This window comes from Pseudomonas yangonensis, assembly GCF_009932725.1.
GTDB classification, from domain to species: domain Bacteria; phylum Pseudomonadota; class Gammaproteobacteria; order Pseudomonadales; family Pseudomonadaceae; genus Aquipseudomonas; species Aquipseudomonas yangonensis.
Window position 1 is genome coordinate 55,614 of record NZ_BLJU01000021.1, and the last position, 56,567, is coordinate 112,180.

Below are 56,567 nucleotides of genomic sequence, written 5' to 3' on the forward strand. Positions count from 1 at the left end.
CCGGCTGTGAGCTGGCCTGGACTTCCGGCTCCGGGCCAGAGGCGCTGCAGGCGGCGAGCAGAAGTAAGCTGCCCGCCGAGAAACCGACGGCGAATGGACGACTGAGCAACAGGGAATAAACGGACATTGGGCACCTTCTGAGCAATGGCACGACCTTCGCTCAGATAGACGCAGCTCTTTGCTGAATCGGGTTAAACCAAGGAAAGAAGTTTTAATCTTCCCAGGAACCGCCCACCTCCTGGCACAGCTGGGTGGCCAGCATGCCCAGGGTCATCAGAGCCCTTTCGGCCTCGCGATTCCAGGGGATACCGCAGTTGAGCCGCACGCAGTGGTTGAACTGCTCGGTATTGCTGAAGATCAGTCCCGGTGCGATTGAAATGCCCTGCTGCAGCGCGCGCACGTGCAGGTCCTTGGTGTTGACCCGCGCCGGCAGACTGACCCAGAGAATGAAGCCGCCCTTGGGTCGGGTCATCTGCGTGCCGGCCGGGAAGTACTGCTGCACCGCCAGCTGGAAGGCGCTGAGGTTCTTGCGGTATTCCTGGCGAATGTGGCGCAGGTGGCGGTCATAGCCGCCGTTCTCCAGATAGGCCGCCACCGCCATCTGGGTGACGCTGCAAGCCGAATGGGTGGAGAAGGTCTGCAGACGCTGGATCTCGTCCTGATACTTGCCAGCGACTATCCAGCCGATGCGCACCCCAGGCGATAGCGTCTTGGAGAAACTCGAGCAGTAGATCACCCGGCTGTCGCGATCATGCGACTTGAGCGCCTTGGTCGGGCCCTGCTCGAACATCAGCTCGCCGTAAATATCGTCTTCGACGATCTGGAAATCGTAATCGCCGGCCAGGCGCAGCAACTGGCGCTGGCGCTCCTCGGGGATGGTGCCGCCCAGCGGGTTGGACAGCCTCGCGGTGAGCACCAGGGCCTTGATCGGCCACTGGTTGGCGGCCAGCTGCAAGGCTTCGAGGCTGATACCGGTGGTTGGATCGCACGGGATCTCGATGACCTTGAGCCCCAGCAGGTCGGCCAACTGCAGCAGGCCGTAGTAGGTCGGCGATTCAACCGCGATCAAATCGCCCGGCTTGGTCAGTACGCGCAGGCTCATCTGCAGCGCATCGACGCAGCCATGGGTGATCACCACCTCGGACGGGTCGACCACCACGCCGGCATCGCGCATGCGGATCGCCACCTGGCGGCGCAGCGGCTCGAAGCCGGGGCTGAACATGTAGCTGAAGGCGCGCGGACTGTGAAAACGGGTGACCTTGGCCAGTTGTTGGTGCAGCGCGCGCACCGGCAGGTAATCCACATGCGGCACTGCCGCCCCGAGCGGGAATACACCTTCACGACGCGACTCGGTGAGTACTTGGTTGATGATGCTGGCGCGGGTGACCAGGCCCGGTCGCTCGACCTTGGCGATATCCGGGGTCGGCGCGGTCAGCGCCGGAGTCTGGTGCACGTAGAAGCCCGATTGCGGCCGCGCGCGGATCAGCCCCTGATCTTCGAGGTTGGCGTAGGCCTGCAGCACGGTGGCGTGGCTGACGTTGAGCTGCGCACTCATCTTGCGCACCGAGGGCACGCGTTCACCCGGCTGGTAGACGCCACGACGGATATCTTCGGCCAACTGCTGGGCGATGCGTTGATAAAGCAGCAGATTGGTCATGGCGATATCCTCTTGGTCAATAGAGCATAACAGTAACCTATTGCTACACAATTGTACCGGCACAGATTCGATCAGTTTTTACCGTACGCATCACTTGCTGACCAAAGACTGCGTAAACGCCCTATGCAGAACACAAAAAACCCCGGACATGCCGGGGCTTCTTATACGCGGAGCCAGACACTCAGCGTTCAGGACCCAGCTGGCCTCGCTCGTCGGAGAAGACGATCTCGACCCGCCGATTCTGCGCCCGCCCGCGTGCCGAGGCGTTTTCCGCGACAGGAAAGTCCACGCCGTAACCGATCACCTGAATACGCTTGGCATCCACGCCCAGATCGACCAGCAGATCGGCCACGGCCTGCGCACGCGCCCGTGACAGTTCCAGGTTCTCGGCGGCATCACCGGTATTGTCGGTATAGCCCTCGATACGCACGCGCCGCTGCGGGTTGATCTGCAGGAACTGTACGAGCTTGAGCACGGTGCGATTGGCCGCCGGTTGCAGCTCGGCGCGACCGGCATCGAACAGCATGTCGCCCAGGGTCATCACCAGGCCGCGCTCGGTCTCGCTGGTGGCGAGGCTGACCATCTGCTCTTCCAGCCAGCCGTTGTGCTGCTGCACGCTGAGCAGCTTGGCTTCACGTAACGTCAGCTGCAGGCGCTGACGCTCAAGTTCGAGCTTGGCAGCGCGCTCATGATTGAGGCTGATATCGCTGTGTTGCCGGGCGATTTCGGCATAGCGCTGGCTGAGATAGGCGTAATGACGCACATCATCGCCACTGCCCCAATAGCTGGACAGACGTTCGGCACGGGCCAGGGATTCACCCGCGCGGATCACGTCCTTAGGCGCGGCACGCAGAACGTTGGGATCTTCCTTGACCGACTGGAAACTGAGACGCGCCTCTTCCAGCGCCTGCTCGCTTGCCGGCTGCTTGGCGGCGCAACCATTCAGGAGTGCAGCGGCCAACAGCAGACCGCCGAGGTAACCGAAAGCCTTCATCACATCGCCCCCAGTTGCTGGCGCAGACGGCCGATACGCTGGTTGAGCTCGGAAAGCTGCTCGCGCCCCTTGGCGTTGAGATGCTCGGCCTCGGCCAGGCGCGCATCCAGCTCAGCCTGTTCGGCCAGTTGGCGTGCCTGTTTGTTTTCACCGTCCTGCATGGCCGCCTGTGCCTGAGCGAACTTCTGTTCAGCCTGGCGCAACGACGCGGACTGCTCGCTGACTACTCCCAGGGACTTGGTCTGCGCCAATGCCTGCTCGGTCAGGCGCAGCTGCTCGGTGGGCGCGGGATCGCTTGCGCAAGCCGTCAGGCCCAGCGCCAGCAGCAAGGGAAGAGGTCGATTGATCACGAAAATTTCCTACTGAGTCACGTCGCCGACCGGATCGGGCTGCATCTGCTGCGCCTTCCACAGTTCCAGATTGCTTTTCAGGAACTGCTCAGGCAGCCCGGCGGCGACCATTTCTGTCATCTTCCGCGCCAGCTGACCACGCAGCCAGGGCTCGTTGCACGCCGAATTATGTGACAGGGTAAGGTAAAGCCCCTCGCTGGAAATTGGCGGGTCCAGCACCTCGAGGTCATCATCCATGCCCAGTGTCTCGGCGAGCGCCAAGCCGGGGTACCGCTCGTAGAGCACATAATCGGTACGACCGAGCAGCAACTTCTGGAACGCCTGAGTCAGGCTGGATACGCCCTCGAGCGTAAGGTTCTGCTTGGCAAAGGTATCGAACTGCTGACCGAAGCTGTTGCCCACCAGCGTATCGCCAGTGTGCCCCTGCAGGTCGATCCAGCTGCCATAGGGGAAGGCTTCGCCCTTGCGCACCCAGACCACGCTCGGAGTGAAGAAAAATGCCGGGTGTACGTAGTCCATGTTCTCGAGGCGAGGCAGCGTCAGGAACGCGCCTGCAAGCAGGTCGACACGCCCCGTACGCACTTCGTCCTGCGCGCGTGACCAGGGCCCGGTATAGATCACGTCGATCACCACACCCAGCTCTTTGGCCAGATGCTTGAGCATATCGACATTGGCGCCGACCAGCTGCTGCGGATTCTGCGGATCGCGCCAGAGATAGGGCGGATACTCGGGGTTACCGGTCGCTACCAGCCGTTCGCATTTACCCGCAGCCAAGGCGACGCCGGGCATCACAGCCAGTGCACACCACAGCAACAGCGACTTAAACAGACAACGCTCAGGCATTGGCTACTCTCGGTTTATGCGTTGATCGGCAGGAGGGTCTCAGCCGCCCCGTAATCTTCTGCGTTCATGCTAGCTTAAGGCGTCGCCATAATAATTCGCGATAAGGACGCGCCATGAAAAAACTGCTGTTCGCATTGCTCATCCTGCTGTCAGGCACAGCAGCCATGCTGTACTTCTTTCCAGCGGCACAACTGGCCAGCTTGCGCCTGATAGAGCAGCATCGTGCCGGACTGAGTCACGAGCAGCTAGCGGTCCACAATCTTAACATCCATTACTACCAGGGAGGACCGGCGAGCGGCGAAACCCTGGTGTTGCTTCACGGGTTTGCCGCAGACAAGGATAACTGGCTGCGCTTTTCCCGCCACCTGACTCAGGACTATCGGGTCATCGCCCTCGATCTGCCCGGCTTCGGCGACAGCGACTTGCCGCCTGGCAGTTATGACGTCGGCACCCAGGCCGAACGCCTTGCGGATATTCTCGATGCCATGGGCATAAAGCAGGCACATGTGCTGGGTAACTCGATGGGAGGCCATATCGCCGCACTCTATGCAGCGCGCTACCCGGATCGAGTGCACTCGCTGGCACTGTTCGCCAATGCCGGAATCGACAGCCCGCACAAGAGCGAGCTGTATCGACTACTGACCAGTGGCGCAGCCAACCCGCTGGTGGTCAAGCAACCGCAGGACTTCGACAACCTGCTGCAGTTCGTTTTCGTCGAGCCGCCCTATCTGCCGGCATCACTCAAGCGTTATCTGGGTGAGCGCGCGATGGCCAGGGCCGAGCACTACGATATGGTGTTCAAACAACTGGTAGAGCGCAGCATTCCCCTGGAACCCGAGCTGACAAAAATCCAGGCACCCACCTTGCTGCTATGGGGCAGACAGGATCGCGTGCTGGACGTATCCAGCATCGAGGTCATGCAACCTCTGCTGCGCAGCTCCAGCGTGGTGATCATGGATAACGTCGGTCACGCGCCGATGCTTGAACGCCCCGAAGAAAGCGCCCTGCTCTACCGGCGTTTTCTGCAGAGCCTGAAGTAGCAAAATGCAGGCAATAAAAAACCCGCTCACCAGAGCGGGTTTTTCGTAGCGGGAAAGCGGCTTAAACCGACTTTTCCAGCTCCGGTACGGCTTCGAACAGGTCGGCGACCAGGCCGTAGTCGGCCACCTGGAAGATCGGCGCCTCTTCGTCCTTGTTGATCGCAACGATCACCTTGGAGTCCTTCATACCGGCCAGGTGCTGGATCGCGCCGGAGATACCGACGGCGATGTACAGCTGCGGCGCGACGATCTTGCCGGTCTGACCGACCTGCATGTCGTTCGGTACGAAGCCGGCGTCGACGGCAGCGCGAGAAGCGCCGACTGCAGCGCCCAGCTTGTCGGCCAGAGCGTACAGGTGCTTGAAGTTGTCGCCATTGCCCATGCCACGGCCGCCGGAAACGACGATCTTGGCAGCGGTCAGCTCCGGACGGTCGGACTTGGCCAGCTCTTCGCCAACGAAGGCGGACTTGCCGGCATCGGCCGGACCGGAAACGGCTTCAACGGCAGCGCTGCCGCCTTCAGCAGCCGCGGCGTCGAAACCGGTGCTACGCACGGTGATCACCTTGATGGCAGCCGAGGACTGCACGGTGGCGATGGCGTTGCCGGCATAGATCGGACGCTTGAAGGTGTCGGCGCTTTCAACGGCGATGATCTCGGAGATCTGATCGACGTCCAGGGCAGCGGCGACGCGCGGCAGGATGTTCTTGCCGTTGCTGGTGGCGGCAGCCAGGATGTGGCTGTAGCCCTTGCCCAGTTCGGCTACCAGCGGCGCGACGTTTTCCGGCAGCTGGTTGGCATAGGCGGCGTTGTCGGCCAGCAGCACCTTGGCCACGCCAGCGATCTTGGCAGCGGCTTCGGCAGCAGCGCCAGCGTTGGCACCGGCTACCAGAACGTGAATGTCACCACCGATCTTCTGCGCAGCAGCAACGGTGTTCAGAGTAGCGGCAGCCAGAGCGGCATTGGTGTGTTCAGCGATAACCAGGATAGTCATTTAGATTACCTTCGCCTCGTTCTTCAGTTTCTCGACCAGTTCAGCCACGGACTTGACCTTGATGCCGGCGCTGCGAGCAGCCGGCGCTTCGACTTTCAGGGTCTTGACGGTGGAGGCGGTGGAAACGCCCAGAGCGTCCGGGGTGACGGTCTCCAGCGGCTTCTTCTTGGCCTTCATGATGTTCGGCAGCGACGCATAGCGCGGCTCGTTCAGGCGCAGGTCGGTGGTGACGATCGCCGGCAGGTTCAGCGCAACGGTCTGCAGACCGCCATCGATCTCACGGGTGACGTTGACCTTGTCGCCAGCCACTTCGACCTTGGAGGCGAAGGTGCCTTGGCCGAAGCCGGTCAGGGCGCCCAGCATCTGGCCGGTCTGGTTGTTGTCGCTGTCAATGGCCTGCTTGCCCATGATCACCAGCTGCGGCTGCTCCTTGTCGACCACTGCCTTGAGCAGCTTGGCCACGGCCAGGGAGTTCAGCTCGTCATTGGACTCGACCAGGATGGCACGGTCGGCGCCCAGAGCCAACGCAGTGCGCAGTTGCTCCTGAGCGGTAGCCGGGCCGATGGTGACAACAACGATTTCGCTCGCCACGCCTTTCTCCTTGAGGCGTACGGCTTCTTCCACGGCGATTTCGCAGAAGGGGTTCATGGACATCTTGACGTTGGCGAGGTCGACGCCGCTGTTGTCCGCTTTGACGCGAACCTTGACGTTGTAGTCGACCACTCGTTTGACAGCTACAAGAACCTTCATGGATTCCTCGTTACTCTCCGGTGAATAAGAATGTCGCCCAGGCGAGCCTGGCCAGTGATGCAAAATCGGCCGCAACCAACCTTTCAGCTCAGACGGCGAGCGCAAAACCGCCCGTATCTTGACCCCGCGGCCTGGCTCGGTCAATACAGCGAACTGGCCGGTCATCCGCGATGTAGTACGATTCTAACAGGCCTACAGAAAATTCAAACAAACGTTTGTATTGGCCCGTCGAGAGGGTGTAGATATAATGCCCACGCCGTGCTTAGGGAGCGAGCCGCGCCCTCCCCTATAAAACATCGAAGAGCCTTGAGTAGGAGATAGCCTGTGGAACGCGAATTTATGGAGTTCGACGTCGTCATCGTCGGCGCCGGCCCATCCGGACTGTCCGCCGCCTGCCGACTGAAGCAGAAAGCCGCTGAAGCGGGCCAGGAGATCAGCGTCTGCGTGGTCGAGAAAGGCTCCGAAGTCGGCGCTCACATCCTCTCCGGCGCGGTGTTCGAACCGCGCGCCCTGAACGAACTCTTCCCCGACTGGAAAGAGCTTGGCGCCCCACTCAACACCCCGGTCAAGCGCGATGACATCTACCTGCTGCGCGACGCCGACAAGGCTACCCGAATTCCTGACTTCTTTGTGCCGAAAACCATGCACAACGAAGGCAATTACATCATTTCCCTGGGCAACCTGTGCCGCTGGCTGGCCCAGCAGGCCGAGAACCTGGGCGTGGAGATCTACCCGGGCTTCGCCGCTCAGGAAGCGCTGATCGACGAGAACGGCGTGGTGCGCGGCATCGTCACCGGTGATCTGGGCGTCGACCGCGAAGGCAACCCCAAGGAAGGCTACTACACCCCCGGCATGGAACTGCGTGCCAAGTACACCCTGTTCGCCGAAGGCTGCCGTGGCCATATCGGCAAGCAGCTGATCAAGAAGTACAACCTCGACAGCGAAGCCGACGCCCAGCACTACGGCATTGGCATCAAGGAAATCTGGGACATCGATCCGGCCAAGCACGAGCAGGGCCTGGTGGTACACACCGCCGGCTGGCCGATGGACATCATGGGCACCGAAAACACCGGCGGCTCCTTCCTCTATCACCTGGAAAACAACCAGGTCGTGGTGGGCCTGATCATCGACCTGTCCTACGCCAACCCGCATCTGTCCCCGTTCGACGAGTTCCAGCGCTACAAGCACCACCCGGTCATCGCCCAGTATCTGGAAGGTGGCAAGCGCGTTTCCTACGGCGCCCGCGCCATCTGCAAGGGCGGCATCAACTCGCTGCCGAAGATGGTCTTCCCTGGTGGCGCGCTGATCGGCTGCGACCTCGGCACCCTGAACTTCGCCAAGATCAAGGGCAGCCACACCGCTATGAAATCCGGCATGCTGGCTGCCGACGCCATCGCCGAAGCCCTGGCAGCCGGCCGTGAAGGCGGCGACGAGCTGAGCAACTACGTCGATGGATTCAAGGCCAGCTGGCTGTACGACGAACTGTTCCGCAGCCGCAACTTCGGCGCCGCCATCCACAAGTACGGCGCCATCATTGGCGGCGGCATCAACTGGCTGGATCAGAACATCTTCGGCGGCAAGGCGCCCTTCACCCTGCACGACAACAAGCCGGATTACGCCTGCCTGAAGCCGGCGGCAGAGTGCGCGAAGATCGCCTACCCGAAACCGGACGGCAAACTGAGCTTCGACAAGCTCTCCTCGGTGTTCCTCTCCAACACCAACCACGAAGAAGAACAGCCCTGCCACCTGAAGCTGGCCGACCCGAGCATCCCGATCGAGAAGAACCTGCCACTGTATGACGAACCGGCGCAGCGCTACTGCCCGGCCGGCGTGTACGAAGTGGTAACGCAGGAAGACGGCACGAAGAAGTTCCAGATCAACGCGCAGAACTGTGTGCACTGCAAGACCTGCGACATCAAGGACCCGGCGCAGAACATTACCTGGGTTGCACCGGAAGGCACCGGCGGCCCGAATTACCCCAACATGTAATTCGCGCCGATATGAAAAAGGCTCCCTCGGGAGCCTTTTTCGTTTCTGTCGAATCCGTGGGAGCGAGCTGTGCTCGCGAAGCTTCTAAAACCACCACGTTTCGCGAGCAGAGCTCGCTCCTACAGGGTGTTCAGTCTTCGTAAACCATTTTGCGGCTCATGCCGCCGTCGATGACGAACTCCTGGCCGGTGACGAAGCCGGCCGCATCGGACAGCAGCCAGGCGACTTGAGCCGCCACATCCTCCACCGTGCCGACACGGCCGACCGGATGCTGCGCATGATCGAACACCGATAGCGGTTCCAGACGCTGCTGCACAGGATCGCGGGCGTCGATCCAGCCGGGGCTGACGCAGTTAACGCGCACCTCCGGCCCGAGACTGACCGCCAGCGCATGAGTGAGCGCAACCAGTCCGCCCTTGCTCGCCGCATAAGCCTCGCAATTGGCCTCGGACTGACTGGCGCGCGTCGAGGCGATATTGACGATGGCGCCACGATGCCCGCGCAAATAAGGCGCACAGTGCTTGGCCAGCAGCATGGCGCCGGTCAGATTGACCGCCAGCAGGCGATTCCAGCGCCTGAGATCGAGTGACTCCAACGGCGGCGTGTGCGGGTCGGCGATGGCCGCGTTGCACACCAGCGCGTCGAGACGACCGAACTGACCAAGAATCTCGGCAACGCCGACACTGACCTGATCTTCCTTCGCCACATCCATGGCCACGAACCAGGCATTGTCACCCAGCGCACGCGCCACTTTCGAACCCCGCTCACGGTCGATATCGGCCAGCACCACCTGCCAACCCTCGGTGACCAGCCAGGCGCTGATCCCCAGGCCGATACCGCGCGCGGCACCGGTGACCAGTGCGACACGCCCGTTGCTGGGCGCGTCGTCGTTACCCCACTCCAGCATCAGAGCGCGGCCAGGCCGCGTGCCAGGTCTGCCTTCAGGTCCTCCAGCTCTTCCAGCCCCACGGCAACGCGGATCAGGCTGTCGCTGATGCCGGCATTGGCGCGTTCCTGCGGCGTCAGGCGACCATGGGACGTGGTGGCCGGGTGGGCGATGGTGGTCTTGGTATCGCCCAGGTTGGTGGTGATGGAAATGACGCGCGTGGCATCGATCACCTTCCAGGCCGCGTCACGCCCGCCCTTGACCTCGAAGCTGACCACCGCGCCGAAGGCGCTCTGCTGCTTTTTCGCCAGGTCATGCTGCGGGTGACTGGGCAGGCCTGCGTAGTAGACACGCTCGACCTGCGGTTGCTGCTCGAGCCACAGCGCCAGCTGCAGGGCACTCTCGCTCTGCGCGCGCATACGGATGCGCAAGGTTTCCAGGCCCTTGAGGAACATCCAGGCATTGAACGGGCTGAGAGTTGGACCGGCGGTGCGCAGAAAGCCCACCACCTCCTTCATCTGCTCGCTGCGCCCCGCCACCACACCACCGAGACCGCGACCCTGACCGTCGATGTATTTGGTGGCCGAATGCATGACGATATCCGCGCCGAGTTTCAGCGGCTGCTGCAGGGCCGGCGTGCAGAAGCAGTTGTCCACCGCCAGCAACGCGCCATGCGCATGGGCGATCTCGGCCAGTGCCGCGATATCCACCAGCTCGGCCAGCGGGTTGGACGGCGATTCGACGAACAGCAGCTTGGTATTGGGCTTGAACGCGTTCTGCCAAGCATCGAGATCGGCCAGTGGCACGTAATCCACCTCGATGCCGAAGCGCTTGAGGTACTTCTCGAACAGGCTGATGGTGGAGCCGAATACGCTGCGCGACACCAGCACATGGTCGCCGCCACTGCACAGACTCATGACGATGGCGAGGATGGCCGACATGCCGGAAGCGGTGGCCACTGCCTGCTCCGCGCCTTCCAGCGCGGCGATACGCTCCTCGAAGGTGCGCACGGTAGGATTGGTGTAGCGCGAATAGACGTTGCCCGGCACTTCGCCGGCAAAACGTGCAGCCGCATCGGCCGCGGTGCGAAACACGTAGCTGGAGGTCAGGAACAGCGCCTCACCATGCTCCCCTTCCGGCGAGCGGTGCTGACCGGCGCGCACCGCCAGGGTGTCGAAGCCAACGCCGTCCAGATCGCTGTCGAGCCGACCCGCTTCCCATTCCAGTGTCATCTCTCTACCTCACCAATAAGTAGCCCGGAGGCAATCCGGGAACTTCAATGTGACATTCCCCCGGATTGCATCCGGGCTACAGACCAAGGGCAGGCCTCCCCTGCCCCGCGCATCAATTGTTGTGCAGATCGATGATCGCACTGACCGCCTGCGACTTCGCCTTGCTGGCGTCGTTGCGCGCCTGCTCGATGCGGTTCAGGTAGGCCTCGTCGACATCGCCAGTCACGTAGTTGCCATCGAAAACCGCACAGTCGAAGTTGTCGATCTTGATTTTCTTGCTGCCACTGACCGCCTCGATCAGATCCGGCAGGTCCTGGTAGACCAGCCAGTCGGCGCCGATCAGCTCGCACACCTGCTCGGTGCTGCGGCCATGAGCGATCAGCTCGTGGGCGCTGGGCATGTCGATACCGTAAACGTTCGGGTAGCGCACCGCTGGTGCCGCCGAGCAGAAATAGACGTTCTTCGCTCCGGCCTCGCGCGCCATCTGGATGATCTGCTTGCAGGTGGTGCCACGGACAATGGAGTCGTCCACCAGCATCACGTTCTTGCCGCGGAACTCCAGTTCGATGGCATTGAGCTTCTGCCGCACGGATTTCTTGCGTGCCGCCTGACCAGGCATGATGAAGGTGCGGCCGATATAGCGGTTCTTGACGAAGCCTTCGCGGAATTTCACGCCCAGATGATTGGCCAGCTCCAGGGCCGCGGTACGGCTGGTATCTGGGATCGGGATGACCACGTCGATATCGTGATCCGGCCGCTCGCGAAGAATCTTGTCGGCCAGCTTCTCGCCCATGCGCAGGCGCGCCTTGTAAACCGAGATGCCGTCCATGATCGAATCAGGACGCGCCAGATATACGTGCTCGAAAATGCACGGCGCATATTTCGGATTGGCCGCGCACTGGCGGGTGAACAGCTGACCTTCTTCGGTGATGTACACCGCCTCACCCGGCGCCAGATCGCGGATCAGGGTAAAGCCGAGCACATCCAGCGACACGCTTTCCGAAGCGATCATGTATTCCACACCTTCGTCGGTATGACGCTGGCCGAAGACGATCGGGCGGATGCCGTTGGGATCACGGAAGCCGACGATGCCGTAGCCGGTGATCATCGCGACCACGGCGTAGCCGCCCAGGCAGCGCTCGTGCACGTGGGTGACCGCAGCGAACACATCTTCTTCGGTGGGCTGCAGCTTGCCGCGCTGGGCCAGTTCGTGGGCAAACACGTTGAGCAGCACTTCCGAGTCGGAATTGGTGTTCACGTGACGCAGATCGGATTCGTAGATTTCCTTGGCCAACTGCTCGACGTTGGTCAGGTTACCGTTATGCGCCAGAGTGATGCCGTAGGGCGAGTTGACGTAGAACGGTTGCGCTTCGGCGGAACTGGAGCTGCCAGCCGTCGGGTAGCGCACATGGCCAATGCCCATGTGCCCGACCAGGCGCTGCATGTGGCGCTGCTGGAAGACATCGCGCACCAGGCCATTGTCCTTGCGCAGGAACAGGCGGCCATCATGGCTGGTGACAATACCGGCAGCATCCTGGCCGCGGTGCTGGAGGACGGTCAGCCCGTCATACAGCGCCTGATTGACGTTCGATTTACCGACGATACCGACGATGCCACACATGTGCCACGACCCCTGCTAGATAATTCAGGCTAATTCAGCGGCCGGCGCAGCGGTTAATCCGCACCGGCCACTCTTTAAAGCAGCTCGGCTGGGTTAGCCGAACCACTGGTAAACCACTGATCGGACCACCCCAGAATGAGGTTCTTCGACCAGTCGGCAACCATCAGAAAATGCGGCACCAGTTGCGACTGTTGCCACCATGTATCCTGCTCCACCGGCGCCAGGCTGATCAGTCCGACCAGCAGCACCACCAGCAAGCCTCCACGCGCGGCGCCGAATACCATGCCGAGAAATCGGTCGGTGCCGGACAGGCCTGTCACGCGGATCAACTCACCGATCAGGAAGTTGACCAGCGCGCCCACCAGCAAGGTGGCGATGAAGAGAATGGCACAGGCAGCGATCACCCGCGCTGAAGGCGTTTCGATGAATTCGACGAGATGCTGGGCCAATGCGCCGCCGAACATCCAGGCGACCACACCCGCGATAATCCAGGTCAGCAGCGACAGCGCTTCCTTGACGAAGCCGCGCTTGAGACTGATCAGACTAGAAATGGCGATGACGGCGACAATCGCCCAATCGACCCAGGTGAATACCACGGTGCGGCCTACCAGCGGAAAAGGCGAAGCATTTTAGCAGAGCCCGGCGAATCGGGTAACCGGGCGTTGCATATCAACGATGGATTCAACCGGCCTCAGGTTGGAAACGCACGACAAAACCGCTGAGTTTGTGCTGACGGTTCAGCTGGTCACGCAAGCGCTCGGCTTCGGCGCGCTCGATCAGCGGGCCGACGAACACACGATTCATGCCGTCGAAGGCGCGGATATAGGCGTTGTAGCCCTGGCTGCGCAGGGTTTTCTGCAGGTTTTCTGCTCCGCTGCGGCTGGACAGACTGGCCAACTGCACCGACCAGCTGATCGGCAGGCTGTTGGCGTCCAGGCGCCCCTCAGGCTTGGCGGGAGCCGTGGTGGCAACCTGCTCGGTCTTGGTCGGTTCGGGCTTGCTCGGTTGAGCTGCAGGTGGCGGAGCCTGCTTGGGTTGCTCCGGCACCTCGACTATTTGCGGCTCCACCTCTTCGACCGGCACGGGTTCCTGCGGCAATTGCTCGGGCTCGACGACCTCGGCAGGCTCGACCACGATCTCGGCAGCCTCCGGCGCCTGCGGCATCGACGGGGCCTCTACTACCACGCGACGCATCTCGTCTTCACGCGATAGCAGCATCGGCAGGAAAATCACCGCCAACGCCACCAGCACCAGAGCACCGACCATGCGCTGCTTGAGCCCCTTGTCCAGCATTGCCATCCCCCATTCCCCTTATCAAGCCGGGCGGGCCAGCCAATCCAGGGCCTCGGCCACGCAGAAAAACGATCCGAACAACAGTATCTCGTCACCCTCAGCCGCTTGTTCGCACTGCGCTTCGAGCGCAGCTCGTACATCTGGGTACTGCGCCACCGCCACCCCCAGCGCCTGAAGGTGCCCGGCCAGCTCACCGGCAGAACGCGAACGCGGCGTGCCGAGCGGCGCTACGGCCCACCCGGCAACCAGACTCAGCAGCGGCGAGACCACGCCAGGCAGGTCCTTGTCGGCCAACAGACCGAATACGGCCCAGCGCTTACCGGTCGTAGAGCGACTCTCCAGGCGCTGCGCCAGGTAGTCGGCAGCATGGGGATTATGCCCAACATCGAGCAACAGCGTGAGTGACTTGCCTCGCCAATCCAGCGCGCGGCGATCCAGCCGCCCGGTCACCCGAGTGGCCAGTAGCGCCTGAGCGATCTGCTGCTGATCCCAGGGCAGCGGCAGAAGCGCGTAAGCCTGCAATGCCAGCGCAGCGTTTTCCATGGGCAAATCGAGAAGTGGCAACTGCTCCAGGTGCAACACCTGACCTTGGGCATCGAGGCCATACCAGGACCATTGCTGCCCCCGAACACTCAGATCGTAGTCGCGCCCGCGCAGGAAAAACGGTGCGTCCAGCAACGCCACCTGCTCCAGCAACGGCTGTGGCGGATCAAGATCACCACACAGCGCCGGCTTGCCTGCCCGCATGATTCCGGCCTTTTCGAAGGCGACCGACTCACGGGTGTCACCCAGCCAGTCGGCATGGTCAAGGCCGATGCTGGTGATCAACGCGAGGTCGGCATCCACCAGGTTGACCGCATCCAGACGCCCGCCCAGGCCGACTTCGAGCACCACGGCGTCCAGCCCGGCACGCTCGAACAGCCAGAAGGCTGCCAGCGTGCCCATCTCGAAATAGGTCAGCGATATCTCACCGCGCGCGGATTCCACCGCTGCAAACGCCTGGCACAACGCCTCGTCGCTTGCCTCGCGCCCATCCAGCACCACACGCTCGTTGTAACGCAGCAGATGGGGCGAGCTGTAGACACCGACGCGCTGGCCCTGGGCAGCGATCAGGCTGGCAAGAAAGGCGCATGTGGAACCCTTGCCGTTGGTACCCGTGACGGTGATCACCAGCGGCGCAGGTTTGCCGAGCCCAAGCCTGCGCGCTACCTCGCGCGAACGCTCCAGGCCCATGTCGATGGCCGAGGGGTGCAGCTGTTCGAGGTAGGCGAGCCACTCGCCCAGGCTACGTTCAGTCATGCAGTGGCCGGCAGGGAAACCGGGGAAGGACGATTCATCAGTTGCGCCAACAGGCGCGCCAGACGCGGACGCAGCTCGTTGCGCGGAATGATCATGTCGATGGCGCCGTGCTCCAGCAGGAACTCGCTGCGCTGGAAGCCTTCCGGCAGCTTCTCGCGCACGGTCTGCTCGATCACGCGCGGACCGGCGAAGCCGATCAGCGCCTTGGGCTCGGCCACGATCACGTCACCGAGCATGGCCAGGCTGGCCGATACGCCGCCGTAAACCGGGTCGGTCAGCACGGAAATGAACGGCAGCCCCTCTTCACGCAGACGCGCCAGCGCAGCGGAGGTCTTGGCCATCTGCATCAGCGAGATCAGCGCCTCCTGCATACGCGCACCACCGGAAGCGGAGAAGCACACCAGCGGGCAGCGCTTTTCCAGCGCGACATTGGCCGCCTGAACGAAACGCTCACCGACGATGGCGCCCATGGAGCCGCCCATGAAGGAGAATTCGAATGCGCAAACGGCGATCGGCATGCCTTCGAGGGTGCCGCTCATGGAGATCAGTGCATCCTTCTCGCCGGTCTGCTTCTGCGCGGCGGCCAGACGATCCTTGTACTTCTTGCTGTCGCGGAATTTCAGGCGATCCACCGGCTCCAGATCGGCACCGATCTCCTCGCGACCGTCGGCATCGAGGAAGATGTCGAGACGCGCGCGCGCGCCGATGCGCATGTGGTGGTTGCACTTGGGGCAGACGTCGAGGGTCTTTTCCAGCTCGGGGCGATAAAGCACGGCATCACAGGACGGACATTTGTGCCACAGGCCCTCGGGCACAGAGCTCTTCTTCACCTCGGAACGCATGATCGAGGGAATGAGTTTGTCTACCAACCAGTTGCTCATGCTGTCATTTCTCCATAACCGTTGGTTCGGATGAGCGCGTCATCGTGAGCGCCCATCTCCAGCAATTCTTTTCTGCCGCATCGCACCCATCGAAATGGGCCACGGCGGCGTAACAGGCTAATTGACGGCCCTGCCTCAATCGCCGTCACATTGCGCATTACGCACGGCCTGCACGAACGCACGAATCTTGTCTGCATCCTTTATGCCTTTACTGGCCTCGACCCCGCCACTGACATCGACGGCATAGGGCCGAACCTGGCGAATGGCGGCAGCGACATTGCTCGCCTCCAGGCCGCCGGCAAGGATGATCGGCTTGGCGACATCCGGCGGCACCAGCGACCAGTCGAAGGCAGCCCCGGTCCCACCGGGCACGCCTTCGACGAAGGTGTCGAGCAGAATGCCGCGCGCACCAGCATAGAGCGCCATGGTGGCAGCCAGATCCTCGCCTGGGCGTACACGCAGCGCCTTTATGTAGGGACGACCGTATCCCTCACAATCGACAGGCGATTCATCACCATGAAACTGCAACAGGTCCAGAGGCACTCGCTGCAGTACCGCCTGCAAGTCGTCACGCGGCATGTTCACGAACAGACCGACGCAGGTCACGAATGGCGGCAAGGCCTGGACGATAGCAGCAGCCTGCTCGACACTCACCGCACGCGGGCTGTTGGCATAGAACACCAGGCCGATGGCATCCGCTCCAGCCTCTACGGCGGCCAGCGCATCTTGCACTCGGGTAATGCCGCAAATCTTGCTGCGCACGTGCATTCGCTTCACACCTTTCTCTGTCGAACGCCCGATGGTAACAAAGGCTCAGCCTTGCCGCACATCTACCAGACCGGAGAGAAAATGCGGACCAAGATAACGCGAAGGCAAATCGAACTCCTCGGGGTATTCCACCTGCACCAGATAGAGCCCGTAGGGATGCGCGGTCACACCGCCGCTGCGGCGCTCCGCGCGAGCCAGCACCTCGCTCGCCCACTCCACCGGGCGCTCACCGGCACCGATGGCCATGAGCACACCGGCCATGTTACGCACCATGTGGTGCAGGAAGGCGTTGGCCCGAATATCCAGCACGATGAAACGCCCATGCTCGATCACTTCCAGATGATGGACGGTCTTGATCGGCGATTTGGCCTGGCACTGACCGGCGCGAAAGGAACTGAAGTCATGGGTACCGATCAGCGCACGGGCCGCCTCGCGCATGCGCGCGGCATCCAGCGGCCGATGGTTCCAGGTCACCTCCTCGGCCAGGTGCGCCGGGCGAATCGGATCACTGTAGATCACGTAGCGATAGCGCCGCGCCATGGCACTGAAGCGCGCATGAAAATGCGCCGGCATTACCTTGGCCCATGTCACGCTGATGTCTTTGGGCAGGTTCAGGTTGGCGCCCATGATCCAGGCATGTAACGGCCGCTCAACGCGGGTGTCGAAGTGCACCACCTGACCACTGGCATGCACCGATGCATCGGTTCGGCCCGCGCAATGAATGGTGACAGGCGCACCACCTGCCACTTTCGACAGCGCATCTTCCAGGCAACCCTGGATGGAGGCGACATTGCCGCTCTGACGTTGGAAACCGCGATAACGTGCGCCCTTGTATTCGAGGCCCAGGGCGACTCTGGAAAAGCCAGCGGCCGCCATTTCGGCGGCCGCTACAGGTACTGCTTCAGACATGGAATCGATCAAACCAACTTGGAAATCATCTCGCGAGCTTCCTGCTGCTGTGCTTCGTTACCTTCGGCGACCACTTCATCGAGAATGTCGCGAGCCCCTTCGGTGTCGCCCATATCGATGTAGGCACGCGCCAGATCCAGCTTGGTCGCGGTCTCGTCGGTGCCGGAGAGGAAGTCGAAGTCATCGTCGCCATCCAGACCACCGGACAGGCTGTCGACCGGTGCCAGCGGCGCGGCGTGCGGCTCTTCGAAGTCAGTGGACAACTGATCCAGCTCGGCAGTCACTTCGTCCAGCTGCGCTGCAAAACTGTCAGGCTCGGCGACAGGCTGAGCCGGAGTTTCGTCCTCGAGCGACAGATCGAAGTCGGCCGGCAGGTCGAGATCGGCAGCCGGCGTCTCCTCCGGCAGGTCGAGGTTCAGACCGGAAAGGTCATCGGCAGGCTGGCTCAGCGGCGCATCATCGTCGAGGCTCAGCAGGAAATCATCGGCCTCGTCGCCGGCAGCCACAGCGGGCTCGTCCAGATCGAGGTTGAAAGCAGAGAGGTCGTCAGCCGGCTGGGACAGTTCGACCTTGTCGTCGCCCAGGGCCAGATCGAAATCCAGATCGTCATCAGCTGAAGCGGCCGGCGCGGCTGGCTCGTCGATCAGACCGAAATCCAGATCATCGTCCAGCGACAGCGGTGCTTCATCGGCTTTGGCGGCCTGGAGGTCTTTCTCCAGATCAGCCTCAAGATCATCCAGGCTCAGGTCGAACGCATCGTCCAGGTCGCCAGCAGTGGCAGCAGGTGCTTCAGCGGCCGGCTCGTCCAGACTGAGGTCATCCAGGCTGAACTCGCTCATGTCATCCTCAGCGGACGCCGCAGCAGCTACTGCGCCGGCACCTGCAAAGGCAGCGATGGCCGGGTATTTGGCTTTCAACTGCTCAGCCTCGGCATTCACCCCACCGATCTCGCGCAGTTCATTGTCCTGACGGGCGAAACCCTCGCGATCGCCCAGCTCGGCATAAACTTCCATCAGCTTCAGACGCAGATCGGTACGGTGCGGCTCGTCGTTGATCGCGTTTTGCAGCAGCTCGGCTGCCTGATTGAAACGACCGTAGGCAATATAGATATCCGCCTCGCCCAGCGCGTCGCCAGTCTGTGCCGTAACACGCTCTTCGCTTGCAGCCTGGACAGGCTCGTCATCGAGACCCGCGAAGCTGTCCTGCGGCATATCCAGATCCGATGCGAATGCCTGATCCTCGGACAGCTCATCAGCCAGCTCGTCCTGCTGCTCGGCTTCCTTCATGGCATTGCGGCGCGACAAAGCCATCAGCGCAACCAGCAGGAGCAGCAGTGCACCGCCACCTGCCAACCCCAGCGTCATCGGGCTGGCCATCAGGTCATCGATAAAACTCTGCGGAGCCGGGGCAGGCGCCGGAGCGGGCGCTGCGGGTTTGGCCTCTTCAGCCGGTTTGGCCGGAGCGGCAGGCTCAACGGCAGCAGCCGGCTCCTCGGCCGGCTGTTCGGTGGCGGCGGCGCTGTCTTCGACAGGCGCAGCAGGCTCCTCGGAGTAGTTGTAGTCGGGTGCCGCCTCTTCAGGCGGCGAGGCCGGTGGCGTTGCCGCCTCCGACAGGGGCGGCGCGGTCTCGGGCTCCGCAGCCGGCGTTTCCACCGCCGGGGCTTGCGCAGCCGGCTCATCCGCGGCGGCCGGAGCCGCCGACAGATCGGCCTGCAGTTTTGCCAGCTGGTTGTCCTTGAGTTCGACCAGGCGCTGCAGCTTGTCCAGCTGACTCTGCAAGTCACTGACTCGGCTTTGCAGCTCGGCATTCTCGCGACGGGTCGAGTCCAGGCTTTCCTGGGTCACGGCCAGCTTGTCGGCCAGCGCCTTGCTGTTGGCCGAGCCGGTATCGCTACCGCGAGTGGACTGACCAGCTTCAGCTGCAACCAGTTTCAGGCTGTCGGCGGACTCGGCAGTGGCCGGTGCGGAACCTGCGGTGGTACGGCGCGTGGCATCCAGCTGACGCGAAGCGACAGCGCGCCCTTCGCGCCAGGCGGCGTTCTGCTCGGCTACCTGGGCGACCGCCTCGGCATTGCTGCGACTGCGAATCTGCTGCTCGTCCGGCAGACGCAGTACCTGACCGCTCTTCATGCGGTTGATATTGCCGCCGATGAAGGCATCCGGGTTCAGATCCTGGATAGCCAGCATGGTCTGATTGACCGAAGAACCACCGCCGACGCGCTGGGCGATTTCCCAGAGCGTATCGTTGGCAGTGGTTCTGTATTCGTTACCGGAAATGGCGCGCGAAGCCGGGGCCGGCGCGCTAGGACGCGGAGCGGGAGCTGGAGCGGCACTGCGCGGCGCAGGTGCCGGAGCCACGGAGGGACGCGGCGCAGGAGCGGCGATCGGCAACTGAGGCGCAGCGGCTACGGTGGTTTGCGGCGAGTAAAGTGGCGGGTCTAGCAGCAGGGTATATTCACGCAGCAAGCGGCCGTTCGGCCAGAGCACTTCCACCAGGAAGTTGAGGTAAGGTTCGCGTACGGCCTTACTCGAAGTAACGCGAATAACGCTTTTACCATTAGGCTTCAATACGGGAGTGAACTTGAGATCGGTCAGAAAGTACTGACGATCGACACCCGCCTTGACGAACTCTTCAGGGGACGCGAGGGTTGGAATTACCTCATTGGAGGCAAGATCGCGCACCTCCAGCAATTCGATTTCCGCTACCAACGGCTGATTCAGCGAGGATTGCAGGGTAACTTCACCCAAACCCAGCGCATGCGCCATACCGGAAGACAGCGCGGAAGCGGCTGCGATTGCCAGCACCAGTTTGCGAACCCGAACCATAGCGTTATCCCTTGTTTTAGCTTTTTTCTCGACATGCGAGAGGGTCTTGAGAATTGCTGCCTGCCTCCGCTCCAGGAGCGGCTCCCCATTCAGCAATCAACTCAGCCAGTATTGCCAAGCTAGAAAGATTCTTCAAATTTCTAGGTAAGTATCTTTTACAGATAGTGTTTTATCAATAACTCGGCTATCTCTATAGCATTGAGTGCGGCGCCTTTTCTCACATTATCAGACGCAATCCACAAATTGAGTTGCCCTGGATCGCTGACGCCACGACGAACCCGCCCGACATAGACGTGGTCCTGCCCCACCGCATCGCCAACGGCGGTCGGGTAGTCGCCCGCCTCGACCAGCTCGATACCCTGCGCGGCCTCCAGCAATTGCTGCACGGCATCAACGTCGATGTCCGCATCGGTCTGCACACCAAGTGCCAGACTGTCGCCAAAAAATACCGGTGCCAGGACGCAGGTAGCAGCCACTGGAAGCTCGGGCAACCCCAATAGCTGCCGAACCTCGGCGGCGAGACGCTTCTCCAGCTGCGCATGCCCATACTCATCGACCTCACCGACCTGCGCCAACAGATTGAAGGCGATCTGCCGATCGACCGTCCTGGGCTCCAACGGGCGTGCGTTCAGCAACTCGGCGGTCTGCCGGGCGAGCTCCTGCACACCATTGCGCCCCAGGGTCGAGATGGCCAGCATGGCGGTGAGGTGGAGCCGTTGCGGCTGCAATACAGGTTTCAATGCTGCCAGTACCAGCGCACAGGCAACCGCTGAAGGGGTCGGTGCGCTGACGCACCACGGCCTGCGCAATGCGGGCAATCCTTCGACACCCAGTTCGGGCAGCACGCACGGGGCCTGCTCCAGCGGCAACGCGGCACTCAGATCGATGAGCGAACAACCGGCCGTCAGCACACGCTCATGACAAGCGCGCGTAACCTCTGCACCGGCGGCGAAGAATGCCAATTGCACCTGAGAGAAATCGAACGCCTCGAGCGACCGCACCCGTACCTGGCGACCACGAAATGAAAGGCTCTGCCCTACCGACTCGCTGCTGGCCAGCAGGTGCAGATCCTTGACCGGAAACTCACGTTCTTCGAGCAACTCGACCAGCGCTTCGCCGACATTACCGGTGGCGCCGATCAGGGCGACATTGATGGGCTGACTCATGGACGGACCTACAACACAGAAGGAGCGGCACTGTAACTGCACGCCCCAGGTCCGGGCAATCGGCTAACGTGTGCCAGAAAAGACAAAGCCCCTCTGCCGAAACAGAAGGGCCTTGTTTGACTACGGACACCTGGCGCTTAGCGCTCCAGCAGAATCCGCAACATGCGGCGCAGCGGCTCGGCGGCGCCCCACAGCAACTGATCGCCCACGGTGAATGCCCCCAGATATTGCGAGCCCATGTTCAGCTTGCGGAGACGACCGACCGGTACGCTCAGGGTGCCAGTCACGGCAGTCGGGCCAAGGTCGCGGATGGATTCTTCGCGGTGGTTCGGCACCAGTTTGACCCAGGGGTTGTGCTGGCTGATCAGGCCTTCGATGTCGGCCATCGGCACATCCTTGTTCAGCTTGATGGTCAGCGCCTGGCTGTGGCAACGCATCGCGCCGATACGCACGCAGATGCCATCGACCGGGATCGGGCTCTTGAAGCGGCCGAGGATCTTGTTGGTTTCGGCCTGGGCTTTCCACTCCTCACGGCTCTGCCCGTTCGGCAGCTCCTTATCGATGTACGGAATCAGGCTGCCGGCCAGCGGCATGCCGAAGTTGTCCACCGGGAAGGCTTCGCTGCGCATGGCGTCGGCGACCTTGCGGTCGATATCGAGGATGGCACTGGCCGGGTCGGCCAGTTCATCGGCGACGGCACCATTGATCGCGCCCATCTGCTTGATCAGCTCGCGCATGTTCTGCGCGCCGGCACCGGAGGCCGCCTGGTAGGTCATGGCGCTCATCCATTCCACCAGACCGGCTTCGTACAGACCGCCGAGCGCCATCAGCATCAGGCTGACGGTGCAGTTACCGCCGATGTAGTTCTTGGTGCCGGCGTCCAGCGCCTGATCGATTACCTTGCGGTTGACCGGATCGAGCACGATTACCGAGCTATCATCCATGCGCAGCGACGAGGCAGCATCAATCCAGTAGCCCTGCCAGCCGGCTTCACGCAGCTTGGGGAAGACTTCGTTGGTGTAGTCGCCACCCTGGCAGGTCAGGATCACGTCCAGGCCTTTCAGGTCTTCGATGCTGTAGGCGTCCTTCAGCGGAGCAATGTCCTTGCCAATGGCCGGGCCCTGGCCGCCGACATTGGAGGTGGTGAAGAACACCGGCTCGATCAGGTCGAAGTCCCGCTCTTCCAGCATGCGCTGCATGAGCACGGAACCGACCATGCCACGCCAACCGATCAGACCTACACGTTTCATAACGACTACACCTATATAAACAGCCCACCGGAACCACCCCGGCGGGGCTGGGAAGATTACAGACTACGCAGCGCTTCGACTACTGCATCACCCATGGCAGCGGTACCGACCTTGGTCTTGCCTTCGGACCAGATGTCACCGGTGCGCAGGCCCTGATCCAGCACCAGGCTCACCGCTTTCTCGATGGCGTCGGCAACGGCCACCTGGCCGAAGCTGTAACGCAGCATCATGGACACCGAGAGAATGGTGGCCAGCGGGTTGGCGATGCCCTTGCCGGCGATGTCCGGCGCGGAACCATGGCACGGCTCGTACATGCCCTTGTTGTTGGCGTCCAAGGATGCCGAGGGCAGCATGCCGATGGAACCGGTGAGCATCGAAGCTTCGTCAGACAAAATGTCACCAAACATGTTGTCGGTGACCATCACGTCGAATTGCTTGGGCGCACGCACCAGTTGCATAGCAGCGTTGTCGACGTACATGTGGCTCAGTTCGACGTCCGGATAGTCCTTGGCCACCTCCTCGATCACCGCGCGCCACAGCTGGCTGGACGCCAGGACGTTGGCCTTGTCCACCGAGCACAGCTTCTTGCCGCGCACGCGGGCCATGTCGAAGCCGACCTTGGCGATGCGGCGGATTTCGCTCTCGCTGTACGGCAGGGTGTCGTAGGCCATGCGCTCGCCGTTTTCCAGCACCTTGCTCTCGCGCGGCTGGCCGAAATAGATGCCGCCAGTCAGCTCACGGACGATAAGGATATCCAGGCCGGCGACCACTTCCGGCTTGAGGCTGGAGGCCTCGGCCAGTTGCGGATAGAGGATGGCCGGACGCAGGTTACCGAACAGGCCCAGTTGCGAACGGATCTTCAGCAGGCCGCGCTCCGGACGGATGGCCGGATCGATGGCGTCCCACTTCGGCCCGCCAACGGCGCCGAGCAGCACGGCATCGGCGGCCTTGGCGCGTGCCAGGGTCTCGTCGGCCAGCGGCACGCCGTAGCGGTCGATGGCGGCGCCGCCCAGGTCATCGAAACTCAGTTCGAAGCCCAGGGCGTACTTGTCGTTGGCCAGGTTCAGCACCTTGACCGCCTCGGCCATGATTTCCGGGCCGATGCCGTCGCCAGGAAGAACCAGAATCTGTTTGCTCATCTTTTTTCCTTGGAAAAGGCTACAGACTGCAGGCCACAGGCTTCAGGCCGCAAGCAAAAAGCCTGCAGCCTGTAGCTTGCGGCCTGCAGCCGCTGTTATTTGATCGCGCCGAACAGCCAGGGGCTGTTCTGCTGGTGTTTGGCTTCAAAGGCCTTGATCGCGTCCTGATCCTGCAGGGTCAGGCCGATGTCGTCCAGACCGTTGAGCAGGCAGTGCTTGCGGAAGGCATCGACTTCGAAGCTGTACTGCACGCCATCGGGACGGGTCACGGTCTGCGCCTCGAGGTCGACGGTCAGCTGATAACCCTCGGTGGCCTCGGCCTGCTCGAACAGCGCATCGACCTCTTCATCCTTGAGGATGATCGGCAGCAGGCCGTTCTTGAAGCTGTTGTTGAAGAAGATGTCAGCGAAACTCGGTGCGATGACGGTGCGAAAGCCGTACTCGTCCAGCGCCCATGGCGCGTGCTCGCGCGAGGAACCGCAGCCGAAGTTCTCGCGTGCCAGCAGCACACTGGCGCCCTGATAGCGCGGGAAGTTCAGCACGAAATCCTTGTTGATCGGGCGCTTGGAATTATCCTGATTCGGCTGACCGACATCCAGGTAGCGCCACTCGTCGAACAGGTTGGGGCCGAAGCCGGTGCGCTTGATCGACTTCAGAAACTGCTTGGGAATGATCTGGTCGGTATCGACGTTGGCTCGATCGAGCGGGCAGACCAGGCCGGTGTGTTGGGTGAAGGCTTTCATCAGAACTCTCCTCAGGCCTGGATCAATTCGCGAACGTCGATGAAGCGGCCGGTCACCGCTGCAGCGGCAGCCATGGCCGGGCTCACCAGGTGGGTACGGCCACCGGCGCCCTGACGGCCCTCGAAGTTGCGGTTGGAGGTGGACGCGCAATGCTCGCCGCTGCCGAGTTTGTCCGGGTTCATCGCCAGGCACATGGAGCAGCCAGGCTCACGCCATTCGAAACCGGCGTCGATGAAGATCTTGTCCAGCCCTTCCGCTTCGGCTTGCGCCTTGACCAGACCGGAGCCCGGCACCACCAGCGCCTGCTTGACGGTGCTGGCGACCTTGCGCCCCTTGGCCACCTCGGCAGCGGCGCGCAGGTCTTCGATACGCGAGTTGGTGCAGGAGCCGATAAAGACGCGATCCAGACGAATATCGGTGATCGGCTGGTTGGCGGTCAGGCCCATGTACTTGAGCGCACGGGTGATCGAGTCCTTCTTCACCGGGTCGGCCTCGGCAGTCGGGTCCGGTACGTTCTGGTCGACGGCCAGGACCATCTCCGGGGAGGTGCCCCAGCTGACCTGCGGTTTGATGTCTTCAGCCTTGAGCTCGACCACGGTATCGAACACCGCATCGGCGTCGGACACCAGGTTCTGCCACTGCGCCACGGCCTTGTCCCAGTCGCTGCCTTTCGGTGCGAACGGGCGATCCTTGACGTAGGAGATGGTCTTTTCGTCCACCGCCACCAGACCTACACGGGCACCAGCCTCGATGGACATGTTGCAGATGGTCATGCGCCCTTCCAGCGACAGATCGCGGATCGCGCTGCCGGCGAATTCCAGCGCATGGCCGTTGCCACCGGCAGTGCCGATCTTGCCGATCACCGCCAGCACGATGTCCTTGGCGGTTACGCCGAACGGCAATTTGCCTTCGACGCGTACCTGCATGTTCTTCATCTTCTTGGCCACCAGGCACTGGGTAGCGAGCACGTGCTCGACCTCGGAAGTGCCGATGCCGTGGGCCAACGCCCCGAAGGCGCCATGGGTGGAGGTGTGCGAGTCGCCGCAGACCACGGTCATGCCCGGCAGAGTGGCACCCTGCTCTGGCCCGACCACGTGAACGATGCCCTGACGCACGTCGTTCATCTTGAATTCGAGGATGCCGAAGTCATCGCAGTTCTCGTCCAGAGTCCGTACCTGAATGCGCGAAACTTCGTCGGCGATGGCGTCGAGGCCGCCTTGGCGCTCGGCCTTGGTGGTCGGCACGTTGTGATCCGGCGTGGCGATGTTGGCGTCGATGCGCCACGGCTTGCGCCCGGCCAGGCGCAGGCCTTCGAATGCCTGGGGCGAGGTCACCTCGTGGAGGATGTGACGATCGATGTAGATCAACGAGGAACCGTCGTCACGACGTTTCACTTCGTGCATTTCCCAGAGCTTGTCGTAGAGCGTCTTGCCAGTCATCAGCCTTACCTCATCAGCGCCTTTCGGACACTTCCGGAGCTGCCTGCGTTGTCACCGCCAAGCGTCGGAAGTACCCATTTCTATGCCCGGGCAAATGGCCCTTCGGCTTATGGGGAGAATGCTATTGCCGGGCACGAAATAACTCAAATTCATATTTTTTATTCAAAGGATTCCGCATCGGAATGTATGCTCAGCTGATCTTCAACACCCGGAGCGCTCCATGGATCTGGCCAACCTCAACGCCTTCATCGCCATTGCCGAAACCGGCAGCTTTTCCGAAGCCGGGGAGCGCCTGCACCTGACCCAGCCGGCCGTGAGCAAGCGCATCGCCGGCCTGGAACAGCAACTGGGCGTCCGCCTGTTCGATCGCCTCGGTCGCGAGATCGGCCTGACTCAGGCTGGCCGCGCATTGCTGCCGCGCGCCTACCAGATCCTCAACGTACTGGACGATACGCGCCGCGCGCTGACCAACCTCTCAGGCGAAGTCAGCGGCCGCCTGACTCTTGCCACCAGCCACCATATCGGCCTGCACCGCCTCCCTGCCCTGCTGCGCGCCTTTACCCGCGCCCACCCGCAGGTGGCGCTGGATATCCAGTTCCTCGATTCGGAAGTGGCTTACGAAGAAGTTCTGCATGGTCGCGCCGAGCTGGCGGTGATTACTCTGGCCCCGGAAACCCGCGAGCCGATCCGTGCCGTGGCGGTGTGGGACGACCCGCTGGACTTCGTTGCCGCGCCGGAACATCCGCTGGCGCGCAGCCAGGTGATCAGCCTGGCCGATGTGGCGCAGCACCCGGCGGTGTTTCCCGGCGGCAACACCTTCACTCATCACATCGTGCAGCGCCTGTTCGAGGCGCAGGGCCTGACACCGAACATCGCCATGAGCACCAACTACCTGGAAACCATCAAGATGATGGTATCCATCGGCCTGGCCTGGAGCGTCTTGCCACGCACCATGCTCGACGAACAGGTTGCGCGCCTGCCGATACCCGGCATTCAGCTGACCCGCCAGCTAGGCTACATCCTGCATACCGAACGCACGCTGTCCAATGCGGCGCGGGCATTCATGGATCTGCTCGACAGCCAGCGCGACGACCTTGCATAGCTCGCTGGCATCAGACTAACGTGGCGACATAAGGATAAAAAAAACTGTCTACATGCCATTAATGCCCGCCCCGCGCATAGCGCCCTCCGGAGAACGGTTCGGCCATGGCCAGATCGACTGACCAGACCCCGCCCCTGCCACATATCCCGGCGATGGACCCCGCCGAATTCGAGCAAACCTGGCAAGACGCACCGCGTTTGCTGGCTGCGTTGAACGGCGCGCATCTCGGCACCTGGTACTGGGACATTCGCAGCGGTCAGGTGAACTGGTCGCGCGGCGCCCAGGCCCTGTTCGGCCTCGATCCCAATCGCCCGGTATCGCGGGAACTGCATTACATCGAGCTGATTCCCGAAGAGGAGCGCGCCGAGGTCCTGGCGACATTCAACGCCATCCTCAAAGGCGAGCAGATCGCCAACGCCCTGCGCCACCGTATCCGCTGGCCGGATGGCAGCCTGCACTGGCTGGAGATCACCGGTAGCCTGCAGCGCGAGGCTGACGGCCGGCCACGGATGTTCGGCGTGATCCGCGACATCACTGCCCAGCAGGAACGTGCCGAGGCCCTGCGCGCCTCGGAGGAACGCTTCGCCAGCCTGTTCCGCCTGAGCCCGGATGTCATGATGCTGGTGCGCTACGACAACAGCGAGATCATCGAGGTCAACCAGCACTTCACTCATGCCTTTGGCTGGAAGGCCAGTGAAATCCTTGGTCGCCCTACCCATGAGCTGAACCTGTGGGTGCATGCCAGCCAACGAGAACAGGTGCGCCAAAAGGCACCGCTGAGCCGCGAACCGGTGATCGAAGAAGTCCAGCTACGCACCCGCGCCGGCGACATTCTCGACGGCGTGCTGTCGAGCCAGTACATCGAACTGCAGGGCGACCGCCTGTTGCTCTGTACCTTCCTCGATACCAGCGAACGCAAACGCGCGGAAAATGCATTGCGCGCCAGCGAGGAAAAATTCGCCAAGGCTTTCATGCACACGCCGGATGCGGTGGCCATCAGCGATCGCGAAACTGGTCGCTTCATCGAGGTCAACCCGAGCTTCGAACAGCAATTTGGCTGGAGCTCCGCCGAGGCCGTGGGCCGCACGTCCCTGGAGCTGGGCATCTGGGCTGACCCGGGCGACCGTCAGCGCATGCTCGAAGCTTTGCGCCGCGGCGGCCTGGACAACCTCGAGGTGCGCCTGTTCAGCCGCGATGGCAGCGTTACCAGCAATCTGCTGTTCGGCGGCGAAATCGAACTCAACGGCGCCACCTGCCTGGTGCTCACCGTGCGCAACATCACCGAACAGCGGGCTCAGGAACTGGCGCTCAACGAGAGCAAGCAGCGCCTGCGTCTCGCGCTGGAGTCCGCTGACCTCGGCACCTGGGACTGGCATATACCCAGCAGCCGGCTGATTGCCAGTGCGCGGGCCTCGCAACTACAGGGACTGGAGGCGGCAGCATTCGAAGGCGCCTTCCTCGACTTCTTCCGCCAGGTACCGATGGAGGATCGGCACAACCTGCGCCAGAGCTATCAGCAGATGGTCGAACAACGCCGCAGCCACTATCAGGTCACCTACCGCGTGCAACTGGAAAATGGCGGTCTGCGCTATCTCGAAAGCACCGCCAAGCTGCAACTCGATGATGGCGGCCGGCCGCTGCGCATGGTCGGCACGCTGGTCGACATCAGCGAGCGGGTCATGCGCGAGCAGCGGGTCAAGGCTTCGGAGGAGAAGTTCGCCAAGGCATTTCATTCCAGCCCGGATGCCATCACCATCACCGAACGCGACACGGCCCGTTACATCGAGGTCAACGAAGGCTTCACCCGCCTCACCGGCTACCTGCCAGACGAAGTGATCGGCCGCACGGCGTTCGAGATGAATATCTGGGCCTACCCCGAAGAACGCGCGCGCATGATCGAGCACCTGGGCCAGCAGGGCCAGGTGCTGCATATGGAGATGCACGGACTGCATCGAGACGGCGAGATTCGCCTGGTCGACGTCTCCGTACAACCCATCGAGCTCAATGGCGTGGCATGCCTGCTGCTGACCGCGCGCGACATCAGCGAGCTGAAGCAGGCCCAGGCGCAGGTTCAGCACCTGGCCTATCACGACGCGCTGACCAATCTACCCAATCGCGCCCTGCTGATGGACCGTCTGACGCAGCAGATCGCCCTGCTCAAGCGCCATGACCTGCGCGGCGCCCTGCTGTTTCTCGATCTCGACCACTTCAAGCACATCAATGACTCGCTCGGCCATCCTGTCGGCGACTCCGTGCTGCGCCTGATCACCGCGCGCCTGGAAGCCAGCGTGCGCCTGGAGGACACCGTGGCGCGCCTGGGCGGCGACGAATTCGTGGTGCTGCTTTCGGGCCTGGAGGGCAAACGCTCGGAAGTCACCCGCCACGTCCGCCAGGTGGCCGACAAACTGCGCCAGCTGCTCGCCGAACCGATGCTGCTCGACGGCCATCGCCTACAGGTGACACCCAGCATCGGCGTCGCCCTGATTCCCGACCACGGCAACACCCCGGCAGATCTGCTCAAGCGCGCCGATATCGCCCTCTACCGCGCCAAGGACTCCGGCCGCAACGCCATCCAGCTGTTTCGTACCACCATGCAGGACGCCGCCAGCGCCCGCCTGCGCCTGGAGAATGATCTGCGCCTGGCCCTGGCGCGCGGCGAATTCGAACTGCATTTCCAGCCCCAGGTCGACGCGCGTGACGGCAAGGTGGTCGGCGCCGAAGCGCTGCTGCGCTGGCAGCACCCGCAACTGGGGCCACAGTCACCGGCGCAGTTCATTCAGGTGCTGGAAGAAAGCGGGCTGATCGTCGAAGTCGGTGGCTGGGTGCTGGCCGAAGCCTGCCATTTCTGCTCCCGATTGCTGGCTGACGGCCTGGTCGATGGCGAACGCTTCAGCCTGTGCGTCAACATCAGCCCCCGGCAGTTCCGCCAGCACGACTTCGTCGAGCGGGTTGCCAGCAGCCTGCGCGACAGCCAGTTGCCCAACGCCACCCTCAAATTGGAAATCACCGAAGGCATCGTCATTCAGAACATCGACGACACCGTGGGCAAGATGCTGCGCCTGAAGAAACACGGCGTCAGCTTCGCCATGGACGATTTCGGCACCGGCTACAGCTCGCTGACTTATCTCAAGCGCCTGCCGGTGGACATGCTGAAGATCGACCAGTCGTTCGTACGCGACGCGACCAACGACCCCAACGATGCCGAGATCATCCGTGCCATCGTCGCCATGGCGCGCAGCCTGGGTCTGGCGCTGATCGCCGAAGGCGTCGAGCAGCAGGACCAACTGGAGTTCCTGCAGTCGCAGGGCTGCCATCTCTACCAGGGCTACCTGTTCAGCAAGCCGCTGGCGCAGGAAGCCTTTCGAGCGCTACTGAACTTGCAGCACGGCTGAAACCAAGCCGAACGAAAAAGGCGCCCCGTGGGGCGCCTTTTTCATCCGCATCGACTCAGCTTTCCAGCGCAGGACGCTGACTGCCGATAGGGATGCGCTTGGCCTTGGCCTCTTCCGGCACGATGCGCTCCAGTTCGACATGGAGCAGACCGTTGACCAGATTGGCGCCCTTGACCTCGATATGGTCGGCCAGGCGGAAGGACAGCTTGAACGCGCGCTGGGCGATACCCTGATGCAGGTAGCTGATGCTCTCGGCGCTGCGATCGCGCTTGTTGCCGACCACGGTCAGTACGCCGCGCTCGACCTGCAACTCCAGGTCGTCTTCCTCGAAGCCGGCAGCCGCGACCACGATGCGGTAATGGTCCTCGCCGTGCTTCTCGACGTTATAGGGCGGGTAGGAACTGCCGGCGTCATTGCTACGCAGGGCAGATTCGAAAAGATCGTTGAAACGGTCGAAACCGACGGACTGGCGGAACAGAGGGGCCAGAGACAGTACGTTGCTCATGAGTATTCTCCTGAAAATTTCAGCAAGGTTCATATCGCGGAACCCGACTTCGGCATCCCGCAGTCACTTATCTAGGGTCGGTCAGAATAATTTCAAGGCTGCAAAAGGTACGCTCATCGCCCCTCTTCGCGCAGGGCTCAGGGCCAACGGCTTCGCCCCGAGGCGGGGCTCCTACATCAATGGCGCAGACATTGCCCACAGCCTGTAGGAGCGGCGCCCCGCCGCGAATCATTCAACAGAACGCCTTCAAAGCCAAAGCTCGGCCCCGAAACAAGACGCCTAGATAGATGGGGCAAGCAATTGATCGATACGCTCGCAATCCTGCTCGCGGCGCACCTCGGCGAACAGCGCGACAGCTTCCGGGTAGGTACGCGTAAGCATCGCCAGCCACTGCTTCAGGCGCCCCGGCGCGTAGCGCGGCGCCAACTTGCGCCGTGCCTGTTGCCAGAAATCGAGCAGCAGCGGCTGCAGTTCGGTCCAGCTCATCTCCTCGGGCGTCTCACCCGCCCTGACCGCCGCAATCTGTCGCGCCAGGCCGGGGCGCGATACCAGACCGCGGCCCAACATGATGTCATCCACGCCGCTGATTTCACGGCAGCGGCGCCAATCATCCAGCGTCCACACCTCACCATTGGCGAACACCGGCACGTCGACCACCTCCTGCACCCGAGCCACCCACTCCCAGTGCGCCGGGGGCTTGTAGCCTTCGACCTTGGTGCGCGCATGTACGACGATCTGGCTTGCACCGCCTTCGGCAAGTGCCCGCGCGCAGTCCAGCGCGCCCTCCTTGCCCTCGAACCCCAGGCGCATCTTCGCCGTCACCGGAATCTCGGCCGGCACCGTGCGCCGCACCTCACGGACGATGGCGTGCAACAACTCGGGCTCCTTGAGCAACACCGCGCCGCCGCGCGACTTGTTCACCGTCTTGGCCGGGCAACCGAAATTGAGATCGATCACCGGCGCGCCGAGCGTACAGGCGAACGCAGCGTTGTCGGCCAGGCACTGCGGGTCGGAGCCGAGAAACTGCACGCGCATCGGCGTGCCGGCGCGAGTGCACGAGCCGTTGAACAGCTCGGGCGCCAGCTTGTGGTAGGTGGCCGCGGGCAACAGTCGCTCGCTCACCCGAATGAACTCGGTCACGCACCAGTCGATGCCACCGATACGGGTCAGCACGTCGCGCAGGATCTCGTCGACCAGCCCCTCCATGGGCGCCAGGGCGATTTGCATGAGGTAGTCCGGAAAAATGGGGGCGCACAGTTTAAGGGGTCGCGAGCAAGGCGCAAGATGGGCCACACTGGCACGTCAGCAAACAGGGAGCTCGCTATGCGTCATCTCGCGTTGATCGTTGCGGTTACATGGTGGTTGAGCGCACAGGCCGAAGACGCTCTGCCACGGGGTGTCGAACAGATGCCGGCAGCCCCGGTCGCCGACGCACCGGCGCGGCTGATCTTCAGCCGCGACAGCAACTCGCCAAACGCCTGCGACGTGGAGCTTTACGTCAACCAGTTGGTGGTGGCGAAGCTTGGCCCGGGTGAGCGCACCAGCCTGGACCTACCCAGCGGCGAAGTGAGCGTCGCTACCGCCCTGTCACCGGACGGCTATTGCGGCGGCCGCGGGCCGGAAGTTGCACAGTCGGTGCTGTTGCGCCCCGGAGAAACCCGTCAGTTCGCGGTGATGGTCGAACCGCACCAGGTGTTTCTCGCGCCGCTGATCGACTGAGGACTCTATAGCTCCAGCGGATAAGGCTGCATCAAGGCCTTGCCATATCCGTCGATGAATTCCGCCGGCATGCGCTTGGGGCGCCCGCTGGACAGCTCGATGCAGACGAACGTGGTCTTGGCCCTCAGCAGCGTCAGCCCATCCTCGGGGCGCACCAGCTGGAAACGACGATCCATCTTCAGCCGCTGATCGGACTCGATGATCCAGGTCCCCATCTGCAGTTGCTGCCCTTCATAGGCGCTGGCCAGGTAATCGATCTCGTGGCGCACCACGGCCATGGCCCGATCCAGGCGGCGATACTCGGTCAGATCCAGCCCCAGAAACTGCGAATGGCGCCATGCGCAGCGCTCCAGCCAGCTGACGTACACTGCATTGTTGGCGTGGCCGAGACCGTCGATATCCTCTGCCGTCACTTCGAGATCGATGACAAAGGGGCTGGGCAACTCCCAGTTCATGGCGGTACCTCCAGGTTTGCAGCCGGCACAAGGGCTCGCGCCAAGCTGAGTGATCCAGTTCAAGAGCATGGCCGCCAGCATCTTCGACAACCGCCCGGTCAGGGGCCGCATGATACGCCGACCAGTCACTCGATGTAGCGTCGAGCTTTCATCGTTTCAACGCGGCGCGCCATAATGCGCCACTCGCCCCGAGCCCGAGAACGAGCAATTGCCTGCATTCCTGCGCCTGTTGATCCTTCTGCTGCTGCCAACGCTGACGTGGGCGCAAAGCCTGCCGTTGCCAAGCGGCCAGACGCAGGTGCTGCCCGGCCCCTACATGGAAGTCTGGGAAGACCCGAGCGGCCAGGCCGAATTTTCGGAGGTCCGCGCCCTACCCGACTCCGCCTGGCAAGCGGTAAACCGGCGAGACGCCAGCTTCGGCTACGGCGGCAGCACCTACTGGCTGCGTCTGGATGTTCACAACCCTCACCATCGCGCGCCTGGCTGGATGCTAGTAATCGGCAACCCGTTGCTGGACCAGCTCGACGCTTACGGCCTGGACGGCACGCGTGTCTACCGGGCGGGAGACCAGCGCCCCTTCAACTGGCGCTGGATCGAACACCGGCAACTGGTGCTTCCACTGAACCTCGAGGCAGGCGAGCAACGGCGAATCTGGCTGCGCATGCAGACGGCAGGCTCGGCCAACCTCAGCGCCACGGTGATGACACACGACACCTTCGACCATGAGGAACAACGCAGCCTTTTGCTGCAGGGGTTGTTCTTCGGCGCCCTGGTCGCGATGCTGATCTACAACCTGAGCATCTATTGCATCACACGTGACCGAAACTACCTCTGGTACAGCCTGTTCGTCGCCAGTTTCACGCTCTATCAGTTCATCCAGCTCGGCTTCGCCCTGCAGTGGCTGTGGCCCAATGCCCTGACCTGGCACCAAATGAGTTTCCCGTTCAGTTCAGCGCTGGCCACGCTGTTCGGCATTCACTTCACGTATGGCGTGCTGGAGCTGGACAAGGCGGCGAGTCCTTATCGTTGGGTCGCCCGTGTCTTGCAGGGCTGTTCCTGGCTGGTCATGGGCATGGCGCTCATCGGCCCCTATACACCTGCGCTGATTGGCAGCTTCGTACTGGTGATAGCCTGCGCCGTGGCCGCCTTCGTCATCACCCTGCTGCGCTGGCGTGATGGCTACGCAGCCGCACGCCTGTTCGCGCTGGGCTGGTTCGTGCTGATCACCGCCAGCCTGGCCAGCATTCTGACCGGCACCGGCCTGCTGCCTTACTCCTTGTTGTCCCTTCACGCACAGCAGGTAGGCGGCCTCATAGAGATGACGGTCTTCTCCATCGCCCTTGCCGCTCGCATCCGCCATGCACAGGAGGCCGAGCACCAGGCCCAAGCCAAGCTGATCGAGCAGGAGCGACGGCTGCGCAACGAGCAGGCCAAGCATCTGCAACTGCAAACGCAAATAAGCGAAAGCCTGGAGCAGCGCGTACAGGAACGCACCGCGACCCTGCAGGACACCCTGCAGCAACTATCCAACGCCAACCTGCGCCTGGCGGAGCTGAATCGCCGCGATGGCCTCACCGGCCTGTTCAATCGTCAAACGCTGAGCGAGGAACTGGCGCGCGCCTGCGCCCGTGGCGAGCGTAGCCGACAGCCATTGGCGATCCTGATGATGGACCTGGATCATTTCAAGCAGGTCAATGATCGCTATGGCCACCTGGCCGGCGACGCCTGCCTGCGCCATGCAGCCCAGCGCATCCAGCAACGCCTGCGCAGCAGCGACCTGCTGGCACGCTTCGGCGGCGAGGAGTTCGTCGCCCTGCTCGACAGCACCGATCTCACCGGTGCGCTCGACCTCGCCGAACAGTTGCGCGAAGACCTGGCCCGAAACCCCTGCCACTACCAGCAGCAATCGATAGCGCTGAGCCTGAGCATCGGGTTGCACGCCGGCATACCGCATGATACGGGCGGCGGTGAGCACTGGCTCGAGCTGGCCGACCGCGCCCTGTATCGCGCCAAGGCAGGCGGCCGCAACCAGGTCGTCAGCTACGAAGCCAACGCCCTGGACGGCGCCTGACGCACCTCACCGAGCAGCCCCAGCACCGCCTGCAGAAGCAGCGGATCGCCCAGCACCCGCTGATGCCCGCCGGCCGGCAAACGCAGCAACTGGCTGTCGAACCAGGCGGCGTGAATCAGCTCAGCTTCGCTCACGGGCACCACCTGATCATCCTCGGCATGTACCACCAGGCCCGGCAGCTCCAATTGATAGCGCTGCACGTCGAGATGCGCCGCCGGAATGCCGGCAGTCCTCTCCACCTGGCGCACGAAGTGCGAACGCGCCATCGCCGGCAGCCCCATGAAACGGGCAAAGCCACGTAGCACGGTAAGTATCCGGCTTGGCGCGGAGATGCTCACCAGCGCCTCGGTACGTAGCCCCATCTGCGTTGCCAACAGCGCGCTGGCCCCGCCCATGGAATGCCCGATCACGGCCTTGAGCGGCGGCAGCTCGCTAGCGGCCTCGAGCAGGGCTCGTGCAAACAGCACCACATTGGCCTCACGCCCAGGGGAACGCCCGTGCGCCGGGGCATCCAGCGCAACAACGCCATAACCTGCATCCACCAGGCTGCCGATCAATGCAGCGAATTGAGTGGGCCGCCCCTCCCAGCCATGCATCAGCAAGACCGTTGGCCCACTGCCCCAGCGCAAGGCAGACAACCCAAAACGCAAGGTGATGCGCTCGGCGCTAGCCAGCAGCGGCAGCTCCCAGTCCCGCGGAGGTAGGTTGCGCGGCGTCATGAAACGCTCGCGCAGACGGCTGGCGACCATTTGCGGAGCTACTCTGCCCAGGGTTGCATTGACGCCACGTACCCATGTCATCTGGTTCATCATCTTCTCCTTGGAGCCTGATTCACACCACTGCCGACTTGGCAGCACGCAACACACGATCGGACAGCTCGCCGGGGCCCAGCGCCCGGGCCAGAGCCAGACCACCCACCATCAGCGCCAGGTCGGCCAGCGCTGCATTCGCCTCCTCTGGCGCACTGCTCATCTGCGCCACCATCAATTCAATGTGCTCGGCCAGGGCCTGACGAAAGCCGTCCGGCATACGTGCGATTTCCGCCAGCGAACTGGGTAGCGGGCAACAGGCTTCAGGCGTGTCGCGGTGCCGACGCGACAGATAGAAGGCTGCCATCAGGGCCCTGCGCTCCACACCGGCGAGTTTCGGATCGACCGCGGCCACCCCCTCGCGCCGCACGCTGAGCAACTGGCGAAAGGCCTCGAGCATCAGGGCATCCTTGCTGGGGAAATGGGCGTAGAAACCACCCACCGTCAGCCCTGCAGCGGCCATCACCTCCGCAACCGCGGGATCGCTGGGGCCACGCTCTGCAAGCACGCGCTGCGCAGCAGCGAGAATGCGTTTACGGGTTTCACTCTTGCCGTCGCTCATGGCTAACCCTCTTCATATGATGCTCACAATATTACGACCATCATATTAATTTGCAAGTTACTGCAGCGACCGTTGGTCCGCTGGTAATGCGACGGCGCACAGAGCCGAGACAGACAACGCAGAAACAAAAAGGGGCCGCCTCTGAAGAGGCAGCCCCTGGGTTCCGCAAATGCGGCAAGAAAATTGGCGTCCCCTAGGGGACTCGAACCCCTGTTACCGCCGTGAAAGGGCGGTGTCCTAGGCCACTAGACGAAGGGGACGAAACCTTCGAACGACAAGGCCAGCACTAGGCTGGCCTTGAGTGTGATTGGTGGAGCTAAACGGGATCGAACCGTTGACCTCTTGCATGCCATGCAAGCGCTCTCCCAGCTGAGCTATAGCCCCGAAACCTTGCGGTCGGCTCGCAGCGCTTGCGCGTTGCGACTGGAAAGTGGCGTCCCCTAGGGGACTCGAACCCCTGTTACCGCCGTGAAAGGGCGGTGTCCTAGGCCACTAGACGAAGGGGACAGAACCTTCGAAGAACAAGGCCAGCTTCGCGCTGGCCTTGTCAGTGTTTGGTGGAGCTAAACGGGATCGAACCGTTGACCTCTTGCATGCCATGCAAGCGCTCTCCCAGCTGAGCTATAGCCCCGAAACCTTTCGGTCTGGCTGCAACGCCTGCGCGCTGCGGCTGGAATAAGTGGCGTCCCCTAGGGGACTCGAACCCCTGTTACCGCCGTGAAAGGGCGGTGTCCTAGGCCACTAGACGAAGGGGACGCAAAACCCCTGATCGCGAATCGGTCATACCGATTCTGGCACTCCCGAAGGAGTCGAGATTGGTGGAGCTAAACGGGATCGAACCGTTGACCTCTTGCATGCCATGCAAGCGCTCTCCCAGCTGAGCTATAGCCCCATCTCGAGGACGGGGCGCATGTTAAGAGCGCCCTGAGTGGCTGTCAACAACATTTTTCCTGCCAGCCAAAAGTTTTTGCCACTAGAACAATTACTTAGAGCCTCTACTCGTGGAGAGTCAGCCGTAACCGTGGGAGGCGCTTCAGCGGCGACAAAATCCAATCATCGCGGCTAAAGCCCCTCCCACGGCTGCGCGCCTCAACTTAGCCGATGCTCGCAAGCAGCTTCTCCCACTCCTTGGCTTCCTTCTTCGAGGTGCCGCCGAGCAGCTCCAGCGCCTGGCGCAGGCGAAAACGGGTCAGGTCCGGGCCGAGGATTTCCATGGCGTCGAGCACGGAAACCGAGCTGGCCTGCCCGGTGATGGCAGCGAACATCAGCGGCATGGCGTCGCGCAGCTTCAGTTCCAGATGCTCGACCACGGCCTGGATGCAGCCGGTGATGCGTTCCTTTTCCCACTGACGCAGCGCTTCGAGCTTCCACAGGATCAACTGCATCAGCTGGCGTACCTGGTCAGGCGAGAGCTTCTTGTGCTCGAACACCTTGGCGTCCAGGTTCAGCGCGCCGGAGAAGAAGAAGCCAGCCAGCGGAGCGATCTGGCTGAAGGTTTCCACCCTGCCCTGCACGTGCGGCGCGATCTTCATCAGGTACTCGGGGTTGAGCGCCCATTTCTGCACTTCGGCGGCAAAGGTTTCCACCGGCAGCTCGCGCAGCCATTGGCCGTTCAGCCAGGAGAGTTTTTCCAGATCGAAGATCGGCCCGCCAAGCGATACGCGGTTGATGTCGAAGTGTTCGATCATCTCGTTCAGCGAGAACTTCTCGCGCTCGTCCGGCATCGACCAGCCCATGCGCCCCAGGTAGTTGAGCATGGCCTGCGGCAGGTAGCCCATGCGCTCGTAGAAGGTGATGCTGGTGGGGTTCTTGCGCTTGGACAGCTTGCTCTTGTCCGGGTTACGCAGCAGCGGCATGTAGCACAGCGTCGGCTGCTCCCAGCCGAAGTACTCGTAAAGCTTGATCAGCTTGGGCGCAGACGGCAGCCATTCCTCGCCACGCAACACATGGGTGATGCCCATCAGGTGGTCGTCGACCACGTTGGCCAGGAAGTAGGTGGGCAGGCCGTCGGCCTTCATCAGCACCTGCATGTCCATGCGATCCCAGGGGATCTCGACATCGCCACGCAGCATGTCCGGCACCACGCAGACGCCTTCGCTCGGCACCTTCATGCGTACCACGTGCGATTCACCCGCGGCGATGCGGCGCTGCGCCTCGGCCGGGTCCAGGTGCATGCAGTGACCGTCGTAGCGCGGGGTTTCCTTGTTGGCCATCTGCTGCGCGCGCACTTCATCGAGGCGCTCGGCGGAACAGAAGCACGGGAAGGCATGACCCTTGGCGACCAGTTCGTCCGAATACTTCTTGTAGATCTCGCCCCGCTCGCTCTGCCGGTACGGGCCATGCGGGCCGCCTACGTCCGGGCCCTCGTCCCACTCGATACCCAGCCAGCGCAGGGCGTCGAAGATCTGCTGTTCGGACTCGCGGGTCGAACGCAGCTGGTCGGTGTCTTCGATACGCAGGATGAACTGACCGCCGTGCTGGCGAGCGAAGCACAGGTTGAACAGTGCGATGTAGGCGGTGCCGACATGGGGATCGCCGGTCGGCGATGGCGCGATACGGGTACGGACGGTGGTCATGAATGCTCTCGGAAGGAAGACACGAGGTGTTGAATCAAGCAGACGATGTTAGCAGGCCGACGGCCCCGGGCTCCAGCAGCCCACCACGGGTGATCGGCAAGCTGGCGATGAGGAAGTCGAGGAAGGTCTTGACCTTCATCGCCTGGAAGCGCCGCGACGGATAGATGGCATAGACCTCGCCTACCGGCAGACGCGCTTCGGGCAGCAGCTCGATCAGGCGCCCGCTGCGCACCGCCTCCTCGCTGATCATCACCGGCAACCCCGAAATCCCGGCGCCCGCCAGGGTCGCCTCGCGGGCGAAAGTGATGTTGTTGCAGGTCATCACCCGCTGACACGGCAGGTTTTCATCCAGCAGCGGCCAATAACGCGGCGCATCGTGCTGCAACAGAATCGCCCGATGCCCCTCCAGCTCGGCGACGCTGCGCGGCGTACCGTGCGCGGCCAGGTAGGCCGGGCTCGCGCACAGGCGCCGGCCGCTCTCGAACAGCTTGCGTGCGATCAGTGTCGAGTCCTGCGGCTGGCCGACCTGAATGGCGATATCCACGCCCTCCTCCAACGGATCGACCAAGCGCGAGGTCAGCTCCACTTCGGCATTGATCTGGGGGTATTGGCGCATGAACTCGCCCAGCACACGCCCGAGAAACAGCTGGCCGAACTCGATCGGCGAGGTTATGCGCAGCAACCCCGACGGCTCGCGCTGCAGCTGCATCACCGCCTGCTCGGCCTCGGCGAAGTCGAGCATGATCTGCCGGCAACGCTCGTAATAGGCCTGCCCCACCTCGGTCAGACGCAACTTGCGCGTGGTGCGATTGAGCAGACGGACACCGAGACGCTCCTCGAGCAAGGCGATACGCCGGCTGACCGTGGACTTCTGCATCCCCAGGCTGGTCGCCGCCTGGGTGAAGCTGTGGCATTCCACCACGCGGGTAAAGATCAGTGCGTCATCCAGCCCCATGATTGTTCCTCATACGCAACAAAGCATGCCAGGCCCGCAGTCTACTGGCACAAAGGGAACACTGTTAAATTTACTTACATTTCTTTGTCGCGTCCTGAGCCTCAAGCATGCCCGCCAAACTGCAACGCCGCCTTCTCGTTTTCGCAATCCTTCTGGCCCTTATCGTCGGCGCCCTGCTCGCTCAATGGCTGCTGGTTGGCCGCTATCACGAGAGCACCGACAACGCCTACGTACAGGGCGAGATCACCCGCGTCTCCAGCCAGTTGAATGCGCGCATCGAAAAGGTGCTGGTGCGCGATAATCAGCACGTGGAAGCCGGTCAGTTGCTGGTCGAGCTGGAAGACGCGGATTTCCGTCTGGCGCGCCAGCGCGCCCTTGCCGCTCTGGAAACCCACCAGGCCGAGCGCGCCCAGGCGCAGAGCAAGCTCGACCAGCAGGCCAGCCTGATTGCCGCCAGCCAGGCCGACGTCGCCGCCAGTCAGGCCACGCTGGAACGCGCCAAGCTCGATCTTGGCCGTGCCCAGACCCTGCGCAAGCCGGGTTATGTCTCCGAAGAACGCGTTACCACCCTGGCCGCCGACAACCGCGTGGCCCGCTCGCAAGTGGCCAAGGCCCGGGCCGACCTGCAGGCGCAGCGTCAACAGGTCGCCAGCCTGGAAGCCGAGCTCAAACGCCTGGACGCGCTCATTCTCTCCGCCCAAGCCGACCTGGAGCAGGCCGATCTCAATCTTTCCCGCACGCAGATCCACGCGCCTATCAGCGGCATGGTCGGCCAGCGCTCGGCCCGTGAAGGCCAGGTGGTGCAAAGTGGCGCCTACCTGCTGTCGCTGGTGCCGGACCAGGACATCTGGATCCAGGCCAACTTCAAGGAAACCCAGATCGGCCGCATGCGCCCCGGGCAGACGGCCGAACTGCTGTTCGACACTTATCCCGACACGCCCATCGAAGGCCGCATCGACAGCCTGTTCGCCGCCTCCGGCGCGCAGTTCAGCCTGCTGCCGCCGGACAACGCTACCGGCAACTTCACCAAGGTGGTGCAGCGCATCCCGGTCAAACTGACCTTCGCCGCAGACAACCCGCTGCGCGGGCTGATCCGCCCCGGCATGTCGGTGGAGGTGACCGTGGATCTGCGTAGCGACGACAGCCATGGCGGGTGATGCGCTGATCCGCCCCACGGCGGAGCCCAGCCGGCGCGACTGGATCGCGGTGATGAGCACCATGCTCGGTGCCTTCATGGCGGTACTGGATATCCAGATCACCAACTCGTCGCTCAAGGACATCCAGGGCGCGCTGTCCGCTACGCTGGAGGAAGGTTCGTGGATCTCCACCTCCTACCTGGTGGCCGAGATCATCATGATCCCGCTGACCGCCTGGCTGGTGCAGTTGCTCTCGGCGCGACGCTTGGCAGTGTGGGTGTCGGTAGGCTTTCTGATTGCCTCGCTGCTGTGCTCGATGGCCTGGAGCCTGGAGAGCATGATCGTCTTCCGCGCCCTGCAGGGCTTCACCGGTGGCGCGCTGATCCCCCTGGCGTTCACCATGACGCTGATCAAGCTGCCCGAGCATCATCGCGCCAAGGGCATGGCTTTGTTCGCCATCACCGCCACCTTCGCCCCCTCCATCGGCCCCACACTCGGCGGCTGGCTGACCGAGAACTGGGGCTGGGAATACATCTTCTACATCAACGTGCCGCCCGGCCTGATCATGATCGCCGGCCTGCTCTACGGCCTGGAGAAGAAGGCGCCGCACTGGGAGCTGCTGAAGACCACCGACTACGCCGGCATCGTCACCCTGGGCATGGGCCTGGGCTGCCTGCAGGTATTTCTCGAAGAAGGCCACCGCAAGGACTGGCTGGAATCTCAGCTGATCGTCGGCCTGGGCAGCGTGGCACTGGTCAGCCTGATCCTGTTTGTCATCCTGCAGCTGTCACGCCCCAACCCACTGATCAACCTTGGCGTCCTGCGCGAGCGCAACTTCGGCCTGGCCAGCATTTCCAGCCTGGGGCTCGGTGTGGGGCTGTATGGCTCGATCTACGTGCTGCCGCTGTATCTCGCGCAGATCCAGGGTTACAACGCCATGCAGATCGGCGAAGTGATCATGTGGATGGGCGTGCCGCAGCTGTTTTTGATCCCGCTGGTGCCCAAGCTGATGAAGGTCATCTCGCCGAAATGGTTGTGCGCACTGGGCTTCGCCCTGTTCGGTGCGGCGAGCTTCTTTTCCGGTGTGCTCAACCCTGACTTCGCGGGGGAACAGTTCCATCACATCCAGATCATTCGCGCGCTTGGCCAACCCCTGATCATGGTCACCGTTTCGTTGATCGCCACCGCTTACATCATGCCGCAGGATGCCGGCTCCGCGTCCAGTCTGTTCAACATCCTGCGCAACCTCGGCGGCGCCATCGGCATCGCCTTGCTGGCCACGCTGCTCGATGCCCGCGCCAAGGTCTATTTCGACTATCTGCGCGAGTCCATCGTGCCAACCAACCCACAGGTGGAGGAACGCCTGCACCTGCTGACGCAGACATTGGGCAGCGAGCAGGCGGCCTTGGCCAGGCTCAGCCAGATCGTCCATGAGCAGGCAACCATCATGGCCTACAACGATGCCTTCCATTTCATCGGCATCGCCCTGGGTGTGAGCATGCTGGCGATCCTGCTGACGCGGAAGCTGCCACAGAACATGGCAGGCGGCGGCGCAGGGCATTAACGTCAATAGCAAAAGCTTCGCCCCGAGGCGGGGCTCCTACACAAATACCGCAGGCACCGCCCCCCGGCTGTAGGAGCGGCGCCCCGCCGCGAATCGCCCGACAAAACACCGCAAAAGCAAAAGCTTCGCCCCGAGGCGGGGCTCCTACGCAAACTCCGCAGGCACCGCCCCCGCTGTAGGAGCGGCGCCCCGCCGCGAATCGCCCGACAAAACACCGCAAAAGCAAAAGCTTCGCCCCGAGTCTGGGCTCCTACACAGACGCCGCAGGCACCGCCAGATCTGTGGGAGGGGCTTCAGCCGCGACCGCCGCCGCTACGGCTGCATGGAGGCAGGAGGCCAGAGTCGAAAGCGCCTCCCACGACATCACGCACTGAAGCCTCACACCTGCAACAACCGATCCCTGAGCTTCTGAATCTCGTCACGCAACTGCGCCGCGGCCTCGAACTCCAGGTCGCGCGCAAGGGCATACATCTTCTCTTCCAACTGACGAATGCGTTTGGTGATTTCGCTCGGCGAGCGCAGTTCGTTCTCGTAACGGGCGCTCTCCTCCGCCGCCTTGGCCATACCCTTGCGCTTGTTGCTGCGCGCGCCCGGCACCACGGCGCCTTCGAGGATGTCCTTGATGTCCTTCTGTACGCCCTTGGGTACGATGCCGTTGGCCTCGTTGAAGGCAATCTGCTTCTCGCGTCGACGCTCGGTCTCGCCAATGGCGCGCTGCATCGAGCCGGTCATGTTGTCGGCGTAAAGAATCGCGCGGCCGTTAAGGTTACGCGCCGCGCGGCCGATGGTCTGGATCAGCGAACGCTCGCTGCGCAGAAAGCCCTCCTTGTCCGCATCGAGTATCGCCACCAGCGACACCTCGGGCATATCCAGGCCCTCGCGCAACAGGTTGATGCCCACCAGTACATCGAAGGTGCCCAGGCGCAGATCGCGGATGATCTCCACCCGTTCCACGGTATCGATATCCGAGTGCAGGTAGCGCACCTTGACGTCGTGATCGCCGAGATAATCGGTCAGGTCCTCGGCCATGCGCTTGGTCAGCGTAGTGACCAGCACACGCTCGCCCGCCGCGACACACAAACGAATCTCCGACAACAGATCGTCGACCTGGGTGCGCGCCGGGCGCACCTCCACTTCAGGGTCGACCAGGCCTGTAGGCCGCACCACCTGCTCGATCACCCGCCCGGCATGCTCGGCCTCGTAAGGTCCCGGCGTGGCGGATACGAAGATGGTCTGCGGGCAGGCCGATTCCCACTCCTCGAAACGCATCGGCCGGTTATCCAGTGCCGACGGCAGGCGAAAGCCATATTCGACCAGCGTCTCCTTGCGCGAGCGGTCGCCCTTGTACATCGCGCCGACCTGCGGCACCGAGACGTGGGACTCGTCGATCACCAGCAGCGCCTCGTCCGGCAGGTAGTCGTACAGCGTCGGTGGCGGTGCGCCCGCCGGACGGCCGGACAGGTAACGTGAGTAGTTCTCGATGCCGTTGCAGTAGCCCAGCTCGAGGATCATCTCCAGATCGAAGCGCGTGCGCTGCTCCAGGCGCTGCGCCTCCACCAGCTTGTTGGCACCACGCAAGTATTCCAGACGCTGCTGTAGCTCGGCCTTGATGTGCTCCACCGCCTCGAGCAGGGTTTCGCGTGGAGTGACATAGTGACTCTTGGGATAGAAGGTGAAACGCGGCAGCTTCTGGATCACCTCGCCGGTCAGCGGATCGAAAGCGCTGATGCTTTCCACCTCATCATCGAACAGCTCGACACGAATGGCTTCGAGGTCGGATTCGGCCGGGAAGATGTCGATCACATCGCCGCGCACGCGGAAAGTGGCACGAGCGAAATCCATGTCGTTGCGCGTGTACTGCAGCTCGGCAAGCCGGCGCAGCAGCGCGCGCTGATCCATCTTGTCGCCACGGTCGAGGTGCAGCACCATTTTCAGGTACTCCTCGGGGCTACCCAGGCCGTAGATCGACGACACGGTGCAGACCACGATGACGTCCTTGCGCTCGATCAGCGCCTTGGTCGCCGACAGGCGCATCTGCTCGATATGGTCGTTGATCGAGGCGTCCTTCTCGATGAAGGTGTCCGACGACGGCACGTAGGCTTCCGGCTGGTAGTAGTCGTAATAGGAAACGAAATACTCCACCGCGTTGTTCGGAAAGAACGCCTTGAACTCGCCATACAGCTGCGCGGCCAGGGTCTTGTTCGGCGCCAGCACCAAAGTCGGGCGCTGCACCTTGGCAATCACGTTGGCCACGGAAAAGGTCTTGCCCGAGCCGGTCACGCCCAGCAAGGTCTGGTGCGAAAGCCCGGCCTCCAGCCCCTCGACCATCTGCCGGATTGCCTCGGGCTGATCGCCGGCAGGTTTGAAGCGGGTCACCAACTGAAACTCGGACATGCAGTACCTCGACGAATGACTGTGACGCTTCTTTTCGGACTGCGTCAAAAGCCATGAATTGCGGGGCGATTGGCCGATAGGTCCAAGTAGAGTCGAATTACCTGGCAAAAGGCCTTAATTCAGGGCTTTGCGCTGTCGCCCCCTGGATTCAGGGTCGTTATACTAACGCCCCGTTTACGCGCCCCCTAGCGCTTTTGTCGGGGACGCCTGGCCTCCCACCCCTCACTCGAGTTGCCGCACCCATCATGAGTCTCTTCTCTGCCGTCGAAATGGCTCCGCGCGATCCCATCCTGGGCCTCAACGAAGCATTCAACGCGGACACCCGCAGCACCAAGGTCAACCTTGGCGTGGGCGTCTATTACAACGAGGAGGGGCGAATTCCGCTGCTGCGCGCCGTCGCAGAAGCCGAAAAGGTACGTATCGAGGCGCACGCACCGCGTGGTTACCTGCCGATCGAAGGCATCGCCGCCTATGACAAGGCCGTACAGGAACTGCTGTTCGGCAAGGGCGCAGCGCTGATCGAAGCCGGCCGCGTGATCACCACCCAGGCCCTGGGCGGTACCGGTGCATTGAAAATCGGCGCCGACTTCCTCAAGCGCCTGCTGCCGGACGCCACCGTGGCCATCAGCGACCCGAGCTGGGAAAACCACCGCGCCCTGTTCGAATCCGCCGGCTTCCCGGTGCAGAACTACCGCTACTACGATCCGTTCAGCAACGGCGTGAACCGCGGCGGCATGCTCGAAGACCTGCGCAACCTGCCGGCCCGTTCCATCGTCGTGCTGCACGCCTGCTGCCACAACCCGACCGGCGTCGACCTGCAGCTGGAAGACTGGAAAGCCGTACTGGAAGTGCTGCGCGAGCGCGAGCACGTGCCCTTCCTCGACATCGCCTACCAGGGCTTCGGTGACGGCATCGACCAGGACGCCGAGGCCGTGCGCCTGTTCGCCGAATCGGGCCTGGAGTTCTTCGTCTCCAGCTCCTTCTCCAAGTCGTTCTCGCTGTATGGCGAACGCGTGGGCGCGCTGTCCCTGGTCACCAGGAGCCGCGAAGAGTCGGCGCGCGTGCTGTCGCAGCTCAAGCGCGTGATCCGCACCAACTACTCCAACCCGCCGACCCACGGCGCCACCGTGGTCGCCAGCGTGCTCAACAGCCCCGAGCTGCGCGCCATGTGGGAAGCCGAACTGGGCGAAATGCGCGATCGCATCCGCAGCATGCGCCTGGCCATGGTCGAGCAATTAACCGCACTGGGCGCCAAGCGTGACTTCAGCTTCGTTGCCGAGCAGCGCGGCATGTTCTCCTACTCCGGCCTCACCGTGGAGCAAGTGGAGCGCCTCAAGGAAGAGTTCGGCATCTACGCCGTCGGCACCGGCCGCATCTGCGTCGCCGCGCTGAACAAAGGCAACCTGGACAGCGTCACCCGCGCGATTCACGCGGTGCTGTAAGCCGAAGCGGCACGGCGGCCATGAGACAGATCCGATACCAATGCCTTGGTATCGGATTTCTATGCTCTCGCCGACCTCTCAGCTCTCGAAATGCCGGATCGTTTCTTTCTGCTCTAACTCGATTCGCCTCGATCCACGCGCACAATCTGAAACATACCTTCGCTCGAAAGCTACTGACAGTCAGGGCAACCGCCTTGGGCCGTTCCAGGTCGTAGCCAAGCAGTTTGCCCAAGTCGACGCGCAGCACGTCGAAGCTACAACCACGGGCCTGCAGCACCTGCGCCAGGTAGGCTGGCGGGCAATAATCGATATGAGTCAGGATCAGAACATCGGCCATGAGCACCTCCGCCGCGCAGTCTGCGCGAGAAGGATTGGCAAGTCGAGGTGGGCTGGGAGTGGAAGCCACCGGCCGGACAACCGGCCGATGGTCTGTACTGGCGAGCGCCGCTGCATTCGCCTCTAACGCATGGCTGACGCTTTCACCTCCTGCGTAACCCCCCAACCATCCATCTTGCCGCCCAGCGGGACGACGATGGATTCCAGGTCATGTTCGAACTCGCCGATACCGGCATGGGTGGCGTACATCACTTTGCTGATCTGCAGGTGCCAGACGCCGTCCTCGCGGGCGGATATCTGGGCGTTGAGCGACTCGCCGCGAAAGTTTCTGGCCGCCATTCTGGCCCGTTCTTCGTCGGGAAAAATGGCGTAGAACTCGATCGGGTGAAACTGGGCGAAGTCGAATCCCCCTTCTTTCATCCGACGCAGCACAGAAGTGCTGGAGTCTTCGTGGAAGGCTGTGCTCATAAACGACCCCCTCTCAGGCTATGGATGGATTAACCGCTTTCCCAATGCAACCGTCCCAAGGACGGTGTCGCGGCCCTGCCGAACGTCTCTAACAATGGATCTTAGAAACACCCGGACGGCGCCGCCCCGAGAATCGAGCAGGTGCTCGATGTGTCTACTGCAAGCGTATCGACGACTGCCCGGCAGAACGCCAGACTGAAACCGTCTACACAAGAGTAGTCGCTGAATGAGGGGTTCGCGTCATGCAGAAAGCCTTTGTGACAAAGCCGGCGACCAGCGGCAACTGGCCAGCTCAGGCCAACGGCTAACGACTGAGCCAGGCCATCAACAGCCTGTTGATCCAGCCGGGTGTGATCTGCCCAAGATTGAAGAGCACACCGAACTGCAACCCCACCGGGCGATGCACGGCACTGGCGTGAGCCTGCTTCCAGGCCGCTTTGGCGATCTGCTCGGCCTCCAGGCGTACGCCCAGACGCTGCATCACCGCGGGACGCTGCGCCTGGCTGCGCACCATCGGCGTATCGACGAACGGCGGCATCAGGTCACCGACGCGAATGCCATGCTCACGCCACTCCAGCTCCAGCGCCTCGGTCAGCCCGCGTACGGCGAACTTGCTGGCCGAGTAGCTGGCCAGCTGCGGTACGCCGTAGAGTGCCGAAGCCGAGCCCATGTTGATCACTTGCGCCCCAGGCGTAGCCTTGAGGTAGGCAAAGGCCGCATGGCAGAGGTTGAGCACGCCGAGCACATTGATCTGTACCAGGCGCGTGTGCTGCTCCAGTTCGATGTCGACGAAGGCGCCGGTACGCAAGATGCCGGCACCATTGAACAGCAGGCGCAACTGGCCGCCACCTTGCGTGCAGAATTCGGTCACAGCTGCCTGTACTGCTGCGGCATCGACCACATCCAGCGGAGCGTGCCATGCGCCACCCAGCTCAGCGGCCAATGCAGCCAGCGCCCCTTCATCGACATCGAGCAAGCCGACGCGCCAACCCCGTGCGTGAAACAGCCGCGCTGTGGCTGCGCCAATCCCCGATGCAGCGCCGCTGATAAGCATGTTGTTCATCACACACCCCGCTCACGAAGAAAGGCCACCACGCGTGCGATGGCGTAGTCCGCAGCGCCTAACATGCCGACATGCGCCTGAAAGACGTGCCACAGCCCCGGATAGCGCTCCAGACGCACATCCAATCTGGCCGCCTCGGCGCACTTTGCCAGGCGCAGGCTATCGTTCAGCAGCAACTCGTCTTCGCCTACCTGGATCAACGTCGGCGGCAGAGGGCTGAGGTCGGCGAACAGCGGCGACACACCCGGATCGTTGCGCGGCAGATCGGCGGGGCAATACAGCTGCGCAGCCTGTTCGATCCAGCGCGGGTGGAGCAGCGGATCGCCGGCCGGCGGCTGGTGCATCTGGTCGCCAGTGAAGTCGGTGACCGGCGAGAAGCACACCAGTGCGACAGGCGCCGGCAGGCCGAGCTCGATGATGCGCAGGCAACCGACCAGGCTGAGGTTGCCGCCCGCCGAGTCGCCGCCAATGGCGATCTGTTCGGGCCTATAGCCGGACTGCAGCAACGCCTGGTAAGCCGCCACCACGTCATCGCGCGCCGCCGGATAGGGATGCTCCGGGGCCAGGCGGTAATCCAGCGCGCAGACGTCCAGGGCGCCGCGCTTGGCCAGGCTGGCACAAATGCCCCGGTGCGTATCCGGCCCACCGATCATGAAAGCGCCGCCGTGCAGGTAGAGCAGCACACTGCCGCGGCTGCCAGGTGGCCGATGCCACTCGCAAGGGCGCCCGGCCAGGGTCGCGGCACTGCGGCTGACGCCGCGCGGCGTCAGGGTGATGGCGGTGAGCATACGCAGTACGCGGCGCTGCCCCGACACAGGCATCGGCGGCCGCACCAGGCCGCGGAAGAACAGGCGCAGAAAGCCGCGCAACAGGCCGCGCAGCAGCATCTGCTCGGCGGCTGGGGCCCTGAAATCAGCGGACGCAGTCATAGTCGGCAAGCTCCGGAGTGCGGGTCATGAGGCGATAGGTGAAGGTGAAACCCGGCCAGTTGTTGGTGTGCTTGCCGGTGGCGGTCTGGTACCAGCTGTCGCAACCCTGTGCCCATATCGTTCGATGAGTCGCCCGTTGCAGCTCGACGTTGTAGGTGCTTTGTACCCTCGGGCGCAGATCGAGATAGCGCAGCCGCTGCTCGCGCAGTGCGCGCAGGCAGCCCAACACGTAGGCGTACTGGCTCTCCAACATGTAGAGAATGGAGTTGTGACCGAGGTTGGTATTCGGCCCGTAGAGCAGGAACAGATTGGGAAAGCCGCTGACGCTGATGCCCTTGTAAGCCTCGGCACCGTCCTTCCAGGCCTGGTTCAGGTCCACACCATCAAGGCCGCGAATACGCATCGGCGCGAGGAAATCGGTGGCGGTGAAGCCGGTGCCGTAGATCAGCACATCGCAGGGATGCTCACGACCATCGGCCGTCACCAGCGAATGCTCGCGCACCTCGCGAATCGCCGAGTCGACGATCTCGACATTGGCCTGTGCCAGCGCCGGGAAGTAGTCGTTGCTGATCAGGATGCGCTTGCAGCCCATGGGATAGTCCGGCTGCAACTGAGCACGCTTGCCGACATCTGGCATCTGTCGCCGCAGATGGCGGATGAAACTGTGGCGAAACAGGCGCATCAGCCAGGGAAAGCGGATGAAAGCGACCGCCCGCCCCTCGTGATGCAGGTATTGCAGCAGGCGGTCGGCACGCTGCCATAGGGGCCAACGCTGTTTCAGGGCGATTTCCCAGGGGCGATAACGGCGATCCGGCTTGGCCAGCACATAAGCGGCCGAGCGCTGGAACAGGCTCAGGCTGGCGACCTTCGGCTGGATCTGCGGCACGAACTGGATCGCCGACGCGCCAGTGCCGATCACCGCCACGCGTTTGCCGCTCAGGTCGAGATCATGTCGCCAGCGCGCCGAATGAAAGGCCTCTCCCCGGAAGCGCTCCAGGCCGGGCAGTTTCGGGTAGGCCGGCCGATTGAGCTGGCCGCAGGCACTGACCAGCGCCTGCGCTTCGATCACCTCACCTCCCGCCACTTCGACCCGCCAGACGCCGCGCGCGGCATCGAACTCGGCGCCCAGCACTTCGCTGTTCAGGCGGATATGCGGGCGCAGCCGGTGATTCTCCACGCACTGCAGGATGTAGGCATGGATTTCCGCCTGCGGCGCGAACTTGCGCGACCAGTCGTGCTTGGGTTCGAAGGAAAAGGAATACAGGTGCGAAGGTACGTCGCAGGCGGCGCCCGGGTAACTGTTGTCGCGCCAGGTACCGCCGACCTCACCGGCCTTCTCCAGTAACAGGAAGTCGTCCTCACCGGCCTTGCGCAACTGCATGGCCAGACCAACACCGGCAAAGCCGCTGCCGATGATCAGTACGCGCCAGGGCGCGTTCGTACGGGGGTTGTTGTGCATTGTAGTGACCCGTGCATGGCGATGAGCTGATGCTACTTGCCCCGCCCTGCCTGGGTTATGGCATAGTCGGCCAGGATATTGTGATTTTCGGACAACCTATGTCAGCACCCTGGCCCGCCCGACGCAGCATCATCAGCATCCAGCTGCTCACCCAACTGGGGCTCGACCTTGGCCTGAGCCTGGACAGGTGCCTGCATGAAACCGGGCTCAGCCCGATGCAGCTGGCCAGCCTGAACGGGGAGATCGAAGCGCAGCGCGAACTGCAGTTGATCGCCAACCTGATCGAGGCGCTCCCCGCAGTCGAAGACCTGGGCCTGCAGGCCGGCCGCCGCTACCACGTGACCAGCTACGGTGCCTGGGGTTATGCGATTCTCAGCAGTGCCACGGCACGTCAGGCGGCCGAGCTGGGCCTGCGTTATCACGGCCTGACCTACGCCTTCACCCGCATCAGCCTGAGCGTGGACGAAGCCGTCGCCAGCCTGAACTTCGACGACAACGCCCTGCCCCCGGCCCTGCATGATTTCATCGTGCAACGCGACATGCTCGGCGCTCTGGTGGTCGTGCGCGAACTTCTCGGCAGCACACTGCGGCTGCTGGACGTGGAATTGCGCCAGGCACCCCCTGCCGACGTTTCGCCCTTCATCGCCGCCTTCGGCCAGGCACCGCGTTTCGGCGCACCCTGCAATCGAATGGGCTTTGCCGCCGACCTGCTGGACAACCCGCTGCCGCGGGCCAACCCACAACTGGTCAGCGCTTGCGAGCAACAATGCCAGGCAGTGCTGGCACGCCATCAATGGCACCAGGGCCTGGCCGGGCGCGTACGCCAGTCGCTGCTGCAATCGCCAGGACAGATCGCCGACATGGAACAGGTCGCAGGCCGCCTGCACCTGAGCAGTCGCACCCTGCGTCGCCGCCTGATAGCAGAAGGCACCAGCTTCCGCGCCCTGCAGGACGAAGTGCGCCAAGCCCTGGCCGAGGACCTGCTCGCTGCAGGCGGCCTGAGCCTGGAGGAAATTGCCGAACGCCTGGGTTATGGCGAGCTGTCCAATTTCATCCATGCCTTCAAACGCTGGAAAGGCACCACGCCTGGGCGCTATCAGCGTGAAGCGGGGCTGCTGGTATAACTGTTTGCCAGTTTGAAAGTCATCTTCACGCTGACAACACCCGAACGCCGAGCTAGGGTGCCAGCCATGAACATCATTACCCTGCTCCTGCCCTATCAACCGCCGTGGAACTGGCAACAATTCCACGGCCACTTCGCACTGCGCGCGATACCCGGCCTGGAGTCGCTGGGCGCGGATAGCTATAGCCGCGGCTTCAGCATCGACGGCGTGCCCGGCTGGCTGCGGGTGACGCCGCTGCCTGGGCAGAATGCACTGGAACTGCGCTGCCGTATCGCATCACCCGCGCATCTCGATCAACTGGAGCAGCGCGTAAGGCGCATGTTCGATCTCGACAGCGAGCCCGAAACCATTGCCCGCCACCTGAGCACCGATGAACTGCTGGCACCGCTGCTGCTGCGCAACCCCGGCCTGCGCCTGCCGGTGGCCTTCGATCCGTTCGAGCAGGCAGTACGCGCCATCGTCGGCCAGCAGGTCACGGTCAAGGCGGCAGTCACCATAGTCGGGCGACTGGTGCAGCGTGTCGGCACGCCGATCGAGACACCGCAAGCGCTGGGCATCAGCCGTCTGTTCCCCTCGCCGCAGGGGCTTGCCGAGGCCGATCTGACCGGCATCGGCATGCCCGGCAAGCGTGTGCAGTGCCTGCAGCATTTCGCTACGCGCATTGCCGATGGCAGCCTCAAGCTCGACCTTCTAGACGGCAGCGCAGCGCTGATCCAGCGATTGTGCGCCCTGCCCGGCATCGGCCCTTGGACGGCGGAGTACATCGCCCTGCGCGCCTTCGGTGAGGCCGATGCCTTTCCGGCCAGCGATCTGGGTCTGCTCAAGGCGCCGGTCTGGGGAATCGGCGGCATCGATGCGCGGCGCCTGAAAGCCCGCGCGGAAGCCTGGCGACCATGGCGGGCCTACGCTGCTGCGCATCTCTGGCATTGCTACTCGGGAGGCTGACCATGCATTACTGCCACCACGACAGCCCCATCGGGCCACTGTTCATCGCAGGCGACGAAAGCGGCCTGCAACTGCTGCTGATGGAGCTGGACAGCCGCCCCTGGCGCATCGAGGCAAGCTGGCAGCCCGCCGGCCGTGAGCTGGATGCCGTGTGCCGCCAGCTCGATGAATACTTCGCCGGCAAGCGCCTCCAGTTCGACCTGCGTCTGGCGCCCAGGGGCACGACCTTTCAACAGGCGGTGTGGCAGGCACTGCAAGCGATTCCCTACGGTCGCACCTGCAGCTATTCGGAGCTGGCGCACGTCATCGGCAAGCCGCAGGCCGTAAGAGCGGTGGGAGCGGCCAACGGTGCCAACCCGATCTCCATCATCGTGCCCTGTCATCGGGTGATCGGCCGCAATGGCAGCCTCACCGGTTATGCCGGCGGCTTGCCGCGCAAGCAGCAGTTGCTGGAGCTGGAGGGCGTGTTGCAGCCCGTGCAGGCGCAACTGGCTTGGTAGCCGCTTCTAAGGTGCAGGGATACGAGCGAGAGGTTCGGCGCGCGAGCGCAGTGGCAAAGAGAGGATCAGCCCCTCACCCGAAGCTGGGAAGATGCCGGTCAGGGCGGTGATGTTGACCTGATGTGAAACCAGCACCAGGGGCGCGCCACCGGGTAATTCGTTGATCAGGCGAATCAGCTCGGCGGTCTGCTCGACACCATCCTCGGGCCGCCCGAAGAAGGAATCCAGCGCAGCGAAGGGGTGCACCGGGCCGCGCTGCATGCCGCTGGCGGTATCCAGCGCACGGCACCAGCGGCTGCTGAGCAAACGTGGTCGCTCGATGCCCTGACGCGCGAGCAGCTCGCCCCAGCGCCGGGCCTCGGTGCGTCCTTGCGCATTGAGGTTGCGCTGAGTTTCGCATTGCCCGAGACGAAAATTGGCCGGATCGCCGGTACCCGGCGCAGTGGCATGGCGCATGAGCAACACCGCGCGCCCTTCACGCAAGGCCTGCCAGGCATCGGCACTCTCTGCTGCTGTCCCCCAGAGCGGCAGTAGCACCAGAGCGAACAGCCACAGGCGGCTCACAATCGGACGTTACCGCGCGGCCCCATCAGCGCCCAGATGATCAGACCGAGCACGGGCAGCAGCGCGATCAGCAGAATCCATAGGACCTTGATCCCGGTCTCGGCGTTGCTCTTGATCACGTTGATGATGGCCCAGATATCCAGGGCCAGGATGACCAGGCCGATCAGCCCGTTGAAGGTAGACCCCATGACGACACTCCCGTCTGAAAGGTTGCCTTCATAGGATAGTCGGCGGCGTGCGCCGGTTCCCTCACGCCTCCAGCCGAGGGAATCGGCTGGCGATATCGTCACCGGTGCGCTCCGGCGTCTCGTCCCCCTCACTCAGGCGCAACACCAGCACATGCGGCTCCTCGCCCAGATCGAACCAGTGGCGGGTAGCGGCCGGCAAGGTCAGCAGATCGCCACGCTCGCCTTGCAGCAGGTAGACGTAGCCATCGAGATGCACGGCAAGTTGAGCGAAACCGCCGATGAACAACCAGGCGCTGGCCGAGGCCTGTACCTGCTCATCCAGGTAGCGAGCACGCAGCTCCAGCTTGTGCGGATGATTGCGCTGCAGGTTGAACACTTCCTGCTGCACATGCCCCTCCTTGCCCATGAACGCCTGCAGCCAGAGACCGTAAGCCGCATCGAACTCCGCCTGCTCGCAGCCGGGGCGTAATGCAGCCGGCAGTTCTACCCGGCGGTAGTCGATGCCCACCGCCGCCAGGGTACTGGCGATGTCATCGGCGTGGTTCAGGACCTTGTTCGGCAGTTCCGGTGAGGTGTGCAGATGTACGGCGAGGCTGCTCATGGAGGATTCACTCGATTCAGGGCCGCTCGGGCGGCAGACGGGTGGCAATGACGTAGGCTGCGAGCAAGGCTACCAGACTGGCGATGGCGAAGGTCCAGGCCGGGCCCAGGCTCTTCCAGCTGTAACCGGCATACAGCGCGCCAAGCGCACCGCCGATGCCGGCCAGGCTGACGTAGAGCGCCTGGGCCTGCCCCTGCTGGCGGTCGGCGAAACTGCGTTGTACGAAGTGGATGCACCCGGCATGGAAGGCGCCGAAGGTAGCGGCGTGCATGCACTGAGCCAGCAGCAATACCGGCAGGTACTGGGGCAGACTGCCCAGAAGCAGCCAGCGTACGGCGGTGATCAGGAAGCTGGCCAGCAACACCGCGCGCAGCGAGTAACGCTGCAGCAGCCGGGCCATGACCAGAAACAGGAGTATCTCCGCTACCACCCCCAGCGCCCAGAACAGACCGATGGCGCCGCGGCTGTAGCCAACGCCCTCCAGATGCAGGGTGAGGAAGGTGTAGTACGGACCATTGCTCAACTGCATCAGCCCAACGCAGATATAGAACGCGAGGATGCCGGGGCGCCGCAACTGGCGCACAAACCCCCCAGGCTCCAGCGTGCTCGGGCGCAACACAGGCTCAGCATTGGGCACCCACAAACTGCTGATGACGATACCCGCCATGATCACCAGCAACGCGGCCGGGTACGCATCCAGGCTCAGCCACTCGAACAGCAGGCCGAGACCGACCACGGCGACGATGAAACCAATGCTGCCCCACAGGCGAATCTGGCTGTAACGCGCCGCCTGCTCACGCAGATGCGCCAGGGTGATGACTTCGAACTGCGGCAGCACGGCATGCCAGAAGAAGGCATGGCTGGCCATGATCAGCGCCAGCCAGGCATAGCTCTGATCGAGGAAGATGCCGGCGAAGCAAAGCAGCGTACAGAGCGCGCCGAGGCGCACGATGAGCAGGCGCTGGCCGGTGTGGTCACCCAGCCAACCCCACAAGTTCGGCGCCAGGCAGCGCATCAGCATGGGAATGGCGATCAGCTCGCCGATGCGCGCCGGGGAAAAACCCAGGTGGTCGAAGTACAACGCCAGGAACGGCGCCGTGCCCCCGAGCAGGGCGAAGTAGCAGAAGTAGAAACCGGACAGCCGCCAGTACGGCAGGGCCGCGCTCATGCCGCCGCCCGGATCACAGCTGCGGCAGCACCGGCGTGGTGACGCGCACGTCGGCGTTCTGCGCGCGGTGACGCAGCAGGTGATCCATGAGCACGATGGCCATCATTGCCTCGGCGATCGGCGTGGCGCGGATACCCACGCAAGGGTCGTGACGGCCCTTGGTGATGACGTCCACCGGGTTGCCGTCAATGTCGATGGAACGCCCCGGCGTGGTGATGCTGGAGGTCGGCTTGAGCGCCAGGTGGGCGACGATCGGCTGGCCGCTGGAGATGCCGCCAAGAATGCCGCCGGCGTTGTTGGAGAGGAAACCTTCCGGGGTCAGCTCGTCGCGATGCTCGGTGCCGCGCTGGGCGACGCAGGCAAAGCCGGCGCCGATCTCCACGCCCTTGACCGCGTTGATACTCATCAGCGCGTGGGCCAGCTCGGCGTCGAGGCGGTCGAAAATCGGCTCGCCGAGCCCCGGCATCACCCCTTC

At 63.0% G+C, this 56,567-nt stretch carries 51 protein-coding genes, 6 tRNA genes and 1 pseudogene (2 of these 58 cut by a window edge); 12 read left to right on the forward strand and 46 right to left on the reverse strand.

Annotated elements, in window-relative coordinates; genetic code table 11:
* From GYB81_RS19465 to GYB81_RS19485, 5 genes are all read right to left on the reverse strand, one after another.
* Positions 1-127 carry the 5' end (the start) of a vWA domain-containing protein gene (locus GYB81_RS19465; RefSeq protein ID WP_161865296.1) on the reverse strand. Its footprint begins 1,574 nt before the window's first position, so 127 of the gene's 1,701 nt are visible here — the first part of the coding sequence; its start codon is at positions 125-127; its stop codon lies off the left edge, out of view.
* Between the two features lie 84 nt (positions 128-211).
* The gene (locus tag GYB81_RS19470; RefSeq protein ID WP_161865297.1) at positions 212-1,657 is read right to left on the reverse strand and encodes an aminotransferase-like domain-containing protein; all 1,446 of its coding nucleotides are present in this window, start codon (positions 1,655-1,657) and stop codon (positions 212-214) included.
* Positions 1,658-1,838: 181 nt separating this feature from the next.
* Entirely contained in the window at positions 1,839-2,651 is an 813-nt protein-coding gene (locus tag GYB81_RS19475) for an OmpA family protein (protein ID WP_161865298.1), read from the reverse strand.
* Positions 2,651-3,001, reverse strand: a complete 351-nt coding sequence (locus GYB81_RS19480; protein WP_161865299.1) for a DUF4398 domain-containing protein — start codon at positions 2,999-3,001, stop codon at positions 2,651-2,653. The genes GYB81_RS19475 and GYB81_RS19480 overlap by 1 nt, the downstream gene beginning before the upstream one ends.
* A 9-nt stretch (positions 3,002-3,010) precedes the next feature.
* Entirely contained in the window at positions 3,011-3,844 is an 834-nt protein-coding gene (locus GYB81_RS19485; RefSeq protein ID WP_161865300.1) for a substrate-binding periplasmic protein, read from the reverse strand.
* A gap of 113 nt (positions 3,845-3,957) precedes the next feature.
* Here GYB81_RS19485 and GYB81_RS19490 point away from each other — a divergent pair, with 113 nt between their 5' ends.
* Complete coding sequence (locus GYB81_RS19490; protein ID WP_161865301.1) at positions 3,958-4,884, forward strand: alpha/beta fold hydrolase; 927 nt, start codon at positions 3,958-3,960, stop codon at positions 4,882-4,884.
* A 61-nt stretch (positions 4,885-4,945) separates the two neighbouring features.
* On the opposite strand, the gene GYB81_RS19495 is transcribed toward GYB81_RS19490, so the two are convergent.
* Positions 4,946-5,875 carry an electron transfer flavoprotein subunit alpha/FixB family protein gene (locus GYB81_RS19495; protein ID WP_116618876.1) on the reverse strand — a complete coding sequence of 310 codons (930 nt, stop codon included), beginning with the start codon at positions 5,873-5,875 and terminating at the stop codon, positions 4,946-4,948.
* Positions 5,876-6,625: an electron transfer flavoprotein subunit beta/FixA family protein gene (locus GYB81_RS19500; protein WP_024307880.1), complete on the reverse strand. Its 750-nt coding sequence runs from the start codon at positions 6,623-6,625 to the stop codon at positions 5,876-5,878. It abuts the gene before it with no gap.
* Positions 6,626-6,949: 324 nt separating this feature from the next.
* On the opposite strand from GYB81_RS19500, the gene GYB81_RS19505 reads away from it, so the two are divergent.
* Positions 6,950-8,614 (forward strand): electron transfer flavoprotein-ubiquinone oxidoreductase, encoded by a 1,665-nt coding sequence (locus GYB81_RS19505; RefSeq protein ID WP_161865302.1) that lies wholly within the window; start codon positions 6,950-6,952, stop codon positions 8,612-8,614.
* A 130-nt stretch (positions 8,615-8,744) separates the two neighbouring features.
* On the opposite strand, the gene GYB81_RS19510 is transcribed toward GYB81_RS19505, so the two are convergent.
* The 15 genes from GYB81_RS19510 to leuC form a co-directional block, all read right to left on the reverse strand.
* Positions 8,745-9,521 carry an SDR family oxidoreductase gene (locus GYB81_RS19510; RefSeq protein WP_161865303.1) on the reverse strand — a complete coding sequence of 259 codons (777 nt, stop codon included), beginning with the start codon at positions 9,519-9,521 and terminating at the stop codon, positions 8,745-8,747.
* A complete protein-coding gene (locus tag GYB81_RS19515; protein ID WP_161865304.1) occupies positions 9,521-10,732 on the reverse strand; it encodes an O-succinylhomoserine sulfhydrylase in 1,212 nt (403 codons plus the stop codon). Before GYB81_RS19515 ends, GYB81_RS19510 begins: the two co-directional genes overlap by 1 nt.
* A 112-nt stretch (positions 10,733-10,844) precedes the next feature.
* The gene (gene purF, locus GYB81_RS19520; RefSeq protein ID WP_161865305.1) at positions 10,845-12,353 is read right to left on the reverse strand and encodes an amidophosphoribosyltransferase; all 1,509 of its coding nucleotides are present in this window, start codon (positions 12,351-12,353) and stop codon (positions 10,845-10,847) included.
* A gap of 74 nt (positions 12,354-12,427) precedes the next feature.
* On the reverse strand, positions 12,428-12,949 hold the full coding sequence (locus GYB81_RS19525; RefSeq protein ID WP_161865306.1) for a CvpA family protein: 522 nt from the start codon (positions 12,947-12,949) through the stop codon (positions 12,428-12,430).
* A gap of 85 nt (positions 12,950-13,034) precedes the next feature.
* Positions 13,035-13,652, reverse strand: a complete 618-nt coding sequence (locus GYB81_RS19530) for an SPOR domain-containing protein (protein WP_161865307.1) — start codon at positions 13,650-13,652, stop codon at positions 13,035-13,037.
* A 15-nt stretch (positions 13,653-13,667) separates the two neighbouring features.
* A complete protein-coding gene (gene folC, locus GYB81_RS19535; RefSeq protein ID WP_161865308.1) occupies positions 13,668-14,945 on the reverse strand; it encodes a bifunctional tetrahydrofolate synthase/dihydrofolate synthase in 1,278 nt (425 codons plus the stop codon).
* The gene (gene accD / locus GYB81_RS19540; RefSeq protein ID WP_161865309.1) at positions 14,942-15,826 is read right to left on the reverse strand and encodes an acetyl-CoA carboxylase, carboxyltransferase subunit beta; all 885 of its coding nucleotides are present in this window, start codon (positions 15,824-15,826) and stop codon (positions 14,942-14,944) included. The genes folC and accD overlap by 4 nt, the downstream gene beginning before the upstream one ends.
* Positions 15,827-15,961: 135 nt before the next feature.
* Entirely contained in the window at positions 15,962-16,594 is a 633-nt protein-coding gene (locus GYB81_RS19545) for a phosphoribosylanthranilate isomerase (protein ID WP_161865310.1), read from the reverse strand.
* Positions 16,595-16,639: 45 nt separating this feature from the next.
* The gene (gene truA / locus GYB81_RS19550; protein ID WP_161865311.1) at positions 16,640-17,503 is read right to left on the reverse strand and encodes a tRNA pseudouridine(38-40) synthase TruA; all 864 of its coding nucleotides are present in this window, start codon (positions 17,501-17,503) and stop codon (positions 16,640-16,642) included.
* 8 nt (positions 17,504-17,511) lie between these two features.
* On the reverse strand, positions 17,512-20,328 hold the full coding sequence (locus tag GYB81_RS19555) for a motility hub landmark protein FimV (protein ID WP_161865312.1): 2,817 nt from the start codon (positions 20,326-20,328) through the stop codon (positions 17,512-17,514).
* A 155-nt stretch (positions 20,329-20,483) separates the two neighbouring features.
* Positions 20,484-21,494, reverse strand: coding sequence for an aspartate-semialdehyde dehydrogenase (locus GYB81_RS19560; protein WP_161865313.1), 1,011 nt, complete (start codon positions 21,492-21,494; stop codon positions 20,484-20,486).
* Positions 21,495-21,631: 137 nt separating this feature from the next.
* Positions 21,632-22,744, reverse strand: coding sequence for an aspartate-semialdehyde dehydrogenase (gene asd, locus GYB81_RS19565; protein ID WP_161865314.1), 1,113 nt, complete (start codon positions 22,742-22,744; stop codon positions 21,632-21,634).
* 56 nt (positions 22,745-22,800) lie between these two features.
* Entirely contained in the window at positions 22,801-23,883 is a 1,083-nt protein-coding gene (leuB, locus tag GYB81_RS19570) for a 3-isopropylmalate dehydrogenase (protein WP_161865315.1), read from the reverse strand.
* Between the two features lie 95 nt (positions 23,884-23,978).
* A complete protein-coding gene (gene leuD, locus GYB81_RS19575; protein WP_161865316.1) occupies positions 23,979-24,626 on the reverse strand; it encodes a 3-isopropylmalate dehydratase small subunit in 648 nt (215 codons plus the stop codon).
* A gap of 11 nt (positions 24,627-24,637) precedes the next feature.
* Complete coding sequence (gene leuC, locus GYB81_RS19580; RefSeq protein WP_161865317.1) at positions 24,638-26,065, reverse strand: 3-isopropylmalate dehydratase large subunit; 1,428 nt, start codon at positions 26,063-26,065, stop codon at positions 24,638-24,640.
* A 220-nt stretch (positions 26,066-26,285) separates the two neighbouring features.
* Here leuC and GYB81_RS19585 point away from each other — a divergent pair, with 220 nt between their 5' ends.
* A complete protein-coding gene (locus GYB81_RS19585; protein ID WP_013715120.1) occupies positions 26,286-27,167 on the forward strand; it encodes a LysR family transcriptional regulator in 882 nt (293 codons plus the stop codon).
* Positions 27,168-27,271: 104 nt separating this feature from the next.
* Positions 27,272-30,559 carry a sensor domain-containing protein gene (locus GYB81_RS19590; protein WP_161865318.1) on the forward strand — a complete coding sequence of 1,096 codons (3,288 nt, stop codon included), beginning with the start codon at positions 27,272-27,274 and terminating at the stop codon, positions 30,557-30,559.
* Positions 30,560-30,614: 55 nt separating this feature from the next.
* Here GYB81_RS19590 and GYB81_RS19595 read toward each other — a convergent pair whose 3' ends face one another.
* On the reverse strand, positions 30,615-31,064 hold the full coding sequence (locus GYB81_RS19595; RefSeq protein WP_161865319.1) for an Hsp20 family protein: 450 nt from the start codon (positions 31,062-31,064) through the stop codon (positions 30,615-30,617).
* A 279-nt stretch (positions 31,065-31,343) separates the two neighbouring features.
* Positions 31,344-32,291 (reverse strand): tRNA dihydrouridine synthase, encoded by a 948-nt coding sequence (locus GYB81_RS19600; protein ID WP_161865320.1) that lies wholly within the window; start codon positions 32,289-32,291, stop codon positions 31,344-31,346.
* 96 nt (positions 32,292-32,387) lie between these two features.
* Here GYB81_RS19600 and GYB81_RS19605 point away from each other — a divergent pair, with 96 nt between their 5' ends.
* Entirely contained in the window at positions 32,388-32,783 is a 396-nt protein-coding gene (locus tag GYB81_RS19605) for a hypothetical protein (RefSeq protein WP_161865321.1), read from the forward strand.
* Between the two features lie 5 nt (positions 32,784-32,788).
* Here the strand turns inward: GYB81_RS19605 and GYB81_RS19610 are convergent, their stop codons facing one another.
* Positions 32,789-33,238: an acyl-CoA thioesterase gene (locus tag GYB81_RS19610; RefSeq protein WP_161865322.1), complete on the reverse strand. Its 450-nt coding sequence runs from the start codon at positions 33,236-33,238 to the stop codon at positions 32,789-32,791.
* A gap of 208 nt (positions 33,239-33,446) precedes the next feature.
* Between GYB81_RS19610 and GYB81_RS19615 the strand changes: the two genes are divergently transcribed.
* Positions 33,447-35,309: a sensor domain-containing diguanylate cyclase gene (locus tag GYB81_RS19615; protein ID WP_161865323.1), complete on the forward strand. Its 1,863-nt coding sequence runs from the start codon at positions 33,447-33,449 to the stop codon at positions 35,307-35,309.
* Here the strand turns inward: GYB81_RS19615 and GYB81_RS19620 are convergent.
* From GYB81_RS19620 to GYB81_RS19665, 10 genes are all read right to left on the reverse strand, one after another.
* Entirely contained in the window at positions 35,279-36,118 is an 840-nt protein-coding gene (locus GYB81_RS19620; protein WP_161865324.1) for an alpha/beta hydrolase, read from the reverse strand. The two genes, GYB81_RS19615 and GYB81_RS19620, sit on opposite strands and share 31 nt — an antisense overlap.
* A gap of 22 nt (positions 36,119-36,140) precedes the next feature.
* Positions 36,141-36,680 (reverse strand): TetR/AcrR family transcriptional regulator, encoded by a 540-nt coding sequence (locus GYB81_RS19625; protein ID WP_161865325.1) that lies wholly within the window; start codon positions 36,678-36,680, stop codon positions 36,141-36,143.
* Between the two features lie 184 nt (positions 36,681-36,864).
* A tRNA-Glu gene (locus GYB81_RS19630) sits at positions 36,865-36,940 on the reverse strand.
* A 48-nt stretch (positions 36,941-36,988) separates the two neighbouring features.
* A tRNA-Ala gene (locus GYB81_RS19635) sits at positions 36,989-37,064 on the reverse strand.
* A gap of 47 nt (positions 37,065-37,111) precedes the next feature.
* Positions 37,112-37,187: transfer RNA gene (locus tag GYB81_RS19640), tRNA-Glu, on the reverse strand.
* 48 nt (positions 37,188-37,235) lie between these two features.
* A tRNA-Ala gene (locus GYB81_RS19645) sits at positions 37,236-37,311 on the reverse strand.
* A 49-nt stretch (positions 37,312-37,360) separates the two neighbouring features.
* Positions 37,361-37,436, reverse strand: a tRNA-Glu gene (locus tag GYB81_RS19650).
* A 60-nt stretch (positions 37,437-37,496) separates the two neighbouring features.
* Positions 37,497-37,572: transfer RNA gene (locus GYB81_RS19655), tRNA-Ala, on the reverse strand.
* Positions 37,573-37,774: 202 nt separating this feature from the next.
* Positions 37,775-39,256 (reverse strand): glutamate--tRNA ligase, encoded by a 1,482-nt coding sequence (gene gltX / locus GYB81_RS19660; protein WP_161865326.1) that lies wholly within the window; start codon positions 39,254-39,256, stop codon positions 37,775-37,777.
* A 34-nt stretch (positions 39,257-39,290) separates the two neighbouring features.
* Positions 39,291-40,211 (reverse strand): LysR family transcriptional regulator, encoded by a 921-nt coding sequence (locus GYB81_RS19665; RefSeq protein WP_161865327.1) that lies wholly within the window; start codon positions 40,209-40,211, stop codon positions 39,291-39,293.
* Between the two features lie 107 nt (positions 40,212-40,318).
* Between GYB81_RS19665 and GYB81_RS19670 the strand changes: the two genes are divergently transcribed.
* Entirely contained in the window at positions 40,319-41,368 is a 1,050-nt protein-coding gene (locus tag GYB81_RS19670) for an HlyD family secretion protein (RefSeq protein WP_161865328.1), read from the forward strand.
* Positions 41,358-42,911, forward strand: coding sequence for an MDR family MFS transporter (locus GYB81_RS19675; protein WP_498052054.1), 1,554 nt, complete (start codon positions 41,358-41,360; stop codon positions 42,909-42,911). The genes GYB81_RS19670 and GYB81_RS19675 overlap by 11 nt, the downstream gene beginning before the upstream one ends.
* Before the next feature lie 378 nt (positions 42,912-43,289).
* Here GYB81_RS19675 and uvrB read toward each other — a convergent pair whose 3' ends face one another.
* Positions 43,290-45,305 (reverse strand): excinuclease ABC subunit UvrB, encoded by a 2,016-nt coding sequence (uvrB, locus tag GYB81_RS19680; protein ID WP_161865329.1) that lies wholly within the window; start codon positions 45,303-45,305, stop codon positions 43,290-43,292.
* 245 nt (positions 45,306-45,550) lie between these two features.
* Here uvrB and GYB81_RS19685 point away from each other — a divergent pair, with 245 nt between their 5' ends.
* Complete coding sequence (locus GYB81_RS19685; protein WP_161865330.1) at positions 45,551-46,747, forward strand: amino acid aminotransferase; 1,197 nt, start codon at positions 45,551-45,553, stop codon at positions 46,745-46,747.
* A 181-nt stretch (positions 46,748-46,928) separates the two neighbouring features.
* Here GYB81_RS19685 and GYB81_RS19690 read toward each other — a convergent pair.
* From GYB81_RS19690 to GYB81_RS19710, 5 genes and pseudogenes are all read right to left on the reverse strand, one after another.
* Positions 46,929-47,084 (reverse strand): annotated as a pseudogene (locus GYB81_RS19690) (type 1 glutamine amidotransferase); the annotation flags it as partial.
* 122 nt (positions 47,085-47,206) lie between these two features.
* A complete protein-coding gene (locus GYB81_RS19695) occupies positions 47,207-47,551 on the reverse strand; it encodes a ribonuclease E inhibitor RraB (protein WP_024307795.1) in 345 nt (114 codons plus the stop codon).
* 304 nt (positions 47,552-47,855) lie between these two features.
* Positions 47,856-48,614, reverse strand: a complete 759-nt coding sequence (locus GYB81_RS19700) for an SDR family oxidoreductase (protein ID WP_161865331.1) — start codon at positions 48,612-48,614, stop codon at positions 47,856-47,858.
* Positions 48,614-49,543, reverse strand: a complete 930-nt coding sequence (locus GYB81_RS19705) for an alpha/beta hydrolase (RefSeq protein ID WP_161865332.1) — start codon at positions 49,541-49,543, stop codon at positions 48,614-48,616. The genes GYB81_RS19700 and GYB81_RS19705 overlap by 1 nt, the downstream gene beginning before the upstream one ends.
* Complete coding sequence (locus GYB81_RS19710; protein WP_161865333.1) at positions 49,527-51,002, reverse strand: flavin-containing monooxygenase; 1,476 nt, start codon at positions 51,000-51,002, stop codon at positions 49,527-49,529. The genes GYB81_RS19705 and GYB81_RS19710 overlap by 17 nt, the downstream gene beginning before the upstream one ends.
* Before the next feature lie 98 nt (positions 51,003-51,100).
* Here GYB81_RS19710 and GYB81_RS19715 point away from each other — a divergent pair, with 98 nt between their 5' ends.
* The 3 genes from GYB81_RS19715 (at position 51,101) to GYB81_RS19725 (ending at position 53,571) form a co-directional block, all read left to right on the forward strand.
* Positions 51,101-52,126: an AraC family transcriptional regulator gene (locus GYB81_RS19715; protein WP_233787640.1), complete on the forward strand. Its 1,026-nt coding sequence runs from the start codon at positions 51,101-51,103 to the stop codon at positions 52,124-52,126.
* Between the two features lie 66 nt (positions 52,127-52,192).
* Complete coding sequence (locus tag GYB81_RS19720) at positions 52,193-53,071, forward strand: DNA-3-methyladenine glycosylase family protein (protein ID WP_161865335.1); 879 nt, start codon at positions 52,193-52,195, stop codon at positions 53,069-53,071.
* Positions 53,072-53,073: 2 nt separating this feature from the next.
* Positions 53,074-53,571 carry a methylated-DNA--[protein]-cysteine S-methyltransferase gene (locus GYB81_RS19725; protein WP_161865336.1) on the forward strand — a complete coding sequence of 166 codons (498 nt, stop codon included), beginning with the start codon at positions 53,074-53,076 and terminating at the stop codon, positions 53,569-53,571.
* 6 nt (positions 53,572-53,577) lie between these two features.
* Here GYB81_RS19725 and GYB81_RS19730 read toward each other — a convergent pair whose 3' ends face one another.
* The 5 genes from GYB81_RS19730 to aroC all read right to left on the reverse strand — a co-directional run.
* Positions 53,578-54,135, reverse strand: a complete 558-nt coding sequence (locus GYB81_RS19730; RefSeq protein ID WP_178101800.1) for a histidine phosphatase family protein — start codon at positions 54,133-54,135, stop codon at positions 53,578-53,580.
* The gene (locus GYB81_RS19735) at positions 54,132-54,323 is read right to left on the reverse strand and encodes a PLDc N-terminal domain-containing protein (protein WP_161865337.1); all 192 of its coding nucleotides are present in this window, start codon (positions 54,321-54,323) and stop codon (positions 54,132-54,134) included. Before GYB81_RS19735 ends, GYB81_RS19730 begins: the two co-directional genes overlap by 4 nt.
* A 61-nt stretch (positions 54,324-54,384) precedes the next feature.
* On the reverse strand, positions 54,385-54,924 hold the full coding sequence (locus GYB81_RS19740) for an acireductone dioxygenase (RefSeq protein WP_161865338.1): 540 nt from the start codon (positions 54,922-54,924) through the stop codon (positions 54,385-54,387).
* Between the two features lie 16 nt (positions 54,925-54,940).
* Positions 54,941-56,092: an MFS transporter gene (locus tag GYB81_RS19745; protein WP_161865339.1), complete on the reverse strand. Its 1,152-nt coding sequence runs from the start codon at positions 56,090-56,092 to the stop codon at positions 54,941-54,943.
* Between the two features lie 13 nt (positions 56,093-56,105).
* Positions 56,106-56,567 carry the 3' end of a chorismate synthase gene (gene aroC / locus GYB81_RS19750; RefSeq protein ID WP_161865340.1) on the reverse strand. Its footprint extends 630 nt past the window's final position, so only the last 462 of its 1,092 coding nucleotides appear in the window; its start codon lies off the right edge, out of view; its stop codon occupies positions 56,106-56,108.

What these genes read in the sequence shown, in the direction of transcription:
- GYB81_RS19470 (WP_161865297.1), bottom strand. Translation starts at nt 1,657, where the DNA reads ATGACCAATCTGCTGCTTTATCAACGCATCGCCCAGCAGTTGGCCGAA.
- GYB81_RS19475 (WP_161865298.1), bottom strand. Translation starts at nt 2,651, where the DNA reads ATGAAGGCTTTCGGTTACCTCGGCGGTCTGCTGTTGGCCGCTGCACTC.
- GYB81_RS19485 (WP_161865300.1), bottom strand. Translation starts at nt 3,844, where the DNA reads ATGCCTGAGCGTTGTCTGTTTAAGTCGCTGTTGCTGTGGTGTGCACTG.
- GYB81_RS19490 (WP_161865301.1), top strand. Translation starts at nt 3,958, where the DNA reads ATGAAAAAACTGCTGTTCGCATTGCTCATCCTGCTGTCAGGCACAGCA.
- GYB81_RS19495 (WP_116618876.1), bottom strand. Translation starts at nt 5,875, where the DNA reads ATGACTATCCTGGTTATCGCTGAACACACCAATGCCGCTCTGGCTGCC.
- GYB81_RS19500 (WP_024307880.1), bottom strand. Translation starts at nt 6,625, where the DNA reads ATGAAGGTTCTTGTAGCTGTCAAACGAGTGGTCGACTACAACGTCAAG.
- GYB81_RS19510 (WP_161865303.1), bottom strand. Translation starts at nt 9,521, where the DNA reads ATGCTGGAGTGGGGTAACGACGACGCGCCCAGCAACGGGCGTGTCGCA.
- GYB81_RS19515 (WP_161865304.1), bottom strand. Translation starts at nt 10,732, where the DNA reads ATGACACTGGAATGGGAAGCGGGTCGGCTCGACAGCGATCTGGACGGC.
- purF (WP_161865305.1), bottom strand. Translation starts at nt 12,353, where the DNA reads ATGTGTGGCATCGTCGGTATCGTCGGTAAATCGAACGTCAATCAGGCG.
- GYB81_RS19530 (WP_161865307.1), bottom strand. Translation starts at nt 13,652, where the DNA reads ATGGCAATGCTGGACAAGGGGCTCAAGCAGCGCATGGTCGGTGCTCTG.
- folC (WP_161865308.1), bottom strand. Translation starts at nt 14,945, where the DNA reads ATGACTGAACGTAGCCTGGGCGAGTGGCTCGCCTACCTCGAACAGCTG.
- accD (WP_161865309.1), bottom strand. Translation starts at nt 15,826, where the DNA reads ATGAGCAACTGGTTGGTAGACAAACTCATTCCCTCGATCATGCGTTCC.
- GYB81_RS19545 (WP_161865310.1), bottom strand. Translation starts at nt 16,594, where the DNA reads ATGCACGTGCGCAGCAAGATTTGCGGCATTACCCGAGTGCAAGATGCG.
- truA (WP_161865311.1), bottom strand. Translation starts at nt 17,503, where the DNA reads ATGTCTGAAGCAGTACCTGTAGCGGCCGCCGAAATGGCGGCCGCTGGC.
- GYB81_RS19555 (WP_161865312.1), bottom strand. Translation starts at nt 20,328, where the DNA reads ATGGTTCGGGTTCGCAAACTGGTGCTGGCAATCGCAGCCGCTTCCGCG.
- GYB81_RS19560 (WP_161865313.1), bottom strand. Translation starts at nt 21,494, where the DNA reads ATGAGTCAGCCCATCAATGTCGCCCTGATCGGCGCCACCGGTAATGTC.
- asd (WP_161865314.1), bottom strand. Translation starts at nt 22,744, where the DNA reads ATGAAACGTGTAGGTCTGATCGGTTGGCGTGGCATGGTCGGTTCCGTG.
- leuB (WP_161865315.1), bottom strand. Translation starts at nt 23,883, where the DNA reads ATGAGCAAACAGATTCTGGTTCTTCCTGGCGACGGCATCGGCCCGGAA.
- leuD (WP_161865316.1), bottom strand. Translation starts at nt 24,626, where the DNA reads ATGAAAGCCTTCACCCAACACACCGGCCTGGTCTGCCCGCTCGATCGA.
- leuC (WP_161865317.1), bottom strand. Translation starts at nt 26,065, where the DNA reads ATGACTGGCAAGACGCTCTACGACAAGCTCTGGGAAATGCACGAAGTG.
- GYB81_RS19585 (WP_013715120.1), top strand. Translation starts at nt 26,286, where the DNA reads ATGGATCTGGCCAACCTCAACGCCTTCATCGCCATTGCCGAAACCGGC.
- GYB81_RS19590 (WP_161865318.1), top strand. Translation starts at nt 27,272, where the DNA reads ATGGCCAGATCGACTGACCAGACCCCGCCCCTGCCACATATCCCGGCG.
- GYB81_RS19595 (WP_161865319.1), bottom strand. Translation starts at nt 31,064, where the DNA reads ATGAGCAACGTACTGTCTCTGGCCCCTCTGTTCCGCCAGTCCGTCGGT.
- GYB81_RS19600 (WP_161865320.1), bottom strand. Translation starts at nt 32,291, where the DNA reads ATGCAAATCGCCCTGGCGCCCATGGAGGGGCTGGTCGACGAGATCCTG.
- GYB81_RS19605 (WP_161865321.1), top strand. Translation starts at nt 32,388, where the DNA reads ATGCGTCATCTCGCGTTGATCGTTGCGGTTACATGGTGGTTGAGCGCA.
- GYB81_RS19610 (WP_161865322.1), bottom strand. Translation starts at nt 33,238, where the DNA reads ATGAACTGGGAGTTGCCCAGCCCCTTTGTCATCGATCTCGAAGTGACG.
- GYB81_RS19620 (WP_161865324.1), bottom strand. Translation starts at nt 36,118, where the DNA reads ATGAACCAGATGACATGGGTACGTGGCGTCAATGCAACCCTGGGCAGA.
- GYB81_RS19625 (WP_161865325.1), bottom strand. Translation starts at nt 36,680, where the DNA reads ATGAGCGACGGCAAGAGTGAAACCCGTAAACGCATTCTCGCTGCTGCG.
- gltX (WP_161865326.1), bottom strand. Translation starts at nt 39,256, where the DNA reads ATGACCACCGTCCGTACCCGTATCGCGCCATCGCCGACCGGCGATCCC.
- GYB81_RS19665 (WP_161865327.1), bottom strand. Translation starts at nt 40,211, where the DNA reads ATGGGGCTGGATGACGCACTGATCTTTACCCGCGTGGTGGAATGCCAC.
- GYB81_RS19670 (WP_161865328.1), top strand. Translation starts at nt 40,319, where the DNA reads ATGCCCGCCAAACTGCAACGCCGCCTTCTCGTTTTCGCAATCCTTCTG.
- GYB81_RS19675 (WP_498052054.1), top strand. Translation starts at nt 41,358, where the DNA reads ATGGCGGGTGATGCGCTGATCCGCCCCACGGCGGAGCCCAGCCGGCGC.
- uvrB (WP_161865329.1), bottom strand. Translation starts at nt 45,305, where the DNA reads ATGTCCGAGTTTCAGTTGGTGACCCGCTTCAAACCTGCCGGCGATCAG.
- GYB81_RS19685 (WP_161865330.1), top strand. Translation starts at nt 45,551, where the DNA reads ATGAGTCTCTTCTCTGCCGTCGAAATGGCTCCGCGCGATCCCATCCTG.
- GYB81_RS19695 (WP_024307795.1), bottom strand. Translation starts at nt 47,551, where the DNA reads ATGAGCACAGCCTTCCACGAAGACTCCAGCACTTCTGTGCTGCGTCGG.
- GYB81_RS19700 (WP_161865331.1), bottom strand. Translation starts at nt 48,614, where the DNA reads ATGAACAACATGCTTATCAGCGGCGCTGCATCGGGGATTGGCGCAGCC.
- GYB81_RS19705 (WP_161865332.1), bottom strand. Translation starts at nt 49,543, where the DNA reads ATGACTGCGTCCGCTGATTTCAGGGCCCCAGCCGCCGAGCAGATGCTG.
- GYB81_RS19710 (WP_161865333.1), bottom strand. Translation starts at nt 51,002, where the DNA reads ATGCACAACAACCCCCGTACGAACGCGCCCTGGCGCGTACTGATCATC.
- GYB81_RS19715 (WP_233787640.1), top strand. Translation starts at nt 51,101, where the DNA reads ATGTCAGCACCCTGGCCCGCCCGACGCAGCATCATCAGCATCCAGCTG.
- GYB81_RS19720 (WP_161865335.1), top strand. Translation starts at nt 52,193, where the DNA reads ATGAACATCATTACCCTGCTCCTGCCCTATCAACCGCCGTGGAACTGG.
- GYB81_RS19725 (WP_161865336.1), top strand. Translation starts at nt 53,074, where the DNA reads ATGCATTACTGCCACCACGACAGCCCCATCGGGCCACTGTTCATCGCA.
- GYB81_RS19735 (WP_161865337.1), bottom strand. Translation starts at nt 54,323, where the DNA reads ATGGGGTCTACCTTCAACGGGCTGATCGGCCTGGTCATCCTGGCCCTG.
- GYB81_RS19740 (WP_161865338.1), bottom strand. Translation starts at nt 54,924, where the DNA reads ATGAGCAGCCTCGCCGTACATCTGCACACCTCACCGGAACTGCCGAAC.
- GYB81_RS19745 (WP_161865339.1), bottom strand. Translation starts at nt 56,092, where the DNA reads ATGAGCGCGGCCCTGCCGTACTGGCGGCTGTCCGGTTTCTACTTCTGC.